The sequence below is a fragment of the Allopusillimonas soli genome, assembly GCF_004153445.1.
In the GTDB taxonomy this organism is placed as follows: domain Bacteria; phylum Pseudomonadota; class Gammaproteobacteria; order Burkholderiales; family Burkholderiaceae_B; genus Allopusillimonas; species Allopusillimonas soli.
The window spans coordinates 230,687-285,999 of sequence record NZ_SDQC01000002.1 but is presented as its reverse complement, the minus strand read 5'-3'; the positions used below and the strand labels follow the sequence as shown (position 1 = coordinate 285,999).

The window sequence follows — 55,313 nt, the reverse complement described above, 5'->3', positions numbered from 1 at the left end:
CAGCGTCTGCTTGATCTGGGACTCTCGGACGCCTTTCGTCAGTTTCCCCAGGAGGAGAAGTCGTTCAGTTGGTGGGACTATCGGCGCTTTGCCTTCCGCCGCAATGCGGGCCTGCGCATCGACCATGTGCTTTTGTCCCCGGCACTGCAGCCGTTGTGCAGCGCCTGCGTAATAGACAAGGCGCCCCGCGGCAACGAACAGCCGTCCGACCATGCGCCTGTGGTTGCCACGCTCGACTTCGGGAGCGCCTCATGACGGCCTCGGCCATAAGCCGGCTGGTAGCCGAGCTGGACCATGGCAAGGTGCTCGACGTCACGATCGAGACGCTGGTTTTCCGCGCCTACGTGGTAGTGAGCCCGCCGGACATCGAGCGCGTCGCCGATTTTGTTCCTGAATCGCAGTTTGCCCAGGATGGCGATGTGCACGTCACCGCCGTCAGCTACCCCGCCGAGGCGGCCAGCCAGCTCGAGGATATTGCATTCAACATGAACCAGGGCGATACGGCGGTTTTCCTGTGCGGCAACGACGCGGCCTGCGAAGCCATGTTATGCGTGCTGAACGCCCCCGGCAGCCAGCCACTTGGCGACACCAATGGCGATGCGTGAGATGTGCGAGGACCACGGGCGACAAGCCGCGTGGGTACCGCCATGCGAGAATTGGTCACAGTTGTAAAATAGCGGTCTTTGCGGATAATAACTTCAGAGATGCCCTCCTATTCCGGCAACATTTTCATGGTGGTGGCGCCCAGCGGCGCAGGCAAGTCCAGTCTGGTCAATGCACTGCTTGCGCGCGACCCGTCCATTACGCTGTCAATTTCCTGCACCACCCGCACGCCGCGGCCCGGCGAGGAAGCCGACAAGCATTACCGCTTTGTCAGCCAAGAGCAGTTTGCCCAATTGCGCGACAACAACGCATTGCTGGAGTGGGCCGAAGTCCATGGCAATTTCTACGGTACGCCGCGAGACCGCATCGATGAAGCGCTCGCGCAGGGGCGGGACGTCATGCTGGAAATCGACTGGCAGGGTGCCCGCCAGGTGCGCACGCATTTTCCCCAGGCCATCGGCATTTTCATCCTGCCGCCCTCCATCGAGGCGCTGGAGGCGCGACTCACCAAGCGTGGCCAGGACGCACCCAATGTCATAGCACGCAGACTACTGGCCGCAGGCAGTGAAATGTCGCATGCCTCGGAGTGCCAATATGTTATTATTAATCAAGAATTTAGCACGGCGCTTGAGCAGCTCGGGCAGATCGTTGCCGCAACCCGGCTGCGCTATATCCCCCAGGCCGAACGCAATGCAGAACTTTTTTCCCAATTGGGCATCAGCAAGACTGTTGCCTGACACCTTTTGTTTTTATCGTATCTCTCAAGGTTAAACATGGCCCGCATCACCGTCGAAGACTGCCTGGAGCACATCTCCAACCGCTTCAACCTCACCCTGGTCGCAGCATACCGGGCGCGCGAGCTGGCCCAAGGCCACGAACCCCGCCTCGACACCAAGGACAAGCCCACTGTCACGGCCCTGCGCGAAGTCGCCGCGGGCGTTACCGGCCTGGAAATGCTGCGTAAAGTTCCCACCTGATTCCACGGGGGCGGGCCATGGCGTTTTCTGCTCTGCGTGGTGCCTCGTCGGGCCTGCTCGCGGCCCTCAAAAAAGGCCCGCGCCTTCGCCGGCGCAAAACAGTGAAAGCGCCACGCAATCGGGCGCCTCAGGAATCAGCCCCCAATACCATCGCGTCATTGGCGCCGCTCTCGGAAATCATTTCCGGCTACCTGGACCCCAAAGACGTCGAACGCGTCAAAGAAGCCTACCGGTTTTCAGATCAGGCGCATCTCGGGCAGTTCCGCGCAAGCGGCGAGCCCTATATATCGCATCCCATCGCCGTCACCGAAATCTGTGCGGGCTGGAAGCTGGACGCTGACTCGCTCATGGCCGCCCTGCTGCACGACGTCATAGAAGACCAGGACGTCTCCAAACAGGAACTGGCCGAGAAGTTCGGCACGGACGTCGCAGAAATCGTCGATGGCGTGTCCAAGCTCGACAGACTGGACTTCGCCACCAAGGCCGAGCAGCAGGCCGAAAGCTTCCGCAAAATGCTGCTGGCCATGGCGCGCGACGTGCGCGTCATTCTTATCAAGCTCGCAGACCGGCTGCACAACATGCGCACGCTGGGCGCGGTCGGCCCCGAGAAGCGGCGGCGCATTGCGCGTGAAACCCTGGACATCTACACTCCCATCGCCCATCGGTTAGGGCTTAACACGCTGTTTCGCGAGTTGCAGGATCTCTGCTTCAAGGCAATCCACCCCAACCGCTACGATGTGCTGAGCAAGGCCATGATGGCCGCTCGCGGCAATCGCCGCGAGGTGCTAGGAAAAATTTCGGATGCCGTGCGCGTGGCGCTGCCAGCTGCTGGCATCGAGGCCGAAATCACCGGACGCGAAAAATCGTTGTACAGCATCTACACCAAGATGACCGAGCAAAAGAAATCGTTCTCCGACGTGCTCGACATCTATGGCTTTCGCGTCATCGTGCATACCCTGCCCGAGTGCTACCTCGCCCTGGGCACATTGCACCAGCTCTACAGGCCGGTGCCCGGCAAGTTCAAGGACTACATTGCCATCCCCAAGCTCAATGGCTACCAGTCCCTGCACACGACCGTCGTGGGCCCATACGGCACGCCAGTGGAGTTCCAGTTTCGCACCCGAGACATGGATCACATTGCCGAGGAAGGCGTCGCCTCGCACTGGCTGTACAAAGAAGACGATGTCACGCTGAACGACCTGCAGAAGCGCACCCACCAATGGCTGCAGTCGCTTCTCGACATCCAGAGCCAGACGGGTGATTCCGGCGAATTTCTCGAGCACGTCAAGGTCGACCTTTTCCCGGATGCGGTCTACGTATTCACCCCTCAGGGCAAGATTCTTTCCCTGCCTCGAGGTGCCACGCCCGTGGATTTTGCCTATGCCATTCACACCGATATCGGCAACCAGGCTGTCGCATCCAAGATCAACGGCGAGTTCGTTCCGCTGCGCACCGAACTCAAGAGTGGCGACTCCGTCGAGATTGTCACCTCGCCAGCCTCGCGTCCCAGCGCGCAGTGGCTCAACTACGTACGCACCGGCCGGGCACGCTCGGAAATCCGGCACTATCTGCGCACGGTGAAGTATGAAGAGTCCGTGGCGTTCGGCCAGCGCCTGCTCAACCAGGCCTTCGATCAACTGAAGCTGCCGCACCCCGCGCCCGACGATCCCGAGTGGGAAAAACTCGCCAAGGGCTCGGGCGCCGCCTCACGCGACGAAATCCTGGCTGACATCGGCCTCGGAAAACGGCTTGCCGCTGTGGTGGCACGCCGCTTTGCGCCCGAAAATCCCCTGCTCGCAACAACCGCCGCCGCGGTCGACGAACTTACGGCCGCGTCAGGCGCGCCCATCGTCATCCATGGGAACGAGGGCCAGGCCGTACAACTCGCCCCCTGCTGCGGCCCCTTGCCAGGCGATGCCATCATCGGCGGCATCCGGCTGGGCTACGGCCTGGTCGTGCACATGGCCGAGTGCGCCACCGCTCAGCGCCAGCGGGCGCGCGAACCGGAGCGCTGGATACCGGTAGTCTGGGACACCGAAACGGCAAGGCACCTGTCCACGCGTCTCGACGTTACCGTCATCAACGAACGCGGTGTACTGGGCCGGCTGGCTGCCGAGATCACGGAAGCCGATTCCAACATCATGCATCTGACCATGCAGGATGACGCGGGCGCCACCGGCCTACTGCACCTTACCGTACAAGTAGATAGCCGCAAGCATCTTGCGCAGGTCATCCGCGCCATTCGTCACGTACCTCAGGTCCAAAAAATCGTGCGTGTCAAAGGCTAGCCGGGGTTTTCCAACGACGGCCGCTTCAACCGCCCGACAGCCAGATCGCCAACCCATACGCTAGAACGCCTGCCAGCGTGGCCCAGGCAATGCCGCCCAGCAGCAGCCGGCCTAGCACCACCCCCGCCATACCCGCCAGGACAGGCAGCACGCTACCGGCAAATGCCTGCGCATCCACCAGGCTCCATACCGATACCACCAGCAGCGCCACGATGGCCGAAGGACCAATCGCATCCAATGCACGCCGCAGCGTGCCGGTGCCCTTTACCGCGCCCTGGCTTCTGTCATGCCAGATCATGGGCAGCAGCCGCACCAGAAGCGTGCCCAACCCGCTTAGTGCAATCACCCATCCCACTGTCGTCATATCCATGGGGTGCCTTCGCCTACTTACGCAGCGCCATGAGCGCGCCCGCGGCCATGCCCGCCATCATGGCCGCATGGGATGGCATGATGCACAGCCCCAGGGCGCTAGCCAAGGCAGCGGCAACCAGCACCCTGGAGGGCACAAGATGGCGCATTTCAAGCAGCAGGGCAAGAAACAATGCCGGCAGCACAAACGCCAGTGTTTGCGCCAGCAGCGGCGACGCCTGCAGCCAATCCCCGCCAAACCAGGCGCCCATGGCCGTGCCCAGCACCCAGGCGAGATACGCGCCAAGCTGCAGGCCTGCGTACCAAAACTCGCGCTGCGCCGCGGGCTGACGCCCCATGCGGGCGATGGCGGTGGCAAATACTTCATCGGTCAGTCCCGCCGCCAGCAACGGCAGGGGCAATCGTCGCTGCCCGTTGCCCAGGTGAGTGAGCACCGCAGGCCCATAGAACAGATGGCGCAGGTTCATCAGCAATACGACGCCAATCACGCTCGCCGCCGCGCCGCCGCCCGCCAGCAGGCTCGCAAGAATGAACTGACTGGCGCCCGCAAACACCAACATGGATGTCATGACCGCCATGCCAGGCGTCATGCCCGCATAGATAGCGGCCAGACCGAACGAAATGGCAACGGGCACATAGCCGATCGCGATCGAAAGGCTGTCGCGTAAGCCCCGAAGAAACGCCCGCGTCATGAATAGCCGCCCGACCGGCGCGACAGGAGATGAATCACGGTTTATATGCATTGATGAATATGGCGGGATCGACGCGGGCGTTGTTCAGGCTGACGTTCCAGTGTAAATGCGGCCCCGTCGCCCGGCCCGTGGATCCGACGCGCGCAATAACTTGTCCACGGCTGACAACCTGCCCTTCCTGGACATCGATGGCTGACAGATGGCAGTACATTGTCACCAGACCCTGGCCATGATCCAGGAAAACGGTCTTGCCATTGAAGAACAGGTCGCCCACCAGCGTGACGATGCCGTCGGCGGGCGCCTTCACGGGCGTGCCGGCCGGCACGGCGAAGTCCAATCCCGAGTGCGGGTTGCGCTCTTCTCCATTGAAAAATCGCCGCAGACCGAAGCGGCTGGACAACCGGCCGCCCTCCACCGGCCGATCCAGGGAAATATTGCTGGGGATGTCCTCACGAAACTGCGAATAGGCGGCAATCTGCTGTTTGTACTCGCGCTCGATGCGCGCCAGTTGCTCCGGATCGGGATTGACCTGCTTCTTGTTCTTTAACCGGATATGCTGGGCGGGATATTCGCGGCTCGCCACATTGAAGCCCAGCGCGCGCTTGCCCTGGGGCCCGCCGACTTGCACATGGGCGGGGCCGGGACGGGTCTTTTGCACATCCAGGCCCACCACGGCTATGTACTCACCGTCGCTGTCCTTGAGCACCATGACTGGCGTGCCGTCATAGGTGACGCGCGGCGGCGGGCCCGCGTTCGTGCCCAGGCCAACCACGGCCACGCCGCCCGGTACAGGATGGTTGAGCAGCCGCGTGATGTAGCCTTCCGCATGGGTAAGCATGGGCAGCGCCAGCGCCATGCACAACACAAGACTTCTATACATGGCCGCCTCCCTCGCCGTCCGCTGGGCCGTAGCCGCCCCCGCCCGGTGTTTCGATCACAAAAACATCGCCCGCCTGCAGCATGACACTGTCCTGCGGACCCAGCATCTCGCGCCGGCCATCGACGCGCTCAACATAATTGCGGCCCAAGGCGCCCGGCTCGCCGCCCGCAAGCCCGAAGGGGGCATGAACGCGATTATTGGACAGGATGGCAGCCGTCATGGGTTCCAGAAAACGCACGCGGCGCACACCGCCATCTCCTCCGTGCCAGCGGCCCGCGCCGCCGGAGCCATGCCGGATCTCATAGGAATCGAGCAATACTGGAAAGCGCAGCTCGAGCACCTCCGGATCGGTTAGCCGTGAATTGGTCATGTGCGCCTGTACCACTGACGTGCCGTCGAATCCGCCGGCCTCGTCGAATGAAACGCCGATGCGCCGCGGGCCGGCGCCCGTGCCGCCTGAGACCGTCTCGTAATATTGATAGCGATCATTGCCGAAAGTGAAGTTGTTCATGGTGCCCTGGCTTGCCGCCAGTACGCCAAGCGCGCCATACAGGGCATTCACAATGCACATCGAAGTCTCCACATTGCCAGCGACCACCGCCGCGGGCGGAGACGGATTCAGCATGGATTTCGCGGGCACGATAATGTCCAGCGGCTTGAGGCAACCGGCATTGAGCGGAATGTCGTCGTCCACGAGCGTGCGGAATACATACAGCACAGCCGCCACGGCAATAGCGGAAGGCGCGTTGAAATTGTTGTCGAGCTGAGCCGAGGAGCCGGTAAAGTCCACCACCGCGGTGCGTGCCTGATGGTCCACCGTGATGGCTACCTGAATGCGTGCACCATTGTCCAGATCATAGACGTAGTGGCCGTCGCGCAGGCGTGTTATGACCTTGCGCACCGACTCCTCCGCATTGTCCTGCACGTGCCGCATGTATGCCGCGACAACCTCCAGGCCAAACTGGTCGCACATGGCCAACAACTCGCGCGCGCCTTTCTCATTGGCCGCGATCTGCGCCCGCAGATCGGCCAGATTCTGGTCGGGATTGCGCGCTGGCCAGCGCCCCGACGCCAGAATGGCGCGCGCCTCGCGTTCGCGGAATAGGCCGCCGCGCACCAATTGGAAGTTGGTGAACAGCACACCTTCTTCATCCACGCTGCGCGAGTCGGGTGGCATTGAGCCTGGTGTCAGCCCGCCGATGTCGGCATGATGCCCGCGTGAGCCCACGAAAAACAGTATGCGCTTGCCCTCGCGATCAAATACCGGCGTAATGACAGTCACATCCGGAAGGTGCGTGCCGCCGTGGTAAGGGTCGTTCACAACGTACGCATCGCCGCGCTGCATGCGTCCGGCATTTTCACGCATGACCGTTTTGATGGATTCGCTCATCGAGCCCAGATGCACCGGCATATGGGGTGCATTGGCAATGAGGTTGCCTTCAACATCGAAAATGGCGCATGAAAAATCAAGCCGCTCCTTGATGTTCACCGAATAGGCCGTATTCTGTAGCCGCACGCCCATCTGGTCCGCGATCGACATAAACAGATTGTTGAATACCTCCAGCATGATGGGATCAACTTCGGCCCCCACGCCGGATCTCGCCGCCAACGGCCGGATGCGCTGCAGAGTCCAGTGACCGGCCGGGGCAAGCGCGGCCCGCCACTCGGGCTCGACAACCAGCGTCTGATTCGGTTCGCAAATGACGGCGGGGCCGTCGATCTGCGCGCCAATGGCCAGGTCCTCGCGGACATGGATGGGCGTATCGCGCCACCGGCCATTGGTGTAGACCTGGCGCCGCGCCCGGGGCGCCGGCCGAACGGCATCTGGCTGAACCGCAGCCTCCGGCTCCTCGATGCGGGCACCAGCCAGGCTGGCCTGCACCGAAACCGTCTCGACCACCAGCGCCCTGTCGGGCATCAAGAAGGAATAGCGCTGGCGATAGGCGCGCGCAAACGCCTCGCGCATGGCATCCTCGCTATCCGAGTAAGGCACATCCAGCGCCGTATCCGTCCCTTCGTACTTCAGGTGAACACGGCACTCGGCCTTAATGGCATCATGATCGCCATAGCGCGAGCCCAGACCTGCGCGCGCTTCCGCCTCCAGCCTGTCGCGTGCTTCACGCAACGCGGACAACAGCGTCTCATCCAGGCGCCTTTCCAGGCTTTGCTGCCGGATTTCTATCTGATCCGCCAGGCCCATGCCATACGCGGAGAGCACGCCGCCATAAGGATGCGAAAAGATGCGCGACATGCCCAGGGCATCGGCCACGAGGCATGCATGCTGCCCGCCCGCGCCACCGAACACGGTCAATGTATAAGCCGTGACATCGTGCCCCTGCTGGACGGAAATGCGCTTGATGGCTTCCGCCATGTTGCCCACGGCGATGGCAAGAAAGCCTTCGGCAAGAGCCTCGCCGGTGATGGTCTTGCCCGTCTCGCGGGCCACCTGGCCGGCGAGTGCCCCGAACCGCTCGCGCACCGTGTCCGCATCCAGCGGCATGTCCGCATGCGGGCCGAATACCTTGGGGAAGAAATCGGGTTGTATCTTGCCCAACATGACATTGCAGTCGGTAACCGCCAACGGGCCGCCACGCCGATAGCAGGCAGGGCCTGGATCCGCACCCGCCGAATCGGGACCAACCCGCAGTCTCGCTCCATCGAAATGCAGTATGGAGCCGCCGCCGGCCGCCACCGTATGAATACTCATCATGGGCGCCCGCATGCGGACACCGGCCACCCGGGTTTCGAAATCACGCTCGAATTGGCCCGCGTAGTGCGACACATCGGTCGACGTGCCGCCCATGTCGAAGCCGATGACTTTGTCGAAGCCTGCGCGTTCGCTGCTGCGCGCCATGCCCACGATGCCGCCCGCCGGCCCGGATAGAATCGCGTCCTTGCCGCGAAACTGGTCGGCCAGCGTCAGGCCGCCGCTGGACTGCATGAAGAGCAGCGGCACGCCCGGCAGCTCGGCGGCCACCTGGCGCACGTAGCGCTGCAGAATGGGCGACAGATAGGCATCGACCACTGTGGTGTCGCCGCGCGATACGAACTTGATGAGCGGACTGACCTCATGGGATACCGACACCTGGCTGAAGCCGGCATCGCGGGCCAGATCGGCCACTTGCCGCTCATGTTCGGGATTCAGCCAGGCATGCATGAGTACGATGGCCACCGAATCGAGCCCATTGGCCCGCGCCGCGCACAGCGCATCGCCGATAGCGGCATGTTGCGGCGCCTGCAGGATTCGGCCGTGCGCGTCCAGCCGCTCATCGATTTCCAGCACACGCGCATACAACATCTCGGGCAGTACGATATGGCGATCGAATAGCCGCGGCCTGTTCTGGTAGGCAATGCGCAAGGCATCGCGGAAACCGCGCGTGACCACCAGCAGCGTCGGCTCGCCCTTGCGCTCGAGCAGCGCATTGGTGGCGACCGTCGTGCCCATTTTCACGCAGGCGATACGTTCCACGGGAATGCCCTGCCCTGGCGGCACATCCAGCAATTGCCGGATGCCGGCGACTGCGGCGTCCCGGTACTGGCCGGGATTGTCGGACAACAGCTTGCGTGTTCGTATGCGCCCATCTGGTCCGAGCGCCACAATGTCCGTGAATGTGCCTCCGCGATCTATCCAGAATTGCCACTTCATACAACCTTGCTCCTTGCCTAGGAATAACCCCTAATTTGGCGCGGTACCGTCAAGAAAGCAGACCCCAACCATTACAATCGACATGCTTTGCGTATCGACGGCATTCACCCTTGTGGCGGATGCCGTTGACGGGTCTGGCTTCATTATCCGGCGCGCTGACGCCGCTCCATCAAGAGGATACATTAATGAACAAGAAGTTCGCTTTGCTGGCTGCGACCGGCGCCGCAGCACTTGGCTTCAATACTCAGGCTGCCACCACATGGGACCTTCCCAGCGCCTACCCGTCCACGAACCTGCATACGGAGAACCTGGCGCAATTCGTCAAGGATGTCGATACTTACTCCAAGGGCGAACTCAAGATTACGCTGCACAGCAATGCCTCGCTGTTCAAGGCGCCCGAGATCAAGCGCGCCGTACAAAGCAACCAGGCGCAGATTGGTGAAATCCTGCTCACCAACTATGCCAATGAAGACCCCATTTATGCTCTGGACGGCCTGCCCTTCCTGGCCACCGGCTACGATGCCGCCTGGAAGCTGTATCAGGCACAGAAGGAGGCGCTGGATAAAAAGCTCGCCTCGCAAGGCATGAAGCTGCTGTATACCGTGGCATGGCCCCCTCAAGGCATCTATGCCAACAAAGACATCCAGACCGTCGACGACCTGAAAGGCCTCAAATGGCGCGCCTACAGTCCCGTTACAGCCCGCATCGCCGAGCTCGTCGGCGCACAGCCCGTCACCATACAGCAGTCTGAACTGGCGCAAGCCATGGCCACAGGCGTGGTACAGGCCTTTATGACCTCGGGCTCCACCGGCTGGGACACCAAGGCCTATGAATACATGAAAAAATTCTACGACACGCAGGCCTGGCTGCCCAAGAACGCCGTCATCATGAACAAGAAGGCATTTGACCAGCTTGACGAGGCATCCCGCAACGCGCTGCTGAAGGCAGGCGCCGAGGCGGAAAAACGGGGCTGGAAGCTGTCCGAAGAAAAAACGCAGTGGTATCTCGACCAGTTGCGCAAGCAAGGCATGGAAATCATCAAGCCTTCCGATGCGCTCATGAAAGGCCTGGACAAGGTCGGCGAAACCATGGTCAGCGAATGGGTGGAGCGTGCAGGCCCCGAAGGAAAACAAATCATCGAAACCTTCCGCGCCGGCAAGTAGGCGCACGCCATGCGCTTATTCCTCGACAGGCTCTACATGCTGGCAGGCGGCCTGGCCGCTGTCTTCATGGTGGGGGTGCTGGTGGCCATCACCCTCTCCATCGCCACCCGCCAGCTTGGCATACATATTGCCGGCCTGGATGCCTACGCCGGCTACAGCATGGCCGCAGCCGGCTTCCTGGCACTGGCGCACACCTTCAAGCAAGGCGAACATATCCGCGTCACACTGCTTTTGTCCGCCCTGCCTGCCAGAGGCAGCCTGCGGCTGGATATCTTTGCGCTGGTCGTGGCGTGCCTGATCTCGGCCGATCTGGCTTGGTACAGCGTCAAGCTGGTCATAGACTCCCACAGCTTTCATGACATTTCCACAGGCGAGGACGCCACGCCGCTCTGGATTCCCCAGATCGCCATGGCGCTGGGCACAGTCATCTTCCTGATTGCCGTCATCGACGAGACCATACTGCGCCTGCGCGGCGTCCCCGAATCCTCCGCAAAAGAAATTGCCCATGAATGACGTTCTGATGATCACCGTGCTGGTGTTGTCGATATTCGGCTTCCTGGCATGCGGCGTGTGGGTGGGCCTGACGCTGGCAGGCACGGCTTGGCTGGGCATGGCCATGTTTTCCAGCCGTCCCGCCGGCGACGCCATGGCCATCACCATCTGGGGTGCGGCATCCAGCTGGACGCTGACCGCTCTGCCCCTGTTCCTGTGGATGGGAGAAATCCTGTTCCGGTCCAGGCTGTCGCAGGACCTGTTCAAGGGCTTGGCGCCATGGCTCGACCGCATTCCCGGCCGCCTGCTGCACACCAATATCGTCGGCTGCGCCATCTTTGCCGCCGTGTCGGGCTCGTCCGCCGCAACTTGCGCCACCATTGGCAAGATGACCATTCCCGAGCTTGCCCGGCGCGGATACCCCGAGGATCAGGTCATCGGCACGCTGGCTGGCGCCGGCACGCTCGGCCTGCTCATCCCGCCATCCATCATCATGATCGTATACGGTGTGGCAGCCGATGTATCAATTTCCAAGCTGTTCATTGCCGGGGTATTTCCCGGCATGCTGCTCGCCGGCCTGTTTATGGGCTATATCATCATTTGGTCCCTGCTTCATCCGGGCCGCATTCCCGCCGCAGACCAGGCAATGAAGCTCGGCGAGAAACTCTATCAGTCGCGCCACCTGATTCCCGTCATTCTGCTCATCGCCATCGTGCTGGGCACCATATACACAGGCTTCGCCACAGCCACCGAGGCGGCGGCCGTGGGCGTCATTGGTGCACTGATCCTGTCCGCGGTACAAGGCTCGCTCAACTGGTCTGTCTTCAAGGCTTCCATCATGGGCGCTACGCGGCTTTACTGCATGATTGCGCTCATACTTGCGGGGGCGCAGTTCCTGACGCTTTCCATGGGTTATATCGGGCTGCCGCGCCAGCTTGCCGAATGGATAGGCTCCCTGGGCCTGTCCCAGTTCGGCCTCATTTGCGCGCTCACCGTCTTTTTCGTGGTGCTGGGCTGTTTCCTGGACGGCATTTCCATCGTCGTTCTGACCATGGGCGTCCTGCTGCCCACCGTCACCGCCGCAGGTATTGATCTGATCTGGTTTGGAATTTTTCTCGTGCTCGTCATAGAAATGGCCCAGATCACGCCACCGGTGGGATTCAACCTTTTCGTGCTCTCCGGCATGACCCGCAAAGAGCTCCCCTATCTGGCCCGGGTTTCCATGCCCATGTTCTTGCTGATGATTGCTGCGCTGCTGATCATATACGCCGCGCCCGAAATCGCCACATGGCTGCCTCGTAACATGAAGATGTAAGGCGCGTTTCAGGCCTCTGCCACCCGCCCGCCTTTCAGCCTGATTTCGCGCTCGCACAATGCAGCCAGCCGGGCGTCGTGCGTCACCAGCACCAGCGTGGTGCAGTGCTCGCGATGCAGGTCCAGCATCAGCGCCATGATCCGCTCACCGTTGCGGGCATCCAGGCTTCCCGTGGGCTCATCGGCAAACAGCAGGCTGGGCCTCATGACGAATGCACGCGCCAGTGCCACCCGCTGCTGCTCGCCACCCGACAGGGTGCGCGGATAGTGTGCCAGACGCCCGCCCAGGCCAACCCGCTCCAGCATGGCGGCAGCATCCTGCCGCGCGGGGCGTCCAGCCAGCTCCAATGGAAGCATTACATTTTCCAGGGCTGTCAGATTGGGAAGCAACTGAAAAGACTGGAACACAAAGCCAACGTGCCGGGCCCGCAGCGCGGCGCGCCCTTCCTCGTTCAAGGAAAACAGGTCCTGTCCCAGTAGGCGGACTTGCCCGGATACCGGCACATCCAGGCCCGCCATGAGGCCCAGCAGCGTGGATTTTCCCGAACCTGAGCTTCCAGTTATCGCAAGCGCCTCTCCGCGGCCTACATCGAAACTGACATTGTCTAAAATGACCAGCGTGCCGCTGGCATCGGCTACGCTTTGGCTCAACTGGACAACTTCAATGGAATGGGTGGAATTCATGCTGATACGCTGGCGGTCGATTGTGGGCATACTGCTTGGGCTTTTCGCCTTTCATGTTCTGGCACAGGACGATGCAAGCCACATCGATGCCCGCTCGATACTGGTGGTGGGAGACAGTTTATCAGCAGAGTACGGCCTTGAACGGGACACGGGTTGGGTAGAAATCATCGCCCAGCGACTGCGCGAGGAAAACACAGGCTACGTCCTGCATAATCGCAGCATCAGCGGCGACACAAGCAGCGGGGGCCTGGCGAGGCTGCCTGAAGCTCTGGAACGATTCAAGCCGTCGATCGTAATCATTGAGCTGGGCAGCAACGATGCCTTGCGTGGCCTGCCACTGGACATGACGCAGCAGAATCTCAGCCGCATGGTGATCATGTCGAAAAAAGCCGGTGCACGTGTGTTGCTGGTGGGCATGCAGGTGCCGCCCAATTACGGCCGCGCCTATACAGACCGTTTTCGCGACATATATACGCATATCGCGAAAGATCAGGATGTGGAGCGCGTACCCTTTCTACTCGAGGGCATAGCATTGGATCGCGGCTTGTTCCAGCAAGATGGGCTGCACCCCAACGAAGCGGCACAGCCTATCATGGCTGATACTGTTTGGCGGCACTTGGCGCCCATGCTGACGCCCTGACCTGGTCTCCCATGATTCCGCCGAATGGCGAGCCCGGCGCCCAGCCGGCTACGCCATCAAGAAGGCGAATCAGCTTTTCTTTTCGCCTTGAATGACTTCCTGCGCCTCCGGCAGCATCTTCACGCCCAACTGTGTACGCAAGGCCTTGAGCACGGCATCTTCTTCGGCCTTGCCCCAGGCGGCGGCCAGCTGCTGCGGCAGTGTCGCCAACGCGGGGCTGTCGGTGGTGCCGGCCTTGGCATCCTCGACGCGAACCAGCACGTAGCCTTGCGGACCTTCCACGCCCACGTATTGAGGCAAGTGGTCGGTGGGCGCCGCGAAAGCAGCATCAGTCAATTGCTTGGGCAAGCCCCGCGGGTCGATGCGGCTGATGGACTGCGCATCGCCGAAACCCTCAGGCGCGGTCACCGATGGGCTCTTGCTCAGCTCGGCAAGCAACTTCTTGCCCGCCTCGGCGGCAGCGTCGCGCGCGCGCTGACCTTCCAGCACGCCGCGGATATGGTCGCTGACCTGGGCCAGTTCGGGTATGTGGGCCGGCACAGCCTCTTTGACGTGCAGCACTATCATCGTGTCAGGCGACAGCTCAATAACGCCTGTATTCTGCTTTTCCACCAGGGCTTCATTGGCAAATACGGCACGGCGCACCCGAACGTCGCCCAGCAGCGAGGCGTCTGCGCTGGACGACGCAGCGTCGGCTTTCACCTCATCGGAGGCAAGCAGGCGGTCGCGCGCAATGCCCGCCGCTGTCTTGATGGGCAGCCCCAAGGCCTGGGAGGCGGGTTCCAGACTATCAGGATTCTCATAGACCAGGTCAGTCAGCTTGGACGCCATTTCCGCAAAACGATCGGAACCCAGTTGACGCCGCACTTCGGTCTCAACCTTGGCCCGCGCCTCCTCGAATGTCTCGCCATGCTCGGGTTGGGTATCGTTGACACGGAAAATATGAAAACCGCCAGGGCCGTCAATGACACCCGAAATGGCGCCCTTCTTCAATGAAAAGACAGCATCCTCAAGCGCCGCCGGCCATGTTCCTTGCGTTATCCAGCCAAGCTTGCCGCCATCTTTGGCCGTGCCGGCGTCTTGCGATTTTTCACGCGCAACCTCCGCGAATGTATCGGGATTCGCCTTGAGCTGGCTGGCGATCTTTACCGCCTCGTCATGCGCCGTCTTGCGCTGCTCGCCTGTCGCACCTGCGGGAACGTCGATCTGGATATGACTCACGTTGACGCGCGGAGGGCGCACATAGCGGCTTTTGTTCTGATCGTAGTACTTGCGCAACTCGTCTTCGCTGACCTCGGGAAGGTCTTTCATGGCGGCAGCCTCGTTGAGCAGCAGATACTGCACGATGGCCTGCTGCGGCAGTTCCAGCGACTGCTTGTTCTGGTCGTACCAGGCCTTGATGTCGTCGTCAGAGACGGAAATATCCTTCTCGTAATCGGTGGCGGGGAAAGCCTTCAGCCGCACCGTACGCTGTTCTGTCAGAATGGTTTCAAGCCGCTGCACGACTGTGGCTGGAACCGCCGCGCTGCGGGCAACCGGGCCTAGCACACGGCCAAGAGCCAGCTCGGCGCGCTGGCTTTCCTCGAAATCATGGGTGTCCAACCCCATTGCCGCGAGCGTGCGGTTGTACAGTTCTGGCGAAAACCGGCCATTTTCCTGAAGTTGAGGCAGGGCCGCGATGGATTGGCGCAGAGCGGTATCGGATACGCTGAAATGCTCCGCACGGGCGGTATCTATGAGTGCCTGCCGGTTGATGAGCGAATCGAGCAGTTCGGCGCGGGCCTGCGGATTGTCGAGCACGGCGGGATCGAAGCCGCCCTGGCTGCTGCTTTGCAGCTGGCGTAGCTGGTTGCTGCGCGCCTGATCGAACATCTGCTGTGTGACGGCGCCTGAACCCACCTTGACCAGATCATGGTCGCCCGACACATAGTTTGTATAGCCGCTGATGCCAATGAGCGCAAAGGATGGCAATATCAGGATCAGCAACAGAAACTGCATCAGCCGCTGATGGGTACGAATGAAATCGAACATTGATGGCTCACCGGCGCCCGCCGCACCGGCGGGCGCACGCAATAGGGGTTGGGTAAAAAATTTCATGAAGTTTACCATCACCCCCGCCGCGGCACCTGTGCCCACCGGGGCGGCCAGCGATACAATGGCAGCCTTGCCACCTCACTGAAACACAAGGACTTTCCCACATGCCGGTCACGCCCGCCACCTGGCCCTATCCCCGCCTGATCGCGCATCGCGGCGCCGGGCGCCTGGCGCCAGAGAATACCCTGGCTTCCATACGGCTGGGCACACGCCATGGCTATCGCATGGTGGAGTTCGACGTCAAGCTCAGCCAGGACGGCGTGCCGGTGCTGCTGCACGACGATACGCTGGACCGCACCAGCAATGCCCAGGGCCTCGCATCGGATCGCAGCTACGCGCAACTGGCGGAAATCGACTTCGGCGGTTGGCATGGCGCCACCTATGCCGGCGAGCCCATACCCACGCTTTACGCCGTTGCCGCCAGCACGCTGACCAACGGCGTCCACAGCAATATCGAAATCAAACCGACCACAGGCGACGAGGAGGCCACGGGCCGCACCGTAGCGGAGCTGGCCCGCAAACTATGGCGCCACGCCCCACTGCCGCCTCTGCTGTCCTCGTTCTCCGAAGCCTCCCTTGAGGCCGCGATGCAGGTGGCTCCCGAGCTGCCACGCGCGCTGCTGATCGAGGGGCCCGTGCCGGACGATTGGCAGGCCCGTCTGGAAAGGCTGCAATGCACGGGCGTCAACCCCGATAACCGGCATGTCGACGCAAACCTCGTGCGCGCCATGCGGTCGGCCGGCTATACCGTGTCCGTCTGGACTGTGAATGACACCGAGCGCATGCGTGCGCTCTTTGACTGGGGCTGCAACGCCGTGTTCACCGACGAAGTGGCCAGCATTGCGCCCACCTCCTTCGACCTCCTGCCATAAGGCCATCGTCTTGTTCAGTTATCGCCACGCCTTTCACGCTGGAAACCATGCCGACGTCCTCAAGCACACCATCTTGGTTCACGTCCTGGATTACTTCAACCGCAAGGATGCGCCCTACTGGGTGATCGACACCCACGCGGGCGCCGGCATCTACGATTTGCGCAGCGAATGGGCCACGAAACGCGGCGAATTCGCCGACGGCCTGGACCGCCTTCTTGCGGCGCAAGCCATGCCCGATGCGATAGAACGCTATCTGCAAGCCGTACAGCATTTCAATCCGGATGGCGTGGCCAATTTCTATCCAGGCTCTCCCTGGCTGGCTCTGCAAGCCATGCGAGGCCGCGACCGCCTGCGACTGTTCGAGATGCACCCGACTGAAATCGAAGTGCTCAGAGACAATCTGAAGCGCGAGGCTGCCGGCACGCAGCGCCAGGTCGCCGTCTACCAGGCGGACGGCTTCAACGGGCTCAAGAGCCAGCTCCCGCCCGCCCCGCGCCGCGGCATCGTGCTCATCGACCCATCATACGAGGACAAGCGCGACTACCGGCATACGGTCCAGGCGCTCTCCGAGGGGCTGAAGCGTTTTGCCACAGGCTGCTTCATCGTCTGGTACCCCCTGGTGCAGCGGCGCGAAGTCGCCGACCTGCAGCGCGCCTTGACGCGGCTGGCGACGCCCTGGCTCCATGCCACCCTTTCTGTTTCCAAGCCCGCGGCAACTGGCCTGGGCCTGCACGGCAGTGGCATGTTCGTGGTGAATCCTCCCTGGACGCTGCATGACGCGCTTGCCACCACCCTGCCCTGGTTGAAGGCAACGTTGGCCCAGGACGATCGTGCCAACTTCACACTGGCCCGTCACGGAGATTAAGCGCCGCGTGGGCGCCGCTAGACAAAACGTTCGCCTTCTTTCAGATAACGCCATTTGCCGGGCGGCAGATCGCCCAGCACCACCTTGCCCATGCGCACGCGCTTGAGCCCTACCACCTTCAGTCCCACCATTTCGCACATGCGGCGTATCTGGCGCTTCTTGCCCTCGCGCAGCAAAAAACGCAGTTGATCGTCGTTCTGCCAACTGACCTGCGCACGTCTCAACGGCTTGCCGTCCAATGTCAGGCCGTGATTCAACAGGGCCAGGCCATTGTCAGCCAGGCGACCTTGAACACGAACCAGATACTCCTTTTCGACGTCGGAATCTTCGCCGACGAGTTGCCGGGCTATGCGACCGTCCTGAGTCAGTACAAGCAAACCCTGGGAATCAATGTCCAGCCGTCCCGCCGGCGCCAGACCTCGCAAATGCGACGGATCGAATCGCTGCGGCGCATGATCGCCCCGGTAGCGACTGTCCGCTGAGATGAGAGAGGAAGCGGTGCGGTAGCCTCGTTCGGCCTGCCCCGATACGTAACCGACAGGCTTGTTCAGCAGAATGGTCACCCTTGCGGTTTGTCGGCGTTGCGCCTGGCGCTCAAGCGTGATCTTTTGACTCGGCCAGGCCTTGCTGCCCAGCTCGGAAATGACTTCGCCGTCCACACGCACCCATCCGCGTTCTATATAAGCGTCGGCCTCGCGGCGCGAGCATAGGCCGCGTTGGGCCATGAGTTTGGATATTCTGACTTTTTCCATGAAAAACCGGCTGGATGGGCGCGCTGTGACGGGATGCCCAGGATTGAAAAAAACAACCTCATTTTACGATGGCTACGGGTTCGCCAGGCCAGCGCCCGGAAAGAAATCGTTTCCGCGCGGGAACGCCGGCGCCGCGGCGGGGTAATTTGCGATAATACGCGGCATGCAACCGAATCCCCTCCCATCCAGCGGTTGGCGCGCGACGTCGCCGCCCTCCGCCACGCCCATGCAACAATATTGGCTGCTGCGCCCGGGCGCCCTTACAGCCGGACTACGCAAGATCGGCGATGTACAGCTTCGGGTATCGCGGGAATATGCCCAGGGGCTACCTGAATCCGAGGCATGGATGCTGGCGCGCGCCCCCCGCGAAGCCATCTGGGTAAGAGAAATCATTATGCGCATCGACGGAACGGACGCCGTCTTTGCCCGTAGCTTCACACCGCTGCATGCATCCCATGGCCGATGGCAACGCATGCGCAGGCTGCGCACCCGGCCGCTGGCCGACATGTTGTATAACAATCCGGAGATCACGCGGTCGTCATTCAGTGTGGCTCGCCTGCGCTGGCAGATGCCTCTGTATTTTGCGGCCGAACACATCCTTGGCGCCGACTGCCCCCGCGCCAACCGTATATTGGCGCGGTGTTCAACGTTCTGGCGCGCAGGTGAACCTTTATTGGTGGCCGAAGGCTTTCTGCCCGGCTTCTGGCCTCTGGCGGCGCGCAGCCTGCGCGCGCAAGGCTTGAGCCTGCGCAATGTGTAACGCTGCGTTCTCTCGTCACACTGCTGCAGCGGCGGCTTAAATACAAACGCCACCGCCGTACCCGGCAGCAAGCGGGCATGGCGGGCGCGGGGGCCGAATCAGAGCGCGTCGATGCCACTCTCGCCGGTGCGGATTCGGATGGCCTGCTCGACGGCACTGACAAAAATTTTTCCGTCTCCGATCTTCCCGGTGTAGGCAGCCTTGATGATTGCGTCGATGGCGGCATCAACCATGGTGGCTGGCAGCACGACATCAATGCGGATCTTGGGTAGAAAATCAACGACATACTCCGCGCCGCGATAAAGCTCTGTATGGCCCTTTTGCCGCCCAAAGCCCTTGACCTCGGTGACGGTCAGGCCGCTGACGCCGATATCGGCCAGCGCCTCGCGCACCTCGTCGAGCTTGAACGGCTTGATGATAGCCGCGATCTGTTTCATGTACGTGCTCCGGTAAGTGGAAAAATGGCTGGCCGCCGCCGTGGCCAAGCCTGGGCGCGGCACGGACCCGGCGATGGACAGCGCCCTGCTCGGCATCCGGGATCAGGGCATTAATATACCGTAGGCCCGCCCCTCGCAATGCCGCGTCCCGTATAATTTCGCCACTATGTCCAAAAACAACGCATCCGACCTGCAAAACCAGTTTGCAAACAAGGCCCAGGCCTGGTCAGCCCGCTTTTCCGAGCCCGTATCCGATCTCGTCAAGCGCTACACCGCTTCCGTCGATTTCGACAAGCGCCTGGCTGCATTCGACATCCAGGGATCGCTGGCGCATGCCGACATGCTGGCCGCAGCCGGCGTCATCAGCGCCGAGGACAATACAGCCATCGAGCAAGGCATGGCGCGCATCCTCGAGGAGATCGACGCAGGCCGATTCGAATGGTCGCTCGATCTCGAAGATGTGCACCTCAACATCGAAAAGCGGCTCGTCGAACTGATCGGCGATGCCGGCAAACGCCTGCACACAGGCCGTTCACGCAATGACCAGGTGGCCACCGACATCCGCCTTTGGCTGCGTGCCGAAATTGACCAATCCAGCGGTCTTCTTCACCAGCTGCGCCGCCGCCTGGCGCAATTGGCGCTCGAGCATGCCGACACCATCATGCCTGGATTCACGCATCTGCAGGTTGCCCAGCCTGTTACCTTCGGCCATCACCTTCTGGCCTACGCCGAGATGTTCGGACGCGATGCCGAAAGGCTGGCCGATTGCCGCAAACGCGTCAATCGCCTGCCTTTGGGCGCAGCCGCGCTAGCCGGCACTTCCTATCCCATCGATCGCGAACGGGTTGCGCGCACACTCGGCTTCGATGGTGTGTGCCGCAATTCGCTGGACGCCGTATCCGATCGCGACTTTGCCATCGAGTTCTGCGCCGCCGCCGCGCTCATTATGGTGCATGTGTCCCGCCTGTCCGAAGAGCTGGTGCTGTGGATGAGCCCCAGAGTGGGCTTTATCGACCTGGCCGACCGCTTCTGCACCGGCAGTTCCATCATGCCGCAAAAGAAAAACCCCGACGTGCCCGAACTGGCGCGCGGCAAGACCGGCCGGGTCAACGGCCATCTCGTCGCCCTGCTTACGCTCATGAAGGGCCAGCCGCTTGCCTACAACAAGGACAACCAGGAAGACAAGGAAGGCCTGTTCGACGCAGCCGACACCATTCGCGACACACTCACGATTTTTGCCGACATGGTCGGGGGTATCCGCGTACATCCCGACGCCATGCGTGCTGCGGCGCTGCAAGGCTTTGCCACCGCCACGGATCTGGCCGACTACCTGGTCAAGAAAGGCGTGCCATTTCGCGATGCCCACGAAACCGTTGCGCGTGCCGTCCGGGCATGCGAGGAACAAAGCTGCGATCTGGCCGATTTATCGCTGGAAGCGCTGCAAGCTTTCCATGCGTCGATACAGCAAGATGTGTTCCAGGTGCTCACCCTCGAGGGCTCGGTGGCGGGGCGGCGGCATATCGGCGGCACAGCCCCTGATCGCGTGCGCTTGGAGGCTGAGCGCGTCCTAGACGACACGGCGTCATTCAGCTAGGCGGCAGCAACACCAGCGCCGGGTGCCGCCCTTTCCAGCCACCCTGTACACGGCAAGACAGTCGTGGATGGACGCCTGCGCAGCCATTGACCACGGGCAAGCTGCGTATCGCCGTCACCGGCAGGCATCGAACACCGCGATCGATTCCACATGCCCCGTATGCGGGAACATATTCACGACGCCCGCGGCGCTAAGCGCATAACCGCCTTCATGCACCAGGATACCCGCATCGCGCGCGAGCGTCCCGGGGTTGCACGAAACGTACACAATACGGACGGGCCTGTCCGCTGGCGCAAGCGCGGACACGGCCCGTGCAACAGCCTCGGCGCCCTCCCGCGGGGGATCGATCAGCATGCGGTCGAAATGCCCGAGCGCCTGCAACCAGCCGGCATCCACCTCGAACAGATTGAGCGTGGAAAATTGCGTTCTATCCTGGAGGCCATGCGCTGCCGCCGCCTGCAGCGCCCGATCTGTCAAGGCCTTGCTGCCTTCGATCCCGACAACCTGCGCCGCACGCGTAGCCAACGGCAGCGTGAAATTGCCCAGCCCGCAGAAAAGATCGGCCACCCGCTCATTGGGCTGTATCGCCAGCAGCGACAATGCGCGCGAGACCAGCACCCGGTTGATGGCATGATTCACTTGAGTGAAATCCGTGGGGCGGTACGGCATGCGCAGCCCGAACTCCGGCAGCGTGTAAGCCAGGCTATCGGCATCGGCGGGTTCGAGCGGATGCACGGTATCAGGCCCCTTGGGCTGCAGCCACCAGCTAACCCCATGATCGCTTCCAAACTGGCGCAGCAGGTGTATATCAGCCGCAGAGAGCGGCGCCATATGGCGCATGAGCAATACGGTAGTGCGGTCACCCACCGCAACCTCGATCTGAGGGATATCCGACGGACAGGACAGCTTCCCCACCAATGCCCGCAGCGGCATCAACATGGCCGAGACATGCGCGGGCAGCACTCGACATTCCTCCATGTCCGCCACATAACTGCCCCGCCGTTCACGAAAACCCACTAGCACACCGCCCTTCTTGCGCACCAGACGCACGGACAGCCTGGCCCGATAGCGGTAACCATAGCTGGGACCATGCATGGGAGGCATGATGCGGCCAGCTCGAAGCTTACCGATATGCCACAGCGCGTCCTCGAGCACTCGCTGCTTTACGGCAACCTGTGCCGCCGCATCAAGATGCTGCATGGCGCAACCGCCGCAGATGCCGAAGTGCGGACAGGGCGGTATCGCGCGCTGCGAGGAGGCCCGCAGTATGCGTTGCACCCTGGCGGTATCGTACGAGGGCTTGCGCCGGGCAATCTGGGCCAGAACACGCTCTCCAGGCAAGGCGCCCTCGACGAACACCACTTTTCCGTCGCGCCGGGCAATGCCGCGCGCATCCAGATCCAGCGATTCGATATCCAGCTCAAGTACTTCCTGCGTCATGTTCGGGCTATCCCAGATAGGCAACCCGTAATTTTGACATCCCATGGATTCAAAGTCGAATCGCCCGACCCATGGCGGTGCATTGATCGGCGCTCTTGAAGAGCGAGGCCTTCGAGAATGCGCCTATACCTCAGCCTCAGGCAGATGGCTGGGCTGCCGTCTCAGTATCCGATTTTTCTTTCGCCTTGCGTTCCGCGTGCCGCTGCTTGCGTAGTTCCGCACGCTTCGCGAATTTGTCGGCCCGCTCCGAAAAATGCGTCGCAACCTTCTCTTGCTGGCCCGCATCCAGCGCATCCCACACCGCGAGCCACTTGCCATCCAGCGTCTCACGCCGCTCATGAGCCTGCTCGCGCGCCTGCTCGTGCTGCGCCATGGCCGCCTTCGGATCTATCTGGCCCGACTTCAGCGCGGCAATACGTTCAGCCTGGCCTGATTTCATTGCTTCGAAACGCGCCTTGCGGTTGTCCTTCTGTGCTGCCTGGGCATCTTCGAGCAATTTAGACTGATCGGTCGTCAAGGAAAGTGTATCCACGAAGTCCTTGTTCAATACGCCGTAGCCCGGCACCCACATCGCGCCGTCGCGCATGTGATGATGACCACGATGATGGCGATGATGGCCATGGCGATGCATTCTGGCCTTGCCTGCTTCATCGGCTGGCGCAGCGGCCGCACCTGATACCTGCCCGCTGACAGCGGCATCCGTTGTACTTGACGCGGCGCTTGCAGGCAGCGAGAGCGTTACGGCAGCACCGCCCAGGGCCAGCGCGGCCGTAAGGGTAGCCAGTTTGACGGAGAGAGTATGAGAGATGGCTTGCATAGCTGCTTCCTTCTGCGTTGTTGGAGCCCTCAGTATGCAAGTGAAGCCATTACGCGCCTGTTTCAGCAAAGAACCGCTTTCTTTCAGCCGATTTCATTACCGACCGGCCTTCTTTCAATGCATTTCAGTCGGCGCTGTTCCAGGCCGCCATGTACTCTTGCCAATGCGCCGCGCCGCTGCCTTGCAGCGTGTCCCGCACAAGGGTGATTTCCTCGTCGTAGGCGGCCTGATCGAGCTCGCCGCGCAGAAAGCGGAACCGGCAATACACCAACCATGTATTGACCACATCCGTCTCGCAATAAGCTCGCACCTCATCGGCCCTGCCTTCCGACCACGCCCGCCAGACCTGGCCGCCGTCCATGCCCAACTTGCCAGGAAAGCCGCAAAGCTTTGCTAGATCGTCCAGCGGCGCATTGGCCCGGCCATTGTATTTGGCCAGCAGATCCATGAGATCTATATGGCGATTATGGTAGCGGCTGATATAGTTGTTGAACTTGAAGTCGCGGTCATCGTCGCCCATGTCCCAGTAGCGTGGCGCCTGCACGCCATGGATCAGGCTCCGATAATGCAGCACGGGCAAGTCGAAGCCGGAGCCGTTCCAGCTGACCAGCCGCGGCGTATAGCGCTCTATCGTCTTGAAAAAACCGGACAACAACGCCGGCTCTGGGTCGTCCGGCTGGCCCAGCGTCTTGACCCGGAACCCATTGTCATCCCTGAATACGCAGCCCACCACGGCGACTTTGTGCAAATGCAGCGGCAGAAAGTCGCTGCCGTGCGTCGCGCGCCGCTCCTCCAGGGCCTTCTCGATCACCTCGGTGTCGGGAAGGTTCCGCCAGTGCGGATTCAGCCGCCGAAGCCCGTCGGCATCGGGAATGGTTTCCAGGTCAAAGACCAGGACCGGTATCATCGCGCAGGCAGATACGACAGCGGGTTGACCGGCGTGCCGCGGCGGCGAATTTCGAAATGCAGTCGCGGAGAACTGGTATCGGTCTGGCCAAGCAGCGCAATCTTGTCACCCTTCTTGATGACCTGGCCTGTTTTGACGAGCAGCGTCTGGTTGTGGGCATAGGCGGTGACAAAGCCATCGCTGTGTCCCAGAAGAATGAGATTGCCCAGCCCACGCACGCCATTACCCGCGTACATCACGTTGCCGTCGGCTGCCGCGTATACGGGATCTCCGGGTGTGCCGGCAATGTCTATACCCTTGGTGTTGGTGTTGAACGCCTGGATGATGTCGCCGGAGGCCGGCCAAGCCCAGGAAATAAGCCCGGCATCGCTGGCACGCGCGACGGTGGTGGGCTGCACCGGCTGCACCGGCGTGACCGGCATGGGCGTTGCCGGCCCCTGCTCGGCGGGCGGCGCCACTGGCGCGGCGGGCGCCGGCACGGAGCCATTGAGCCGCAGCTGCTGGCCTACGCTGAGCACATTGGCATTGCTCAGGTTATTCAACTGGGCCAGCGTATTGACGTCCATGTTGTGGGCCTGCGCGATCTTGTACAAAGTGTCGCCTGGCCGTACCGTATAGAGGCTTTCACCGGATTGCGCCGCCACCCCGCCCCCGGCTGAAAGATCGGTAATGGGAGCGCGCGAGGTCCGCGAAGCGCAGCCGGCCATCAGTGCGGCAGCCACCAGTGCTGTCAGCGCAAGCTTGCAGCGATTGCGCCTGAGGGATGTTGGAATCGCATCAGACATTGAAGTCCTTGCGTGCATATGGCTCTCCTGTGCTTAACATTTATTGCTGTGTACCGGGACGCAAAGGGACGAAACGCACCGATTCCAGCTCATCCCGGCGCCACGCGGCGGTGCCGGTACGCTCAATGAGAATCAGACGCTGCGCCGCCATCCCTTCGGGTGCAATTAATCGGCCCCCCACTGCCAATTGCTCCAGCAGTGTTTGGGGGATTTTAATCCCGGCGGCGGCGACAATGATGGCATCGAACGGCGCCACGCCGGGCAGACCCGCCATGCCGTCGCCAAACATGAGGCGCACACGGCCCATGAGCTTCAGGGCCCTGAGACGCACCCGGGCCGCATCATGCAACCCGCGAACACGCTCGATGGCATGGACTTCCCTGACCAGCTGCGCCAGCACCGCCGCCTGATAGCCGCAACCCGCACCGACTTCCAGTACTTTAACCGGAACCCGATTTTCGCACACAGCGGAAATCATGCGGGCCACCACCCACGGCTGAGAGATAGTCTGGCCATAGCCGATGGGCAGCGCCGCATCTTCGTAGGCCCGGCTGGCCAGCCCTTCGTCCACGAACAAATGGCGAGGAACAGCCCTGAGCGCATCCAGAACTCGCTCGTCCTGGATGCCTTGGGCGCGCAGCCGGTCTACCATGCGCGTACGAGAACGTTCCGAATTAAGGCCCAGGTTTCCCCTCGCCGCCGGCGGCCCCGCGTTGACATGGGCCCGCTGCAAGGGCGTGCGGGAGGCCCCCTGTATTGGATTATTCAGCAGATTCTTGCGCCCGGCAATCGGCGCCGTACCTTCCTGTCGTACCGGCTTGACTATGCGTGTATTGCTGTTGGCCGCCGACACGCCATCGCCCAGGCGGGAATGGCCGAAACGGTTATGCGTGCCGGAGGAAAAGGGAAATGGCCCTATGGGTTTGCGCATAGGGGCTCCGCCCAGCCGCGAACTTCGTCCAACTGACCGTAATGGGTCAGATCCAGCCGGAGAGGGGTTATGGATACCGCATTGTCCTCGATTGCGCCGAAGTCTGTGTCGGCGGCCGCATCGGACACGCTGCCAACAGGCCCAATCCAGTAGACCGGGTCGCCATAAGGCGTATTGCTCTTGACCACCGGCTCGGAAGGATGCCGCCGCCCCAGACGGGTAACGCGGGTTTCGCGTATGGCGTGGTAATCAACCGCAGGAATATTGACGTTGAGCAGCATGGGCGCGGAAAGTGGCTCGCGCAGCTGACGCTCCACCAGGGCGCGCGCAATGCGGACGGCGCCGTCCAGATGAGCCCAGTCTTTTTCGACCAGAGAAAAGGCAATGGCAGGGATGCCGAACAGATAACCTTCGGTGGCCGCCGCGACTGTGCCCGAATACAGCGTGTCTTCGCCCATGTTGGCCCCGTTGTTGATGCCCGACACGACGAGATCCGGCCGGCGATCCAGCAGGCCGGTGAGCGCGATATGGACGCAATCGGAGGGTGTACCGTTCACATAGTGAAAACCGTTCTGGGCCTGCCGCACCCACAGCGGACGATTGAGGGTGAGCGAATTGGAGGAGCCGCTGCAATTCGTTTCCGGGGCCACGATCGTTAGTTCCCCCAAACCATCGAGCGCCTGCGCAAGCGCCTGCAGCCCCGGGGCTGTGTAGCCATCATCGTTTGAAACCAGTATGTGCATGTTGCGGCAAGAACCTCATTTGGACGTATCGAATTGTACCCGTTCGCCCAGCCCTTGGGGCCAGGGACGTTCTGGCATTCCTGCCGCGCAGTGGGTAGAATCCAGCAGGCGCAACCCTCTTTCTTTCACTCTCAGAACATGCCATGTCCCTGCTCCTAGCCGTCGCGCTTGCCCTCGCAGCCTATCTTATCGGCTCCGTGCCCTTCGCCGTGGTCGTCAGCCGCATCATGGGCCTGGCCGACCCCCGCAGTTTCGGATCTGGCAACCCGGGCGCCACGAACGTGCTGCGTACCGGCAATCGGAAGGCGGCAGCCCTCACCCTGCTTGGCGACGCGGCGAAAGGCTGGGTGGCCGTCTACCTGGCTCAGCGTATCGCGGACGGGTTGGCGCTGTCCGTGGCGGTCGTGGCCCTGTGCGCAGTGGCTGTGTTCCTGGGCCATGTCTTCTCGGTATTCTTGAAATTCAAAGGGGGTAAAGGCGTGGCCACGGCATTGGGCGTGTTGCTGGCCATCAACCCTTGGCTGGCAGTGGCCACGGCAGCCACCTGGCTCATCGTGGTGTATGTCACGCGGTATTCCTCGCTGGCCGCCATCGTGGCCGCCATTTTTGCGCCGCTGTATTTCCTGCTGGGCGGCAATGTCGCCTGGCCCATGGAACCAAGCCTGGCATTGGCCATAGGCATTATCAGTGTCGTGCTGCTTTTCCGGCACAAGGCCAATATCAGCCGATTGCTGCGCGGCAAGGAAAGCCGGGTGGGTTCGGCTGCCAAGGCCGGCGCAACGCGCGGCACGCCATCGCAGCATAAAAAACGATAGGCCCACAATCCCGGCCCCAACGCCAGGCACGGCTCAGGCGCGGCAAATTTCCTGCAGATCCCAGCGCGGCCGGACCGTGAACGCATGGCGGGTGTCCTCTAGATCTGCCAGGCCGGCGTTCACCCGACATGCCGCCGCGTAGGCAATCATGGCCCCGTTGTCGGTGCATAGATCCAGTGGCGGAAAATAAGCCCGGCCGTCAAGACGGCGCAGCGCTTGCTGCAGCCGTTCGCGCAAATGCCTGTTGGCACCCACACCTCCCGCAACGACAAGACGCTTCAACCCGGTTTGTTTCAAGGCTTTCAGCGACTTGGCCGCCAAAACATCCACGATGGCCGCCTCGGTGGCGGCTGCAAGGTGAGCTCGCTCACCGTCGGGCAAGCTCCCATGCGCTTTTTCCAGCGTCTTGATCCGTGTAAGCACCGCCGTCTTCAGCCCGCTAAAGCTGAAATCCAGATCCTGGCTGTGCAGCATCGGGCGCGGCAGGTCGTAGCGGCCGGCATCCCCCTGCTCGGCCAGACGCGAGAGCGCGGGCCCGCCCGGGTAGCCAAGCCCCATGAGCTTTGCCGTCTTGTCGAAGGCCTCGCCGGCCGCGTCGTCCAGCGTTTCGCCCAGCAATTCATAGGATCCCACCCCGTCTACACGCATCAACTGTGTATGGCCACCGGAAACCAGCAATGCCACGAAGGGGAAGTCGGGCCGAGGATCGGCCAGCAGAGGCGACAACAGATGGCCTTCGAGATGATGAATGGCTATGGCTGGTAAACCGCGAGCCCATGCCAGCGACTGGGCAACGCTGGCGCCAACCAGCAAAGCGCCGGCCAGGCCGGGCCCCGCCGTATAGGCGATCGCATCCACATCGTCTAGCGTCATGCCTGCCTGGCCCAAGGCCTGTCGGGTAAGAGGCAATACCCGGCGTATATGATCACGCGAGGCCAGTTCGGGCACCACACCGCCATATGCCTGATGCATGGCGATCTGGGTGTGCAGGGCGTGGGCCAGCAAGCCTTTTTCCGTGCTGACGAGGGCAACGCCTGTTTCATCGCACGAACTTTCGAAACCGAGAATAATCATCGAGACAGTGTGGAAGCGGGAAAACCGCCTTAGAATTCAAGCTGTCATTATCGTTTAAACAACGACCATCCATCAAACATGGGGAAGACCAATGCTTGAACGCCTGTTTCAGCTGCATGAACACGGGACAAACGTCCGTACCGAAATCCTGGCGGGCGTCACGACGTTCCTGACGATGTCCTACATTATCTTCGTCAACCCGGAGATTCTCTCAGGCACCGGCATGGACAAAAGCGCCGTGTTCGTGGCCACCTGTCTCGCCGCAGCGCTGGGCACGCTGATCATGGCCTTCGTAGCCAACTGGCCGATAGGCATGGCGCCTGGCATGGGGCTGAATGCATTCTTTGCCTTCACCGTCGTCGGCGCCATGGGCTACTCCTGGCAGCAGGCCCTGGGGGCCGTGTTCATCTCGGGTGTTATCTTTGTGCTGCTCACGGTCACAGGCGTCAGAAGCTGGCTGATCGCAGGCATTCCAAAATCGCTGCGCTCGGCGATTGCCGCCGGCATAGGTCTCTTCCTGGCCATAATCGCGCTGGGCAGTGCGGGTATTGTCGTGGCTAATCCGGCCACCAAAGTGTCGCTGGGCGATCTGACCTCGGCGCCGGCACTGTTCGCCATCCTGGGCTTCTTCATTATCGCCGCGCTGGATGCACTGAAGATACGCGGCGCCATCCTCATCGGCATTCTGGCCATCACGGTGCTGTCCATCTTCACCGGCAACAGCGCATTCTATGGCGTATTTTCCTCTCCGCCCAGCATTGCGCCCACGTTCCTGCAACTGGATATCATGGGAGCGCTGCATACTGGCTTTGTGCATGTCATATTGGTCTTTGTCCTGGTCGAGGTCTTCGACGCCACGGGCACCATGATAGGCGTGGCCACGCGGGCGGGGCTCATCCAGGAAGGACGACCCAATCGCCTGGGGCGCGCCCTGCTGTCGGACAGTACCGCCATCGTGGCTGGCTCTTTCCTGGGCACCAGCAGCACCACCGCCTACATCGAAAGCGCCTCCGGCGTGCAGGCAGGAGGGAGAACCGGTCTTACCGCGCTGACCATAGGCATACTTTTTCTGCTTTCGCTGTTTCTCGCTCCATTGGCGGGCGCCGTGCCTGCCTATGCCACCGCGCCCGCCCTGCTCTACGTCGCTGGGTTGATGCTGCGGGAAATTGTCCACGTCGACTGGAACGACATTACCGAATCCACCCCCGCCGCCCTGGCCGCCATCGTCATGCCCTTCACCTATTCAATAGCCAATGGGCTGGCTTTTGGTTTCATCAGCTATGTGGTGCTCAAGGGTGTCACGGGCCGGTTCAGGGAAATCCACGCCGCCACCCTGCTGGTCGCGGTTCTGTTCGTGATCAAGTACGCTTTTTTTCCCGACTGAGGCAATCTCGTCCGGTTTTTTCCCTCTCGCGGTATCTTGCGGGCACGCCCCTCTTAATCCGCATTGCATATGCGCCAAAAAACGTTACACTGGAGTTTCAAACTATCGAGAACAAGCGGCTGTCAGGCCGCTTTTTTTATTGCAGGGGTATTCATGAGCACCATCGATCTCGACAACGACAGCTTCCAGTCAGCCATTCAAGCGGACAAACCCCTCATCGTGGACTTCTGGGCACCATGGTGCGGGCCGTGCCGCAACTTTGCGCCCGTCTTCGACAAGGCTTCCGAAGAACATGAGGACATCACCTTCGCCAAGGTAAACACCGAAGAGCATCAAGAGCTGGCGGGCACGCTGGGTATACGGTCCATTCCCACACTCATGGTGTTTCGCGAGCAGGTTCTGCTGTATTCGCAGGCAGGCGCCCTGTCCTCCGGCCAGCTCGACGAGCTCATCACCCAGGTCAAGGGCCTCGACATGGCCAAGATTCACGCGGAGATCGCTGCCAGCCAGGACGGCCAAGACACACCGCAGGCCTGACGCGAAGGCCCCGGGGCCTTCGCGCAACACCGTTCTGCCGGCAGGTATAGAATGTGGGCTTGCTTCGGCGCGGATGCGTCGGGGCAAGCTTTTTTCATGCTACTTCTACCGTGGCATAGGCCGGCACAGCGTCTGGCTGTGCCCGCATTGCTGCAATGACCACGCCCAAGCCAAGCGTCCCGCATACCTTTTCCCACTCGGAGATTCGCGCCGTCGTCACCGGCCTGATGCTGACCATACTGCTTGGTGCGCTGGACCAGACCATTGTTTCCGTCGCCTTGCCCAAGATGGGCGCCGACCTCGGCAATGTCGATCTGCTTTCATGGGTAGTATCAGGCTATTTGATTGCGGTGGCCGTCTCCACGCCCATTTATGGCAAGCTGGGCGACCTCTATGGACGTCGTGTAATGCTGTCCTGGGCATTGGGCGTGTTCCTTGTGGCGTCGGTAGGATGCGCCCTGGCGACGGGCATGACCTGGCTGGTCGTGGCCCGCATCCTCCAGGGCCTTGGCGGCGGCGGCATTATTTCCCTTTCCCAGGCCATCATCGCCGACGTTGTGTCTCCGCGCGAACGGGGACGCTATCAAGGGTACATCAGTGCCGCGTTCGCCATCGCGAGCGTGTCAGGGCCGCTGCTGGGCGGATTCCTGACATCCTACCTGTCCTGGCGCTGGGTGTTCTGGATCAACCTGCCGCTGGCGGCAGCCGCCATCATCATTTCCCGCCACACACTCGCGCGCCTGCACACGCCGCGCGTCAAGCGGCCGGTCGACTATGCAGGTGCGGTCCTGATGACATTGACCCTGGCGCCCATGCTGATCGCCATTACACGCGTGGGACAAGGCAGCCCCTGGCTCGACCGCCTCAATATCGAGATGTTTGCTCTCACCATCCTCGCGCTTGTCTTTTTCCTCTGGCGCGAGACGCGCGCCGCGGAGCCCGTGCTGCCCCTCTCCCTGTTCCGTATCTCCACCGTGTCGCTCTCCTGTTGCGTCATGTTCATCGCATTTATCATCATTGTGTCGCTGTCGGTACTCATCCCGCTGCGGGCACAGATGATACTGGGACTGCCCGCCGACCAGGCGGCCCTGCAACTGGTGCCCTTTTCCCTGCTCATTCCTTCCGGCGCCTTTATCGGCGGCCAGGTAGCCACCCGGACCGGCCGCGTCAAGCCCATACAGCTATGCGGCACCATAGGCGTGCCGCTTGCGCTGTTGGGGCTGGCCTTTGTCTCGCCGTCATCACTGAGCATGGCGCTGGCCTGCCTCGCGCTGACTGGCGTGTGCATAGGCATGCAGCTTCCCACTTCAACCGTGGGTGTCCAGAACGCCGTCGCCCGCCGCCACATTGGCGTGGCGACGGCCATTATCGCTTTCTGCCGCTCGCTGGGCGCCGCAGTGGGCATCGCCGTTTTCATGGCCGTTCTGCTGGCCACTCTCCACACCACGGCACCCGAATGGGCCGCCCATATGTCCGGCGGCGAGATCATCAAGGACATGGTAGGCCACACCGTGGCCATCACCACGGAGCCGGGGATGCAGCTTCTGACAGCCGCGCAGGCGGCTTTCCGCAAGGTGTTCCTGCTGCTGGCCGCCGTAGCATGCCTGGCCATAATACTGACGCTCATGCTGCGCAATGAAGTGCTTGGCGACGCGGCACCCTGACCGAGGATTACCGGATGGCGCGTTGGCAACACGGACTGGCGCCATGATCGCAAGCCAGGCCGCGTGCGCCGCCGGTCGCTCGCCCAACTCACGGCCATGCCGGCCACGTTTCTGAAGGGCTCTGGTCTGCGCCTTTCTCCGGATCAGGAATCCTGGCGCGAGGCCTGGTGCAGTGTGCGGGCAACACCCCTGGATCCCTGGAGATCACCCGAGCAGGTGCAGCCCAACACAGCATAAACGCACCTGATGGCCGAGCAGGCAACAGCAACGCCTGGCCCTAATGTATCAATCCGCCGCTGCATCGGGCCGCCACCTTCCCTGCCCGCGCGTCATGTCCGCAAACATGCGTGACAGAGCGTCCGCGTGACCACGCGGCATGGCCATCCGCCAGCTGACGCCGTCGCTACCGAAGACTTCCTCCACGAAACGCACGCCCTGCGCAGTCAGCCTGGCGCGAACGCGCGCCATGTCGCCAAAGCCGCATTCACCCGTCACGAATATTTCATCAACAATAAGAACCTTTTCCGCGAGCCGCAAGCACTGCGCTGCTGTGTTGCCATACGCCCGCGTGAGCCCGCCCGCGCCAAGCTTGATTCCGCCAAACCAGCGCCGAACCAGCACCACGACGCAATCGCATTGCTGTCCGTCTATCGCCTGCAGAATGGGGCGTCCCGCCGTACCGCTTGGTTCGCCGTCGTCACTGAAACGGTATTGCTGCCCGATTCGATAGGCCCAGCAATGATGACTGGCATCGGCGACACGATGTTTGTCAATAAAAGCCAATGCCGCATCCGGTGCCTGCACGGCGTCCGCAAGCGCCACAAAGCGGCTTTTTCGTATTTCCTCGTGGTGCGTGGCCAAGCCAGCAAGCGTATAGGTGTCGGCCACGCCGGGATCAAGCGTCGATGCCCCGTGAGGCGAGGTAATCGTCGTAGTTGCCCTGATAATCGATGATCTCGCCGCTGGACAGGATTTCAATGATGCGCGTGGCCAGCCCCGACACAAACTGTCGATCGTGGGAAACGAACACCATGGTGCCCTTGTAGAGCTCCAGTGCATACTGCAGCGACTCGATGGATTCCATATCAAGGTGGTTGGTGGGCTCGTCGAGCAACATCACGTTGTGGCGCCCCAGCATAAGGCGGCCAAAGCTCATGCGATTCTTTTCGCCTCCGGACAGCACTTTCACCGCCTTGCCGATCTCGTCGCCGGAAAACAAAAGACGGCCAAGCACTGACCTGAGCGCCTGGTCGTCATCACCCGGCTGGCGATAGTCGCCAAGCCAGTCAAACAGGTTCTTGTCGCTATGGAACTGATCGGAAACATCCTGTGCCATATAGCCCAGGTCGGCATTTTCCGCCCATTTTATGCTGCCGCTGTCGGGTTCAAGGTCCTGTGCCAGCATACGCAGCAGCGTCGTCTTGCCCACGCCGTTTGCCCCGATGATGGCCACCTTCTGGCCAGCTTCGATCATGGCCGAATAGGACTTGATGACGGGCTTGTCATAGGACTTGGAAATCGATTCCACGGTCACGGCCAACCGATGCAGGACTTTTTCCTGCTCAAAGCGGATATAAGGATTCTGCCGCGAAGACGGCTTGACTTCGACGGCCTCCGCCTTGATACGGTCTATCTGCTTCAGCCGCGACGTGGCCTGGCGAGCCTTGGACTTATTGGCCGCAAAGCGGCGGACAAAGTCCTGCAGCTCGGCGACACGCTCCTTCGCCTTGGCATTCGCCGTGTTCAAGCGCTCGCGCGCCTGCGTCGACGCAAGCATATAGTCGTCGTAGTTGCCGGGATAGATACGCAGTTCGCGGTAATCGAGATCCGCCATGTGTGTGCATACCTGATTCAGGAAATGCCGGTCGTGGCTGATGATGATCATGGTGCTCTGATACCCGTTGAGCACATCCTCAAGCCACCTGATGGTGTTGATGTCCAGGTTGTTCGTGGGCTCGTCCAGCAGCAGGACATCCGGATTCGAGAAAAGCGCCTGTGCCAGCAATACCCGCAGCTTCCAGCCCGGCGCAATTTCACGCATGGGTTGCTCGTGCTGCTCCACCGGAATATCCAGGCCCAGAAGCAACTCACCGGCCCGCGCCTCGGCGGTGTAGCCGTCATATTCGGCGAACCGCGATTCAAGCTCTGCCGCACGCATGTAATCGTCTTCGCTGGCATCGGGGTTCGCGTAGATGGCATCGCGCTCCGTCATGGCCTGCCACATTTCGGCGTGCCCCATCAATACCACATCGAGTACGCGCACATCCTCGTAGGCAAACTGATCCTGGCGCAGCTTGCCCAGACGTACCCCCGGCTCCAGCGATACATTGCCCGACGTCGGCTCCAGGTCCCCACCAATGATTTTCATGAAAGTGGACTTGCCCGAGCCGTTGGCACCAATGAGGCCGTAGCGATTGCCCTCCCCGAACTTGACGCTGACATTCTCGAAAAGCGGCTTGGGACCGAACTGGATGGTGAGATTTGCGGTGGATATCACTTTATGGCAACAGATAGAATGAAGTGGCTAAACATATAAGTTTAGCAAGTTCCCCATTTCAAAGCCTTGGCGGCCACGATCCTCCCGCCAGTCAATGCAAGTGCTCGTCGAGCAGCAGGTGCGCCATGCCTGGCTCGGTGGCAATGCCGACCTTGCGCCCGATGGGTAGCGTGGCTTTCATCTTCACATGCCCATAAGGCAGGCCCGTGACCACCGGCACCTTCACATTTTCCCGCAGCCACGCCACGACAGATGGCATGTCGTAGCCCTGGTCGTGAGGCGCGAGACGGTAGTCGGTAAAACAGCCCAGGACGATGGCCTTCTGGCGTTGGAGTATGCCCGCCTGCCAGAGGTGAATGAGCATCCGTTCGACTCGAAATGGATGCTCGGCGACATCCTCCAGGAACAGGATGCCGCCACGCAGCTTCGGCATATAAGGCGTGCCCACAAGCGACGCCACCATGGCCAGATTACCGCCCCACAATACGCCCCTGGCATCGACAGGGTCGGCGTCCTCGGTCTCGAACCCCAGCACCTCCAATTCACCCTGCATGGCTTCGCAGAACAGGGCCGCCGTCAGCGGGTCCATGCGCGGTCCACCAAAATCGTGCGTGGCGGACACGCCCGCGTAGCTGACAGCGCCGGTCTGCGCCAGCAGGGCGAGATTGAAGGCGGTGAAGTCGCTTTGCCCCACGAATATCTTGCCGCTGTCCGCCACGGCCCGCCAGTCTATGGCGGGGAGCAGGCGGCTGAGCCCATAGCCGCCGCGCGTGGCCATGACGATGGGATGCTTTTGCTTGATCGCGCGCGATATGGCTGCCAGGCGCTGCTTGTCGGTACCCGCAAAACGCTGATGGACGGCCAGGGCCGTCCTGTCGACGGCCGTCTTGAAGCCCAGCTTGCCCAATCGATCCCGCGCCTTCTCCACTGTCTTGGGCTGCGCGACTGCGCTGGAAGGCGAAAACAGATAAATGCCACGAGAAGCGTGATGGTTGTGGTGATCATGATGGGAATGTGGTGCCTGTGGCATGATTGAATGCTTCCTTGAAATATCCTCATTGGGCGTAGCGTGTCAGAGCGTTCGCCTGGCTTGACGCTTGGCCCGGAAAAATGCACGCAGCATCTCGCCGCACTCGAAAGCCATAAGGCCGCCTTTAACAGCGGTTTGATGGTTCAGCGCCGCCTGCTCCTGCAATGCCAATATGCTCCCGCACGCACCCGTCTTGGGATCGGTGGCGCCATAGATCACTTTCTCAAGCCGAGCATGCAGCATGGCGCCCAGGCACATGACGCAAGGTTCGAGCGTGACATACAGGCGGGCTCCGGGCAGGCGATGGTTTTTCATATGGGCGGCAGCCTGACGCAGCGCGACGATCTCCGCGTGTGCCGTCGGGTCGTGATCCGAGATGTTACGGTTGAAGCCGGCGCCAATCACATTGCCTGCGACATCGAGCACCACGGCGCCTACGGGCACTTCACCGTTTTTTGCCGCCAGCTCGGCCTGAGCCAGCGCAAGCGTCATGGCATGGATATCGGCGCTATCAAAAACAGGCAAGCCTCGAGCGGCCTCGCCCACAACATCTGCGGGCACGGCGGAATGACCCGGGTCAGCCACGGTATATCCTGCTGTTCAGGGAAATGCGGCCCGCCAGGCTTTCCACCGCTTCCTCCAGCCATTGGTAGAGTTCCGCCTCGTCGTCGTAGCGCGCCTGATTCAGATTGGATACGCGGCCCTCCTGAATAAAGCCCCAGGCGCGGCTGCGCTTGTCGCGGTGACGCGGATCCCAAACGCCGAAGGCGACGCCGCCTGAGCGGCGTATCAGGGAAAAGCACGGAATATCGGTATAGCCGTCGCCCACGAAAATCATCTGTTCGAAGGGAACACGCAGTTTTTCCGGTGGCACCTTGCGATTGACTTCGAAGGGTTTGTTGCGTGAGGAAGGCCCCACAATACCCTTCTGAATATGAAACAAATAGCGGGTCTTGTCTGTGAAGCTGACTATGCGGCGCGGAAAGGCTATACCCCCGTCTTCGGGATCATAAATGAACTCCGACGCCCAGATATCCGTGAATTCGCTGGCAATGGCGGTGTGACGAACCACATCGCCGATACCGCTCGTGATCAGATAGAACTCGATCTGCACTTGCGGGTGCTGCTCGCGCACCATGGCGCGCAACCGGCTGAAAAGCGTGTCAACGCCTGAATGCAGCGGCAAACGCCTTCCCCAGTTCTCGAGCCGCTCGCGGGTAATGGGACCGTGGGTGCCGGCATGCGACAGCTTGATCATCTGGTACAGATAAGCAGGTACGGGGTCCCAGTCGTGCTCCGTGAGCAGAGGTCCTACGTCTTCGGACCAGAAGCGTGCGACATCCACGCCCATCTCGGCCAGAAAGCCGGATGTGCTGTCTGGCGCGAGCGTGTCGTCGAAGTCGAAGACCAGTGCAATTACATCGGACATAACATGATCGGGCGACTGCCAAGGGGTAAACAGACTGAAGTGTAACCTCTTGAGCAAGCGCCTAGAGGATGCGGGCTTCCCGCTGCAACCTGCGCAGGACGCGCGGTATCTGCCCCGGAAGGTCTTCGGCAATGAGCCCCGGACCGAACTGTCGCGCTGCCTGGCCGTGCATCCATACTGCCGCCGCAGCCGCCAGGAAAGCATCCATGCCTTGCGCCAGCAAGCCGGCAACCATGCCACCCAGGACGTCGCCAGTGCCGCCCGTGGCCAGTATCGGCGGCGCGTTGGTATTGATGAAGGCCCGCCCATCGGGCGCCGCGATGACCGTATCGTGTCCCTTATAGACCACCACCGCGCCGCTTTGCCGGGCGGCATCCAGCGCCCGCTGCAGTTTGCTGCCCTCCACGTGGAAAATACGGTTGAACTCCCCTTCGTGCGGCGTGAGTACGCAAGGACCGCGAATGGCATCGAACAAGGCCTGCGCATCGCTACCAAATACACTGATGGCATCGGCATCGAGTACGACTGCGCGATCCCCGCCGAGTGCCTGCAGGGCATGTTTTCGCGTCATGTCGGAAATGCCCGCGCCGGGCCCCACCACTACCGCATTGATGCGCGCATCGGCCAGAATGTCTTCGAGGGATCCCGATTCGCGTATAGGATGCACCATGACGCTCGTAAGCGCCGTCGCGTAGATCTGAAACGCCATGAGCGGCGCGGCCACCGTCACAAGGCCCGCCCCCGTGCGCGCGCAGGCAGTGGCTGCAAGGCGGGCCGCACCGGTCATGAGACGACCACCCACCACAATGGCGTGGCCGCGCTGGTACTTGTGCCCCTGCACCTGAGGCCAGGGGTAGGCATGCAGCCACTGCCGGGGCGTATTCTCGAAAACAGCCGGCGACACGGCGTCGAGCACCGAAGCTGGAATGCCAATGTCTTCGACCAGCAGCGCGCCGCACAGGCTTCGGCCCGGCTCAAGCAGATGGCCCGGTTTCTTGCGGAAGAAAGTCACTGTCAAGGCGGCCGGCGCGGCTACGCCCAGCACTTCACCGCTGGCGCCATCCACGCCGCTGGGGATATCGACGGCGCAGACTGGGATATCGCGCCGCGCGAGCGCTCGCAGCACGGCCTGCGCTTCGCCTTGTATGGGCCGTGACAGACCGGCGCCGAACAGCGCATCGACAACCAACCCCGCATCTTCCAGGAGCGCCGGCGACAGCGGTTCGATGGGCCCATCCCAAAGTGCGGCATGATGCGCAGCATCGCCTGTGAGCATTTCGCGCGCGCCCAGCAGGCCCACGCGAACCATCCAGCCCGCGCCACGCAGATGGCGTGCAGCGACAAAACCATCGCCGCCGTTATTGCCTGGACCGCATAGTACCGTCACCCTCTGCCTGGCCCATCTGCGCGCCACGGCATTGGCAACGGCCGCACCCGCCGCTTCCATGAGCGCAACGCCTGGCATGCCCTGTTCAATGGCCTGGCCGTCGGCCTCGCTCATCTGGTGCGGATCGAGCAAAGCATCGCGACGCTGCAGGGCGATCAAACCGGGCGACGCACAGCCCTTGGCGTCATCAGAGGCAGGTAGCGATGGATGCCCCGCATGGAAATGCTCTTGTTGCGCAGACGTATGAAAATCGGATGCCGGCATGCGCGCCTCCCGGCCGGAGTCTGTGTCTCCTGGACAATATCCGGCCCTGTTGTCGAATATGCTATTGTGCCGCAGAGCCACAGGAAAATCATCATGCAGCCCGTCATTTCCATTACCGGTCTGGACAAAACCTATGCGTCCGGTTTTCAGGCCCTGAAGGACATCCATCTCGAAATATATCGCGGCGAAATATTCGCCCTGCTCGGCCCCAACGGCGCCGGCAAGACAACGCTGATCAGCACAATTTGCGGATTGGTCAGTCCCACTCGCGGCCGCATTGTGGCCGACGGCCACGATATTGTCACGCAGTACCGCCATGCCCGCGAAAGAATCGGACTGGTCCCGCAGGAACTTACCACCGACGCCTTTGAAACCGTGTGGAACACTGTCAGCTTCAGCCGGGGGCTGTTCGGCAAACCGGCCGACCCGGACCACATCGAAAAGATATTGCGTGCGCTGTCCCTCTGGAACAAAAAGGACAATGCGCTCATCACTCTGTCGGGCGGCATGAAGCGGCGTGTCATGATCGCCAAGGCGCTTTCGCACGAACCTCGCATTCTGTTCCTGGACGAACCCACCGCAGGCGTCGATGTGTCGCTGCGCAAGGACATGTGGGCGCTGGTGCGCAATCTGCGCGGCATGGGCGTGACCATCATTCTGACCACGCACTATATCGAGGAAGCCGAAGAAATGGCTGATCGTGTGGGCGTCATCAACCGCGGAGAAATCGTGCTGGTCGAAGGCAAGGCGGAGCTTATGCGCAAGCTGGGCAAGAAACAGCTCATCCTGCAACTGAAAGCGCCTCTGCAGACCATACCGGAGGCGCTGGCGCCCTACGCACTGGAACCTGGCGCCGAGGCCTGTGAACTCGTCTACACCTATGACGCCCAGCGCGGCAACCACAATATTGCCGACCTATTCGAAGCGCTGCGCAGTGCGGGTATTGCCTTCAAGGATCTGCGCACAGAACAGAGCTCGCTGGAAGAAATTTTCGTCAATCTGCTGCGGGAACAAAAATGAATCTGCATGCCATGCGCGCAATTTACGCCTTCGAAATGGCACGTACCTGGCGCACGCTGCTGCAAAGCCTTGTTGCTCCGGTCATATCCACGTCGCTGTACTTTGTCGTATTCGGCGCCGCCATCGGCAACCGCATTTCGGAAGTCGGCGGCATCAGCTACGGCGCCTTCATCGTACCTGGCCTGGTCATGCTGTCGCTGCTCACCCAGAGCATCTCCAATGCATCATTCGGCATTTACTTTCCCAAGTTCACCGGTACCATCTACGAAGTCCTTTCCGCACCTGTATCCTATCTTGAAATTACCATTAGCTACGTGGGTGCCGCGGCAACCAAGTCGCTGATACTGGCGGCCATCATCCTCGCGACGGCTGAATTCTTTGTTCCGCTGCGGATCGACCATCCAGCCTGGATGCTGCTCTTCCTGCTCCTGACCGCCTTTACCTTCAGTCTTTTCGGTTTCATCATTGGAATCTGGGCGGATGGTTTCGAAAAACTACAGCTCGTGCCGTTGTTGATTGTCACGCCACTCACCTTTCTGGGCGGCAGCTTTTATTCCATCGACATGCTGCCGCCATTCTGGCAGAAGGTCACACTGCTCAATCCGGTGGTCTATCTCGTCAGCGGTTTTCGCTGGAGCTTTTTTGGAAAGGCCGATGTCAGCGTGGCGGTCAGCCTGGGTATGACTTTGTTTTTCCTGCTTGCATGCATTCTGCTGGTAAGCTGGATTTTCCGCACCGGATACAGGCTCAAGCCCTGAAATCCCCGCCAGCAGCATCCGGGCACCCACACCCTTGGCAAACCTTCCAGAGGCTTCCATGACCACGACTCAACACACGGATTTCCACGGCGTATTTCCCTACCTGGTTTCTCCCACGGACGATCAGGGCAACATCCGGTGCGAGGTGCTTGCCCGCCTTTGCCAGGATCTCATCACGGCGGGCGTACATGGCTTGGCGCCTTTGGGCTCCACCGGAGAATTCGCCTATCTGGACGCGGCGCAGCGGGAACAAGTGGTTGGAACTGCCATTGAGGCCACCGCGGGACGCGTGCCGGTGGTGGCTGGCGTGGCGTCCACCACGATACGGGATGCGCAGGCACAGGCCCGCCGCTATGAAGACCTGGGCGCGGACGGCATACTGGCCATCATGGAGGCCTATTTCCCCATTGACGACGACGGTGTCTACCAATACTTCAAATCCATTGCCGAGGCCACCTCGCTACCCGTCGTGCTGTACACCAATCCCAACTTCCAGCGCAGCGACCTCAGTGTCTCCACCTTGGAGCGCCTCAGCCATATTCCCAACATCCGCTACATCAAGGACGCATCGTCCAATACAGGCCGGCTGCTGTCCATCATGAACCGCGTGCAGGGGCGCATGCAGGTCTTCGCGGCCAGCGCGCACATCCCGGCCGCTGTCATGCTGATAGGCGGCGTGGGCTGGATGGCGGGACCCGCATGCGTGGCCCCGGCGCAGAGTGTTCAACTCTACCAGTTATGCAAAGGCCAGAACTGGGGGCAGGCCATGGCGCTGCAGCGGCGGCTCTGGCTATTGAACCAGGCTTTCGCAAAATACAATCTCGCCGCCTGCATAAAGGGTGGGCTCACGCTGCAGGGCTATGACGTAGGCAAGCCGCTGCCTCCGCAGGCACCATTGACGGACGCCGGCATGGCGGAAGTCGGCGATGTATTGCGCCACATAGGCGCGCTGTGATCAATCGCGGAAATTATTGAACTGCAGCGGCAGATCGACATCGGCCTTGCGCATCATCGCCATGGCGGCCTGAAGATCATCGCGTTTCTTGCCCGAGACGCGTAGCTTGTCGCCGTTGATCTGGGCCTCCACCTTGAGTTTGGCCGATTTCAGTTGAGCTATCAGCTTCTTTGACACGGCCTGCTCCAGGCCCTGCCGCACCGTGATCCTGCGCCGCGCCCCGGCCACGTTTTCCAGCGCCTCGCCGACATCCAGGCACCGCACGTCGATCTTGCGGGCGGAAAGCCGCCCTCGCAGGATGTCGAGCATCTGATTCAGCTGGAATACGCTGGGCGCAGACTGTGTTACCACGTAGCCCTCAAGTTCGAACTCGGCTTGGGTGCCCTTGAAATCGAAACGCGTGGCCAGTTCGCGGTTGGCCTGATCGACGGCGTTGGAGAGTTCATGCTTGTCGACCTCTGAAACGACATCAAAAGATGGCATATCTTTGTTCCCCAAATGCGGCGGCGGCGCGAACATACGCCGCGCCGCCATCCAGTTCATGAGCGCGCCTAGGATACGCGCTGTGCTCCATCTTATTATGGCATGGGAAACATCACGGGTCAGGCCACTGTGGCCGTGTCCAGCGCCTCGGCCTGTTTGCGCAGCTCGAACTTCTGGATCTTGCCCGTGGCGGTCTTGGGCAGCTCCCTGAATACGATGGTCTTGGGCACCTTGTAGCCCGCCATATGTTTCTTGCAATGCGCGACCATGTCCTCGACCGAAACCTTGGCGCCTTCTTTCAGCTCGATGAATGCGCAGGGCGTCTCGCCCCAGCGGTTGTCCGGACGCGCTACGACTGCAGCAGCCAGTACGGCCGGATGCCGGTACAGCGCGTCTTCGACCTCAATGGACGAGATATTCTCCCCTCCCGATATGATGATGTCCTTGCTTCTATCCTTGATCTTCACATAGCCATCAGGATCCATGACAGCAAGATCCCCACTGTGGAACCAGCCGCCGGCCAGTGCCTCCTGAGTGGCCTTGGGGTTTTTCAGATATCCCTTCATGGTGATATTGCCCCGGAACATGATTTCCCCCATGCTCTCGCCATCGGCCGGGAGAACCTCCATGGTCTCGGGATTCATGACGCAAATGCCACGCTCCAGGTGGTAGGCCACGCCCTGGCGCGCATTCAGGCGCGCGCGCCCACCGATGTCCAGCGCATCCCAGGCGTCATGCTTCGCGCATACCGTGGCGGGCCCGTAGGTCTCGGTCAGCCCATAGACATGCAGCAGATCGAAACCCATCCGCTCCATGCCCTCTATCATGGAAGCCGGCGGGGCGGCGCCTGCCACCATGGCCTTTACGCCGGTTGGAATGCCTCCCTTCATGGCCTCGGGTGCGTTGACCAGCAGGCTATGCACTATGGGCGCGCCGCAATAATGGTTCACGCCATGCTCGCGCATCGCATCGAAAATGGCCTGCGCTTCGACGCGGCGCAGGCATACGTTCACGCCGGCCCTCGCTGCCACCGCCCAGGCAAAGCACCAGCCGTTGCAGTGAAACAGCGGCAGGGTCCACAGATAGACGGCATGCTTGGGCATGTCCCATTCCAGGATCGCGGAAATGGCTGCCGCAGCGGCGCCGCGATGATGATAGACAACCCCTTTCGGATTGCCCGTGGTGCCGCTGGTGTAGTTCAGCGCAATGGCATCCCATTCGTTGCCAGGCAGCTCCCAGGCGAATTCGGGATCACCTCCCGCAAGGAAATCTTCATAGTCCAGGTCGCCCACAGGCTGATTTTCGCCAACGTAGAGCGCATCGGCTGCGTCAATCACCTTGATCGGTGTCTGATTTTTGCGCAGCGACAGCGCCTTGGCCACAGTGGGCGCAAACTCAATATCGACAATAATGGCCTTGGCCTCGCCATGATCGAGCATGAAGGCGATCATCTCGGCATCGAGCCGGATATTCAGCGCATTAAGCACCGCACCCAACATGGGTATCCCGAAATGCGCCTCGACCATCGGCGGCGTGTTGGGGAGCATCACGGCCACGGTGTCGCCCTTGCGTATGCCGGCCGCCTGCAGCGCGCTGGCCAGGCGGCGGCAACGCGCATAGACTTCCGACCAACTGCGCCGGACAGCCGATTCGCCGCTGCCGTGCACAATCGCGAGGCGATCGGGATATACCAGCGCGCTGCGTTCGATGAAGGACAACGGCGACAGCGGCGTATAGTTTGCCGGGGTCTGAGGGAGATCCTGATCGTAGATACTGGGCATTATTGCCTCCTGCCTGATTGTTTTATGGTGAATCCGCGTTAGCAAAATAATAGACCCAGCGGTGAATTTGCGCCAATTGATGGCGGCGCCAGCCTAATCGAGCGCCATGTCCGGCCCGGAAATTGCTGACCTGCGGCTTTTAGGGAGCACATGCAATGTCCCGCATACGCGTTGGCATATCGGGCTGGCGTTACGCAGGCTGGCGCAGCGCCTTCTACCCGGACGAACTGCCGCAGCGGCGCGAGCTCGAGTATGCCTCGCGTGCGATGCAGACCATAGAAATCAATGGCACGCATTATTCCCTGCAGACACCGGACCGTTTCATGCAATGGCGCCAGGCCACGCCACGGGGCTTTCGCTTCAGTGTGAAGGGCCCTCGCTACCTGACTCACGTGCTGCGGTTTCGCGACTCACATGCCAGCCGCACCGCGCTGGCCAACTTCTTGGCATCGGGTCTGTTAAACCTGCAGGAAAAACTTGGCCCGTTGCTATGGCAGTTTCCTCCCAATTTCAAGTTCGACCGCAACATCCTCGAGGCCATGCTGGCATCGCTGCCCCATACGACTCACGAGGCGGCAGCCCTGGCCGCAAGGCATGACGGCCATGTAAAAGACGTGTGCGTGAAAGCCGATCGCAACCGCCGCCTGCATCATGTAATCGAAGTACGCCACGAAAGTTTTTGCGAGCCGGATTTCATTACCATGCTTCGCAAGCATCACGTCGGCCTGGTCATATCGGACAGCGTAAAGAACTGGCCTTATGCCGAAGATGTTACGTCGGGCATCGTGTATGTGCGCCTGCATGGCACGCATACCGCACATGGAGGAAGATACGGAGATCAGGCACTGGACCGGTGGGCGGAACGCCTGCGCACTTGGTCACAGGGGCGAGAGCCCGATGACGCCGTGCATATTATGGATAAGCGCGGCAGCAGGCGTGCAGGAAGAGAGGTTTACTGTTACTTCGACAACGATGAAAAGGTGCAGGCGCCGGCCGATGCGCAGCGACTCATGGAAAAAATCTGACATGCCGGCGCGGGCGTCGTTGGGGCATGCCGCTTAACGCTCCGGTAACGGCGGCAGCCGACGCGCCACGGGCGTGGACTTGACGATGGCTGTATTCGTCTGGGCCCGGTCGGCAAGGGTGTCGAGAATGCCGTCAAGTTCGGCCATGGAGCGCGCCGACAGCCTGGCCACGAAGCAGTCTTCACCCGTGATTTTGTCGCACTCGGTGAACTGGGGTATGGCCTGAATTTGCCGTTCCACGTTGTGCAATTGGCCGGGCAACGGGCGAATGCGCACAATGGCCTGAAGGCCGTATCCCAAAGCCTGTGGGTCCACTGTAGTGGTATAGCCGGTAATGACGCCTTTTTCCTCCAGGCGGCGCAGCCGCTCGGACACGCTTGGAGAACTCAGCCCGCTGGCGCGAGCCAGCGCCTTGAGGGACATGCGCGCATCCTGAACCAGCGAGGAGACGAGAATCCGATCCACATCATCCATGCCCTACCTCTTTTCCGGTGAATTTCCTGTTATCCCTTTCCTTGGAAATACTATTCTACTATGATCCTATATAAAAAAGGAAAAAATAGCTTTTCTCCTGATTTTTTGTATGGCGTAAACAGCGGGCCAGGTGCACACTTACGCCTGTGCAAATCAGGAGTTCGGAATGGATCAATCTATACGGCGCGGCACACTGGAAATGACTGCGGCCATGCTCGTGTCGGGAACGGTTGGCTGGTTCGTGCTGGTCTCGGGCCAACCAGTCAATGATGTGGTCTTCTGGCGCTGCGTATTTGGCGCCGCAACATTGCTGCTCATCTGTGTCGCCATGGGCTTCTTGAAGCGTGGGATCATGGGATGGACAGGCTTTGCCTGGGCCGTGGTCAGCGGCGTTGCCATTGTTGCCAACTGGATTCTGCTTTTTGCCTCATACTCCCGCGCCTCCATCGGCATTGCGACCGCGGTGTATAACACGCAGCCTTTCATGCTGGTGGGGCTGGGCGCGCTGTTTCTGGGCGAGCGGATCACACTCGATAAGATACTGTGGCTGTGCATGGCGTTTGCCGGAATGCTGGCCGTCACTGGCCAGCACGAGGCGCCGTCCTATGGCATGGGCAGCTATCTAGCCGGCATTGGCTTGGCGTTGGGCGCAGCTTTCTTCTATGCCGTGGCGGCACTGCTCGTCAAGCGTCTGTCGGGTATCCCCCCGCATCTCATCGCCCTGATTCAGGTCTGTACCGGCGTACTGCTGCTGGCGCCGCTTGCGGATGTCGGGGGCTGGCGCGCCATGCCGCTTGCGTCCTGGCTTAGCCTGGCCGCCATGGGTATTGTGCATACCGGTTTGGTATATGTCTTGTTGTACGGGGCCATACAGCGACTGCCAACCGCCTTGACTGGTGCACTGTCCTTCATTTATCCCATTGTGGCCATTCTTGTCGACAGGATCGCCTTCGCCCATCAACTAGGATGGCTGCAGTGGCTGGGTGTCGTGGCCATACTGGCTGCTGCGGGCGGCATGCGCCAAGGCTGGCGCTTCACCCGGCTGTTTCGCGGCCGCCGCTCTGCGCCCTGCCTGCCGCGCTGATACCGGTTCGCTGGGCCTTGTGAACTACGCGCCGCACTGCCATCTGTCGGCGCCAAGACGGAGCCAGCCCGAAATCAACCAACAGTCGTCATCAACGCCCTCATGTGCGGCTCTCGAGCAGGGCCCCATCGATCTTCTCCGGCAGAGGATTCGCACGCATGCACCATGCGCTCAAGCAGGCGATAGCGCCGAGCCCGACCAGATACCAAACGACATACCTGGGGCTGCCGTCGCCCAATGCCAGCAGCCATGTCGCCATCAAGGGCGCCAGCCCGCCGCCAATCGCACCCGACACCTGCACAGCCAAGGAAATACCGCTGTAGCGTACCTCGGGGGGAAACTGGCTGGAGAACAAACTGCCTTCAGGGCCATAGAGTGCCGCATAGACAATGCCTATCGCCACCACCATGGCCAGCGTGATCATTCCGGCATCCCGTGTTGCCAGCAAATCGAAGAACATCGAGCCACAGATCAATATGCCCACCGTACCCAGCATAAACACCCGCTTATGCCCGATACGGTCGCCCAGCATGCCGAAGAGCGGCATGGTGAAAAAGGATAGCGCCGCACCCCAGATAATGGCATCCAGCACCTCGACCTTGGGCACCCCCAGCGTACCTGTTGTATACGCAAGCGCGAAAGTCACCACCGTGTAGAACCAAGTCACTTCGCCAAGCCGTGCACCCACCACAGCAAGCACGCTGCGCGGATGATGCTTCACCACGATGCGCAAAGGCACCTCAGCGCGCTTTCCGGCGGTCTGCATGGCTTCGAAATCGGGCGATTCCGCCACACGCACGCGTATGAACCAGCCTATCAGCAGCAGCACAACGCTCGCGAGAAAAGGCAGGCGCCATCCCCAACTGAGCATGGCCTCCTCGGGCAATGCGGCTACACCCGCCATGGCAAATGAGGAAAGAATCAAGCCTGGTGCCACGCCTGCCTGCGGCAGGCTGCCAAAGAAACCTTTCTTGCCCTCCGGTGCGTGCTCGACGGCCATCAGTACCGCACCACCCCATTCGCCACCCACGGCCACGCCCTGCAAAAAGCGCAGCAGGACCAGCAATATTGCAGCCCAATAGCCTATGCTTTCATATGAGGGAATCAACCCGATCAGGATAGTCGGAACGCCCATCAACACCAAGGTAATCAGCAGCATCGACTTGCGCCCAACTCTATCTCCGAAGTGGCCGAAGATGATGCCGCCAAGAGGTCGGGCGAAAAATCCAACCGAGTACGTGGCAAAGGCGGCCAACGTACCCATGAGCGGGTCGAAATCTGGAAAGAATATTTTATTGAAAATCAGCGCGGCCGCGGTGCCGTACAAAAAGAAGTCGTACCACTCGATTGTGGTACCCATCATGCTTGCGATGCCCGCCGTCACATAATGTCTGGACGAGCGTGACCGCGCGGATGAATCCGCAGGATTGTTTCTTGCCATGTCTGCCTCCATGCCGGTGTTTTCCGGCACTCTGTGCTTATTGTCGATTGTCAAAAAAGAGACGCGATATCACCCGAAATCAGGCCCCGCTCTTGTCCACCTGGCGGCACCAGTAATCAAACGTGCCCTTGACGATGGAAGGCTTGAGCAGATAATCGTGCGCTTCCTGCGCAAGATGGCCGGGTACCGGCGTAAGCTCGCCATATGCGCGTGCGCGAAGCTGCATTCTGGCCGCTCGCTCCATGTACACGGACAGATAAGCCGATTCTTCAACAGAGGAACCCGCTGTCAGATACCCATGATGCGCCAGAATGATGGAGCGCTTGTTGCCCAGCGCCTCGGAAATCAGAACGCCTTCCTGGTCGGCGATGGGAACGCCAGGCCAGTCCGCGAGGAAAGCGCAGTCATCGTAGAACGGCGTCATATCCATTTGCGCCACAACCAGGGGCTGCCGGGCGGCGACCAGCGCACTCACCCATGGGGAATGCGCATGGATGATGGCGTTTACATCCGGCCTCGCCTGATATACCCATAGATGAAAACGGGTCGCCGGATTGGCCATGCCCTCACCGGTCACTGTCTCCAGGTCGGGGCCGACTTCGATGAAATCTTCCGCCGTCGCCTCGTCGAAGCCCAGCCCGAACCGCAGTGTCCAGTATGATCCCGGCTTGCTCGAGCGGGCGCTGATCTGCCCTGCCAGCCCAGCCTCCTGCCCGGTGGCCGCCAGTATCCGGCAGGCATACGCGAGGCTCTCCTGCACTGTGCGCTGCACCGGGTGCAAGTGCTCGCGCATCTCCCGGGTGGCCCGCTGATCAAAATAATCCTTCGCCCTGAGTGGCGCATCCATTCTCGACTCCCTTCAAGGTGGAAATATAAGCCTTGAGACATTCTAGGAATGGGAGAGCGAAAGAACCATGCACATAGACTCATATCAGCTATGCAAACCCGTGGCTTGCCCTGTGTGTCAGATTTTCTGCGAGCGCGCCATGTCGAGCAGATGTCGAGCCAGCGTCTCGGCTGCCGTATCATGCCGCACAATGGCCACCACCATTCTTTGCAGCCTTGGTTTTTCCAGCCTGACTTTCACCAGGCCATAGTCGGCCAACAACTGCGTGGGAATATGCTCGGGCAGCACACAGGCGCCGATGCCTGTCGAACTGAGCCGAAGCATGGCGTCTATTGTCTCCGCGACCACGACTACCCTGTCATCCAGCCCGGCGCTCTTGAGCATGCGCCGCAAAGCATAGTGTTCTGGAAAGCCAACCAGTGGCATATGACAGGTTGACAGATCCGCATCAGTTTCCGCCGGCAACTGGCCCGGACAGGCTATCAGGCACATCTCATCCACGAACAGGGGGACGGACTCCAGGAATTCGGAAGCCACCGCCGAGTCGTATACAAAGCCTATGTCGGCTTTGCCTTTTTCCACCAGGGACACGACATCGGGGGAGCTGCGGGCCATGACGGAAAGGTTCACCTGCTCGTATTTGCTCAGAAAGCGCGCGAGCAGATCGGACACGAAGTAATAGCTGAAGGTATGAATGGTGGCTATACGCAAATCCCCTTGCGTAATGCCTTCTTTATCGCGCAGCAGCTCCAGGGTATCGTCAATCCTGGCATACGATGGCAAGGCAGCGTCCACCAGCTTGCGCCCTGCTTCCGTCAGCGTCACACCCCTGCCCGTGCGATTGAACAATGGTTTTCCCAGGTAAGCCTCCAGAGCGGCCAGATGCCTGCTCAACCCCGACTGGCTCAGGTTCAACTCATCGGCCGCCTTGGACAAGGAGGAAAGCGCCGCGATCCTGAGAAAATACCGCAGCTGCCTGTCCTGGCCGTCCATGTCGTCCCCTCCAGTTGAAATACTGTCGACACGGGCACTTTACAATGTCCTGGGACGCGCCAGTGCAAAAGACTGTTCTATTTCCGCCTGAACAACACCCACAACGCGACGGCCGAAGCCAACATGGCCAGGGCACAGGCCAGCGATAGATAAAGGCCCCACGCTTGTCCGAAACGCTCTATGATCACCGCGTAGGCCAGCGGCGCCACCGCCGACAGAATGAAACTGGGCGCAATCAAGCGCCCGACCAGCGTGCCATATGTGCGCGGATCGAACAATACCAGAGGCAGGGTGCCGCGGGTGATGGTCAGAATGCCGTTACATGCACCATAGACAAAGGCAAAAGCCACGGCAGCCTCGCCCGACACGCTACTGTACAAACCCGCCATGAACGCCAGCGGCATCAACAGACAGGCCAGCAGATTCATCGTCAACGGATCGACATGCCGTCCGAACAGCACTTCGCACAGACGGGCCAGCGACTGCCCGACACCGCGCAGTGTTGCAATCCATACGGATATCGTGGCCGCCACGCCAAGCCCGCCCAGTATCGCAATCATGTGGGCCGACATCCCCGCGTTCAGAAAATTCGCCAGCGTGGCCAGCATGGCGTACAGCGCGCCTGCCAGTGCAAGTTCCCGCTTTCCCTGGGCCAACGGTTGCCGCAGCGGCGCTGCGCCTGCCGAAGGCGCTTGCGCATCATGCCGGGCGGTGGGAATGGCCAAATGAAGCAAAATCGTGAACAGCGCAAGCGCGGCGTAGACAAACAGCGCGCCGCGCCAGCCCATCAACTCGGCCAGGTAGTGGCCTATCGGCCAAAAGATCGTGGAGGCCAGCCCCCCCAGCAGCGTTATCTGGGATATCGGCCCGCGCGCAGCAGGACCCGCAATACGCGCCAGCGCAGCGAATGCCGCATCGTAGAGGGTAAGCCGCATGCCCAAGCCAAGCAGTATCCATGCAAGCAGATAGCTCGCCACGCTGTGCGTCAGACCGAGCATCACACAACCGGCCGCGTTGAGTATGGAGCCGCATATCATCACCGACCGCCCGCCGTGGCGATCGATCAGCCTGCCCGCCAACGGCGACGTCAGCCCCATGACCAGTAAGGCAACCGTGAAGCCGCCGTACACAAGATCGCGGCTCCAGCCAAGCGCCGCAGCCATCTCCTCGCCCAGCCCACCTATCAGATAATAGGAGACGCCCCAGGACATGAGCTGGGCAAGTCCAAGACAGACAACAGTTCGGCGGCTGATCAAATGGGTTCTCTTGCCACAATGACAGAGGAGTATGTTACACAACATTGACATCAAAGGAGATTGGCGATGAAACCAAACACAAGCCTTGCAGGCAATCACATTGTCATTGTCACTGGCGGCACACGCGGCATTGGGCGCTGCATTGTGGAACAGTTGCACGGCGATGGCTACGGCGTGCTTTTTACCCACTCCGCATCGGACCAGGAAGCCCAGCGCATTCAGGAAGCGCTGGATCAGCCAGGCAGGCCTTGCCGCGGCCTGCGCGTCGATGTATCGGCTGGCGACGCGGCGCCACGGATCTTTGATGCCGCCGAGTCCCTGGGAACGGTGACTGCCCTGATCAACAACGCCGGGGTAACCGGGAAGATCGGGAAATTCACCGACCTGACCGACGATGATCTGCGACACGTCCTCGATGTCAATCTCGCGGGCCCCGTGCGCCTGTGCAGAGAAGCCGCTCGACGCTGGCAGGGCCGCTCTTTCACATCGTCCATTGTGAATATTTCCTCTGTAGCGGCGCGCACCGGCTCGCCCAATGAGTATGTTGCCTATGCGGCAAGCAAAGGCGCGATCGAAACCCTGAGCGTGGGGCTGGCCAAGGAGCTTGCGGCGGACCGGATTCTGGTCAATGCCGTTTCGCCAGGCACCATAGACACAACCATACATGCCCGTGCGGGTGCGCCCGACCGCGCCGGCAGAGTGGCCGAGCGCATACCGCTCAAACGCCCCGGACAGCCGCAGGAAGTGGCCGAGGCAGTGGCCTGGCTGCTGTCCGGCAAGGCCAGTTACGTAACCGGTACAGTGCTGAGCGTGGCGGGCGGACTATAGCGCCATTCAATGGAGCGCGCCTGCCTCGACCTTGATGTCGTGCTCCGTTGCCATTGCTGTCTCCACCATGGTTGCGACAGCGTATATCAGTGTTTCCAGCGACATGCTGGGCGCACCAGGCAGCAAGGCGGCCATTTCAGGAAGACAAGGCACATGCACGAAACCGCCGCGAACCGTGGGCCGTTGCGTCGCAATATGATGAGCAAGCCCGTAGAAAACCGCATTGCAGACATAGGTGCCGGCTGTTTGAGAGACCGAGGCCGGCACGCCTTTTGCGCGCAGTGCTGCCACCATGGCCTTGATGGGGAGCGTGGAAAAATAAGCCGCGGGGCCGCCGGGCACAATGGGCTCATCAATCGGCTGGCTGCCGGCGTTGTCGGGAATGCGGGCGTCCACGATATTGATGGCCACACGTTCCACCGAAACGTCGGCGCGCCCTGCGGCAAGTCCGAGGCACAGCACCAGCTCGGGTTCGACCTGTGCCATGGCGTCAAGCAGCGCAGCATTGGCTGTGGCAAGGACACAAGGCAGTTGGCGCGCATGGATGCGCGCCCCGCTTATCTCCCGGCCATCCAAGGCACGGGCGGCTTCCCACGAGGGATTTACGCGGGCGGCCTCAAAGGGCTCGAATCCTGTGACAAGAATGTTTGGCATGGCATTATGAAGTGCGGGCGGATGATCGATTGGCAGAGTATAGAATGCCTGTCGCCAGGGCTCGAAACAATTCGACAGCAAGAGGCGGAGTTTCAATGGCGGACAGGTTAACTACACTGACACTGTCATTCAAGACCAGAGAGCAGCTCATCATGGAATCTCATGCCATTGCACCATTCAGATACAACTTCCGCGCACCTGGTCTTTCGGTGCGCGGGCCGATCCTGTTCGCACACGGACCATCGTCGCTTGGCCAGGTGCTGATTGGCCGCAGCCAGGCCGGTATTTGCGCCATCTTCATCGACGACAGCGCGGACGCGCTGGTCGGCCAACTGACCCAGGCATTTCCCCGCGAGAAGTTGCTGAGGGACCAGGCAGCGTTGCAAGAAGACCTGCATCAGGTCATTGCATTCCTGGAAAGAATGCCGCCGACCCACGCGGTTGATCTGGACATTGGCGGAACGCCGTTTCAGCAAAAAGTCTGGCGGGCGCTGTGCCATATTCCATCCGGGCAGACGTGCAGCTACACAGAGCTCGCCAGGCAGGTCTGCAGACCTGATGCGGTACGCGCCGTGGCAGGCGCATGTGCATCGAATGTCCTGGCCATCGCCATTCCTTGCCATCGCGTGGTGCGCAGCGATGGCTCGATCACGGGCTACCGGTGGGGTATCGCGCGCAAACGCGCGCTGATTGAGCAGGAACGAAGACAATGACGGCGTGCAAGGCATCCAGCCGCAATGCCGCCATGCCAGAACAGCCTGACTGGATCAGCGCCGAACTGGATCTCGATGAAAGAGGCTATGCCGTACTGCCGGCCCTGCTGACTCGCGAACAGTGCCGGACGCTGGCGATGCTTTATCCCGTCGATGACCTGTATCGCAGCCGCGTCGTGATGTCCCGCCATGGCTTCGGGCGCGGCGAGTACAAATACTTTTCCTACCCGCTTCCGCCACTGTTGCAGCAACTGCGCCAAGCCCTGTATCCGCGCCTTGCACCCATTGCCAATCGCTGGAACCGTCAGCTTGGCATAGACGTACAGTACCCAGATACACTGGAAGCATTTCTGGATCGCTGCCATCGGGCCGGACAAACACGGCCCACGCCGCTTATGCTGAAATACGGCGAGGGCGACTACAACTGTCTTCATCAGGATATCTATGGCGATCATGTTTTTCCCTTGCAGGCCACCGTTCTTCTGTCCGAACCCGGCAGTGGCTTTACAGGTGGGGAGTTCGTCATGACGCAAACCACATCAAGCAACCAACGCGCCGAGGTGGTCGCCCTGGGCCAGGGTGATGCCGTGGTGTTCGCCGTCAACCACAGGGCCACGCCGGGCAAACGCGGCGGTACGCGCAAAGCCGTCATGCGTCATGGCGTCAGCCGGTTGCATAGTGGCGAACGCCATACCGTCGGCATCATTTTTCACGATGCGCGTTAGGCGTGTGCATGTCAGGCATGACCACTCTCGACCTCTTCCCGGATCCGGCGCCAGGCCTGCCCGAACCCATCGGGCCACGTGCCGTCGTGCTGCGTGGATTTGCATTGCCATGTGTGGAAGGCCTTCTGTCCGCCATCGCGGCGATCGAGGCAATCTCGCCTTTTCGCCATATGACGACGCCGGGCGGGTTTACGATGTCGGTTGCACTGACGAACTGCGGCCCGCTGGGCTGGACCACCGACAGGCACGGCTACCGCTACCGAGGTACCGACCCCGCCACCGGCAAGCCATGGCCAGCCATGCCTGCACTCTTCGGTCAGCTCGCGCGTGATGCCGCCTCGGCGGCGGGCTTTGAACACTTCGATCCGGATGCCTGCCTGATCAACCGCTATGTCCCGGGCGCACGCATGTCCTTGCATCAAGACAAGAACGAGCAGGACTTCGGCGCACCCATCGTCTCCGTATCCCTGGGCATGCCGGCGATTTTTCTGTTTGGCGGATTGCGCCGATCGGACCGGCCACTCAAGACACCGCTTTATCACGGCGATATAGCGGTGTGGGGTGCGGAGGACCGCATGAGGTATCACGGCATAATGCCGCTGAAGGACAATCCTCATCCCGCCCTCGGGCGCCAGCGCATCAACTTCACCTTCCGCAAGGCGGGTTGATACTGATCGTCGAATTCAACCGCAAGAAACGGCTTGCTTGCGGTTGAACTAAGATTCAGGATGGCATTGTGCCCCGAGACACCCAGGATAGACACCATGACTGAAGCCGCCCCCTCTCCTCTTCGCTACCAGACGGACGACGCGCGCTGGCAGGCTGTTCAGGCGCGCGACATCAACGCCGATGCCTACTTCGTCTACGGCGTACGGACAACCGGCATATATTGCCGCCCCAGTGCGTCCTCCCGTCTGCCCAAACGCGAGAATATCGAGTTCTTCGATTCGGCGCGCGATGCCGAGGCGGCTGGCTATCGTGCCAGCAAGCGCCCCGGCGCGGACCGCAGCAGCGCGGCTGCCGAGCGGGCCGCCCTTGTGGCCAAGGCCTGTCGCATCATCGAAGCCGCTGAAACGCCGCCCAGCCTGGATGCCCTTGCAAGGCAAGCCGACATGAGCCCATTCCATTTCCACCGCGTCTTCAAGGCGGAAACGGGATTAACGCCCAGGTCCTACGCCGCCGCCTTCCGCGCCGGAAAATTGCGCAAGGAGCTGGCTACGGCAAGGTCCTCGGTCACGGACGCAATCTATGGCGCCGGGTTCAACTCGAACAGCCGCTTTTACGAAACTTCACAACAACTCCTGGGCATGCATGCACGCGACTATCGCGCCGGCGGCGCGGGGGCCGTTATTCGCTTTGCCGTAGGCCAGTGCTCCCTTGGCGCCATTGTGGTTGCGCAAAGCCAACGCGGTATCTGTGCCATCTTGCTCGGCGACGATCCGGACACGCT

The 55,313-nt window shown here is 61.2% G+C and carries 55 protein-coding genes and 2 pseudogenes (2 of these 57 running past the window's edge); 27 read left to right on the top strand and 30 right to left on the bottom strand.

Features of this window, described 5'->3' with window-relative positions; translation table 11 throughout:
* The 5 genes from xth to ERD78_RS07085 form a co-directional block, all read left to right on the top strand.
* A protein-coding gene (gene xth, locus ERD78_RS07105; protein ID WP_129968588.1) for an exodeoxyribonuclease III crosses the window boundary here: on the top strand, positions 1-255 show its end. The gene continues 537 nt to the left of window position 1, outside the view; 255 of the gene's 792 nt are visible here — the last part of the coding sequence; its start codon lies beyond the left edge, outside the window; its stop codon occupies positions 253-255.
* Positions 252-605 (top strand): hypothetical protein, encoded by a 354-nt coding sequence (locus ERD78_RS07100; RefSeq protein ID WP_180029192.1) that lies wholly within the window; start codon positions 252-254, stop codon positions 603-605. Before xth ends, ERD78_RS07100 begins: the two co-directional genes overlap by 4 nt.
* A 99-nt stretch (positions 606-704) precedes the next feature.
* Positions 705-1,340, top strand: coding sequence for a guanylate kinase (gene gmk, locus ERD78_RS07095; RefSeq protein WP_129968587.1), 636 nt, complete (start codon positions 705-707; stop codon positions 1,338-1,340).
* Positions 1,341-1,376: 36 nt separating this feature from the next.
* Positions 1,377-1,580, top strand: a complete 204-nt coding sequence (rpoZ, locus tag ERD78_RS07090; protein WP_129968586.1) for a DNA-directed RNA polymerase subunit omega — start codon at positions 1,377-1,379, stop codon at positions 1,578-1,580.
* Between the two features lie 17 nt (positions 1,581-1,597).
* On the top strand, positions 1,598-3,868 hold the full coding sequence (locus ERD78_RS07085) for a RelA/SpoT family protein (RefSeq protein ID WP_129968585.1): 2,271 nt from the start codon (positions 1,598-1,600) through the stop codon (positions 3,866-3,868).
* A gap of 25 nt (positions 3,869-3,893) precedes the next feature.
* On the opposite strand, the gene ERD78_RS07080 is transcribed toward ERD78_RS07085, so the two are convergent.
* From ERD78_RS07080 to ERD78_RS20205, 5 genes and pseudogenes are all read right to left on the bottom strand, one after another.
* On the bottom strand, positions 3,894-4,238 hold the full coding sequence (locus ERD78_RS07080; RefSeq protein WP_129968584.1) for an AzlD domain-containing protein: 345 nt from the start codon (positions 4,236-4,238) through the stop codon (positions 3,894-3,896).
* Positions 4,239-4,251: 13 nt separating this feature from the next.
* The gene (locus tag ERD78_RS07075; protein ID WP_129968583.1) at positions 4,252-4,929 is read right to left on the bottom strand and encodes an AzlC family ABC transporter permease; all 678 of its coding nucleotides are present in this window, start codon (positions 4,927-4,929) and stop codon (positions 4,252-4,254) included.
* Positions 4,930-4,963: 34 nt separating this feature from the next.
* On the bottom strand, positions 4,964-5,809 hold the full coding sequence (locus ERD78_RS07070; protein WP_129968582.1) for a peptidoglycan DD-metalloendopeptidase family protein: 846 nt from the start codon (positions 5,807-5,809) through the stop codon (positions 4,964-4,966).
* Positions 5,802-8,942, bottom strand: a pseudogene (locus tag ERD78_RS07065) (hydantoinase B/oxoprolinase family protein); the annotation flags it as partial. The pseudogene ERD78_RS07065 and the gene ERD78_RS07070, both read right to left, overlap by 8 nt.
* Before the next feature lie 24 nt (positions 8,943-8,966).
* A pseudogene (locus tag ERD78_RS20205) lies at positions 8,967-9,455 on the bottom strand (hydantoinase/oxoprolinase N-terminal domain-containing protein); the annotation flags it as partial.
* A gap of 185 nt (positions 9,456-9,640) precedes the next feature.
* On the opposite strand from ERD78_RS20205, the gene ERD78_RS07060 reads away from it, so the two are divergent.
* Genes ERD78_RS07060 through ERD78_RS07050 form a run of 3 tightly spaced genes read left to right on the top strand, consistent with a single transcriptional unit; the run spans position 9,641 to position 12,425 of the window.
* The gene (locus tag ERD78_RS07060; RefSeq protein ID WP_129968580.1) at positions 9,641-10,618 is read left to right on the top strand and encodes a TRAP transporter substrate-binding protein; all 978 of its coding nucleotides are present in this window, start codon (positions 9,641-9,643) and stop codon (positions 10,616-10,618) included.
* Between the two features lie 9 nt (positions 10,619-10,627).
* A complete protein-coding gene (locus ERD78_RS07055) occupies positions 10,628-11,131 on the top strand; it encodes a TRAP transporter small permease (protein ID WP_129968579.1) in 504 nt (167 codons plus the stop codon).
* Complete coding sequence (locus tag ERD78_RS07050) at positions 11,124-12,425, top strand: TRAP transporter large permease (RefSeq protein ID WP_129968578.1); 1,302 nt, start codon at positions 11,124-11,126, stop codon at positions 12,423-12,425. Before ERD78_RS07055 ends, ERD78_RS07050 begins: the two co-directional genes overlap by 8 nt.
* 8 nt (positions 12,426-12,433) lie before the next feature.
* Here ERD78_RS07050 and ERD78_RS07045 read toward each other — a convergent pair whose 3' ends face one another.
* On the bottom strand, positions 12,434-13,108 hold the full coding sequence (locus ERD78_RS07045; RefSeq protein WP_129968577.1) for an ABC transporter ATP-binding protein: 675 nt from the start codon (positions 13,106-13,108) through the stop codon (positions 12,434-12,436).
* Between ERD78_RS07045 and ERD78_RS07040 the strand changes: the two genes are divergently transcribed.
* Complete coding sequence (locus ERD78_RS07040; protein ID WP_245152378.1) at positions 13,089-13,748, top strand: arylesterase; 660 nt, start codon at positions 13,089-13,091, stop codon at positions 13,746-13,748. The two genes, ERD78_RS07045 and ERD78_RS07040, sit on opposite strands and share 20 nt — an antisense overlap.
* 69 nt (positions 13,749-13,817) lie before the next feature.
* On the opposite strand, the gene ERD78_RS07035 is transcribed toward ERD78_RS07040, so the two are convergent.
* Positions 13,818-15,845 carry a SurA N-terminal domain-containing protein gene (locus ERD78_RS07035; RefSeq protein WP_245152377.1) on the bottom strand — a complete coding sequence of 676 codons (2,028 nt, stop codon included), beginning with the start codon at positions 15,843-15,845 and terminating at the stop codon, positions 13,818-13,820.
* Between the two features lie 101 nt (positions 15,846-15,946).
* Between ERD78_RS07035 and ugpQ the strand changes: the two genes are divergently transcribed.
* Positions 15,947-16,714 (top strand): glycerophosphodiester phosphodiesterase, encoded by a 768-nt coding sequence (ugpQ, locus tag ERD78_RS07030; RefSeq protein ID WP_129968576.1) that lies wholly within the window; start codon positions 15,947-15,949, stop codon positions 16,712-16,714.
* 10 nt (positions 16,715-16,724) lie between these two features.
* Positions 16,725-17,579 carry a 23S rRNA (adenine(2030)-N(6))-methyltransferase RlmJ gene (locus ERD78_RS07025; RefSeq protein ID WP_129968575.1) on the top strand — a complete coding sequence of 285 codons (855 nt, stop codon included), beginning with the start codon at positions 16,725-16,727 and terminating at the stop codon, positions 17,577-17,579.
* A gap of 17 nt (positions 17,580-17,596) precedes the next feature.
* Here the strand turns inward: ERD78_RS07025 and ERD78_RS07020 are convergent, their stop codons facing one another.
* Entirely contained in the window at positions 17,597-18,331 is a 735-nt protein-coding gene (locus ERD78_RS07020; protein WP_129968574.1) for a pseudouridine synthase, read from the bottom strand.
* A 163-nt stretch (positions 18,332-18,494) separates the two neighbouring features.
* Here ERD78_RS07020 and ERD78_RS07015 point away from each other — a divergent pair, with 163 nt between their 5' ends.
* Complete coding sequence (locus ERD78_RS07015) at positions 18,495-19,091, top strand: chorismate--pyruvate lyase family protein (protein WP_129968573.1); 597 nt, start codon at positions 18,495-18,497, stop codon at positions 19,089-19,091.
* 98 nt (positions 19,092-19,189) lie between these two features.
* Here ERD78_RS07015 and ERD78_RS07010 read toward each other — a convergent pair whose 3' ends face one another.
* Complete coding sequence (locus ERD78_RS07010) at positions 19,190-19,528, bottom strand: P-II family nitrogen regulator (RefSeq protein ID WP_129968572.1); 339 nt, start codon at positions 19,526-19,528, stop codon at positions 19,190-19,192.
* 166 nt (positions 19,529-19,694) lie between these two features.
* On the opposite strand from ERD78_RS07010, the gene argH reads away from it, so the two are divergent.
* Entirely contained in the window at positions 19,695-21,122 is a 1,428-nt protein-coding gene (gene argH / locus ERD78_RS07005; RefSeq protein ID WP_129968571.1) for an argininosuccinate lyase, read from the top strand.
* 114 nt (positions 21,123-21,236) lie between these two features.
* Here argH and rlmD read toward each other — a convergent pair whose 3' ends face one another.
* From rlmD to surE, 6 genes are all read right to left on the bottom strand, one after another.
* Positions 21,237-22,562, bottom strand: a complete 1,326-nt coding sequence (rlmD, locus tag ERD78_RS07000; protein WP_129968570.1) for a 23S rRNA (uracil(1939)-C(5))-methyltransferase RlmD — start codon at positions 22,560-22,562, stop codon at positions 21,237-21,239.
* Between the two features lie 136 nt (positions 22,563-22,698).
* Positions 22,699-23,379, bottom strand: a complete 681-nt coding sequence (locus ERD78_RS06995; protein ID WP_129968569.1) for a hypothetical protein — start codon at positions 23,377-23,379, stop codon at positions 22,699-22,701.
* Between the two features lie 124 nt (positions 23,380-23,503).
* Positions 23,504-24,286: a 3'-5' exonuclease gene (locus ERD78_RS06990; RefSeq protein ID WP_129968568.1), complete on the bottom strand. Its 783-nt coding sequence runs from the start codon at positions 24,284-24,286 to the stop codon at positions 23,504-23,506.
* The gene (locus tag ERD78_RS06985) at positions 24,283-25,071 is read right to left on the bottom strand and encodes a peptidoglycan DD-metalloendopeptidase family protein (protein ID WP_245152376.1); all 789 of its coding nucleotides are present in this window, start codon (positions 25,069-25,071) and stop codon (positions 24,283-24,285) included. Before ERD78_RS06985 ends, ERD78_RS06990 begins: the two co-directional genes overlap by 4 nt.
* Positions 25,072-25,111: 40 nt before the next feature.
* Positions 25,112-26,002 (bottom strand): protein-L-isoaspartate(D-aspartate) O-methyltransferase, encoded by an 891-nt coding sequence (locus ERD78_RS06980; RefSeq protein ID WP_245152375.1) that lies wholly within the window; start codon positions 26,000-26,002, stop codon positions 25,112-25,114.
* Positions 25,987-26,745, bottom strand: a complete 759-nt coding sequence (gene surE / locus ERD78_RS06975) for a 5'/3'-nucleotidase SurE (protein ID WP_129968566.1) — start codon at positions 26,743-26,745, stop codon at positions 25,987-25,989. The genes ERD78_RS06980 and surE overlap by 16 nt, the downstream gene beginning before the upstream one ends.
* 143 nt (positions 26,746-26,888) lie before the next feature.
* Here surE and plsY point away from each other — a divergent pair, with 143 nt between their 5' ends.
* Entirely contained in the window at positions 26,889-27,560 is a 672-nt protein-coding gene (gene plsY / locus ERD78_RS06970; RefSeq protein WP_129968565.1) for a glycerol-3-phosphate 1-O-acyltransferase PlsY, read from the top strand.
* A 33-nt stretch (positions 27,561-27,593) separates the two neighbouring features.
* On the opposite strand, the gene tsaD is transcribed toward plsY, so the two are convergent.
* Entirely contained in the window at positions 27,594-28,634 is a 1,041-nt protein-coding gene (tsaD, locus tag ERD78_RS06965) for a tRNA (adenosine(37)-N6)-threonylcarbamoyltransferase complex transferase subunit TsaD (protein WP_129968564.1), read from the bottom strand.
* A gap of 91 nt (positions 28,635-28,725) precedes the next feature.
* Here tsaD and ERD78_RS06960 point away from each other — a divergent pair, with 91 nt between their 5' ends.
* The 3 genes from ERD78_RS06960 to ERD78_RS06950 all read left to right on the top strand — a co-directional run bounded on the left by ERD78_RS06960 (position 28,726) and on the right by ERD78_RS06950 (position 32,219).
* Positions 28,726-30,018, top strand: coding sequence for an NCS2 family permease (locus ERD78_RS06960; RefSeq protein ID WP_129968563.1), 1,293 nt, complete (start codon positions 28,726-28,728; stop codon positions 30,016-30,018).
* Between the two features lie 153 nt (positions 30,019-30,171).
* The gene (gene trxA, locus ERD78_RS06955; RefSeq protein ID WP_129968562.1) at positions 30,172-30,555 is read left to right on the top strand and encodes a thioredoxin; all 384 of its coding nucleotides are present in this window, start codon (positions 30,172-30,174) and stop codon (positions 30,553-30,555) included.
* Between the two features lie 155 nt (positions 30,556-30,710).
* Positions 30,711-32,219 (top strand): MDR family MFS transporter, encoded by a 1,509-nt coding sequence (locus tag ERD78_RS06950; RefSeq protein WP_129968561.1) that lies wholly within the window; start codon positions 30,711-30,713, stop codon positions 32,217-32,219.
* Between the two features lie 285 nt (positions 32,220-32,504).
* Here ERD78_RS06950 and ERD78_RS06945 read toward each other — a convergent pair whose 3' ends face one another.
* From ERD78_RS06945 to ERD78_RS06920, 6 genes are all read right to left on the bottom strand, one after another.
* Complete coding sequence (locus ERD78_RS06945) at positions 32,505-33,107, bottom strand: IMPACT family protein (protein WP_129968560.1); 603 nt, start codon at positions 33,105-33,107, stop codon at positions 32,505-32,507.
* A gap of 7 nt (positions 33,108-33,114) precedes the next feature.
* Positions 33,115-34,716: an ABC-F family ATPase gene (locus tag ERD78_RS06940; RefSeq protein WP_129968559.1), complete on the bottom strand. Its 1,602-nt coding sequence runs from the start codon at positions 34,714-34,716 to the stop codon at positions 33,115-33,117.
* A 91-nt stretch (positions 34,717-34,807) separates the two neighbouring features.
* A complete protein-coding gene (locus tag ERD78_RS06935; RefSeq protein ID WP_129968558.1) occupies positions 34,808-35,746 on the bottom strand; it encodes an LD-carboxypeptidase in 939 nt (312 codons plus the stop codon).
* Positions 35,747-35,788: 42 nt separating this feature from the next.
* Complete coding sequence (gene tadA, locus ERD78_RS06930; RefSeq protein WP_129969079.1) at positions 35,789-36,238, bottom strand: tRNA adenosine(34) deaminase TadA; 450 nt, start codon at positions 36,236-36,238, stop codon at positions 35,789-35,791.
* An 85-nt stretch (positions 36,239-36,323) separates the two neighbouring features.
* The gene (locus ERD78_RS06925; protein ID WP_129968557.1) at positions 36,324-37,175 is read right to left on the bottom strand and encodes an HAD family hydrolase; all 852 of its coding nucleotides are present in this window, start codon (positions 37,173-37,175) and stop codon (positions 36,324-36,326) included.
* Positions 37,176-37,236: 61 nt separating this feature from the next.
* Complete coding sequence (locus ERD78_RS06920) at positions 37,237-38,826, bottom strand: NAD(P)H-hydrate dehydratase (RefSeq protein ID WP_209019956.1); 1,590 nt, start codon at positions 38,824-38,826, stop codon at positions 37,237-37,239.
* A gap of 93 nt (positions 38,827-38,919) precedes the next feature.
* On the opposite strand from ERD78_RS06920, the gene ERD78_RS06915 reads away from it, so the two are divergent.
* Genes ERD78_RS06915 through ERD78_RS06905 form a run of 3 tightly spaced genes read left to right on the top strand, consistent with a single transcriptional unit; the run spans position 38,920 to position 41,559 of the window.
* Positions 38,920-39,846 (top strand): ABC transporter ATP-binding protein, encoded by a 927-nt coding sequence (locus ERD78_RS06915; RefSeq protein ID WP_129968556.1) that lies wholly within the window; start codon positions 38,920-38,922, stop codon positions 39,844-39,846.
* The gene (locus tag ERD78_RS06910; protein ID WP_129968555.1) at positions 39,843-40,604 is read left to right on the top strand and encodes an ABC transporter permease; all 762 of its coding nucleotides are present in this window, start codon (positions 39,843-39,845) and stop codon (positions 40,602-40,604) included. Before ERD78_RS06915 ends, ERD78_RS06910 begins: the two co-directional genes overlap by 4 nt.
* A 58-nt stretch (positions 40,605-40,662) precedes the next feature.
* Entirely contained in the window at positions 40,663-41,559 is an 897-nt protein-coding gene (locus ERD78_RS06905) for a dihydrodipicolinate synthase family protein (protein ID WP_129968554.1), read from the top strand.
* Here the strand turns inward: ERD78_RS06905 and ERD78_RS06900 are convergent, their stop codons facing one another.
* Complete coding sequence (locus tag ERD78_RS06900) at positions 41,560-42,042, bottom strand: YajQ family cyclic di-GMP-binding protein (RefSeq protein ID WP_129968553.1); 483 nt, start codon at positions 42,040-42,042, stop codon at positions 41,560-41,562. It lies immediately after the preceding gene.
* A gap of 119 nt (positions 42,043-42,161) precedes the next feature.
* Entirely contained in the window at positions 42,162-43,823 is a 1,662-nt protein-coding gene (locus ERD78_RS06895; protein WP_129968552.1) for an acyl-CoA synthetase, read from the bottom strand.
* A gap of 155 nt (positions 43,824-43,978) precedes the next feature.
* On the opposite strand from ERD78_RS06895, the gene ERD78_RS06890 reads away from it, so the two are divergent.
* The gene (locus ERD78_RS06890; protein ID WP_129968551.1) at positions 43,979-44,848 is read left to right on the top strand and encodes a DUF72 domain-containing protein; all 870 of its coding nucleotides are present in this window, start codon (positions 43,979-43,981) and stop codon (positions 44,846-44,848) included.
* Between the two features lie 33 nt (positions 44,849-44,881).
* Here the strand turns inward: ERD78_RS06890 and ERD78_RS06885 are convergent, their stop codons facing one another.
* Complete coding sequence (locus ERD78_RS06885; RefSeq protein ID WP_129968550.1) at positions 44,882-45,322, bottom strand: Lrp/AsnC family transcriptional regulator; 441 nt, start codon at positions 45,320-45,322, stop codon at positions 44,882-44,884.
* A gap of 166 nt (positions 45,323-45,488) precedes the next feature.
* Here ERD78_RS06885 and ERD78_RS06880 point away from each other — a divergent pair, with 166 nt between their 5' ends.
* On the top strand, positions 45,489-46,406 hold the full coding sequence (locus ERD78_RS06880; protein WP_129968549.1) for a DMT family transporter: 918 nt from the start codon (positions 45,489-45,491) through the stop codon (positions 46,404-46,406).
* Between the two features lie 100 nt (positions 46,407-46,506).
* Here ERD78_RS06880 and ERD78_RS06875 read toward each other — a convergent pair whose 3' ends face one another.
* The 4 genes from ERD78_RS06875 to ERD78_RS06860 form a co-directional block, all read right to left on the bottom strand.
* Positions 46,507-47,847 carry an MFS transporter gene (locus tag ERD78_RS06875; protein WP_209019955.1) on the bottom strand — a complete coding sequence of 447 codons (1,341 nt, stop codon included), beginning with the start codon at positions 47,845-47,847 and terminating at the stop codon, positions 46,507-46,509.
* A gap of 79 nt (positions 47,848-47,926) precedes the next feature.
* On the bottom strand, positions 47,927-48,694 hold the full coding sequence (locus ERD78_RS06870; RefSeq protein ID WP_129968548.1) for an aldolase: 768 nt from the start codon (positions 48,692-48,694) through the stop codon (positions 47,927-47,929).
* 117 nt (positions 48,695-48,811) lie between these two features.
* Positions 48,812-49,687, bottom strand: a complete 876-nt coding sequence (locus ERD78_RS06865; RefSeq protein WP_129968547.1) for a LysR family transcriptional regulator — start codon at positions 49,685-49,687, stop codon at positions 48,812-48,814.
* 77 nt (positions 49,688-49,764) lie between these two features.
* Entirely contained in the window at positions 49,765-50,943 is a 1,179-nt protein-coding gene (locus ERD78_RS06860; RefSeq protein ID WP_129968546.1) for an MFS transporter, read from the bottom strand.
* 66 nt (positions 50,944-51,009) lie between these two features.
* On the opposite strand from ERD78_RS06860, the gene ERD78_RS06855 reads away from it, so the two are divergent.
* On the top strand, positions 51,010-51,771 hold the full coding sequence (locus tag ERD78_RS06855; RefSeq protein ID WP_129968545.1) for an SDR family NAD(P)-dependent oxidoreductase: 762 nt from the start codon (positions 51,010-51,012) through the stop codon (positions 51,769-51,771).
* A gap of 6 nt (positions 51,772-51,777) precedes the next feature.
* On the opposite strand, the gene pcp is transcribed toward ERD78_RS06855, so the two are convergent.
* Complete coding sequence (pcp, locus tag ERD78_RS06850; protein ID WP_129968544.1) at positions 51,778-52,425, bottom strand: pyroglutamyl-peptidase I; 648 nt, start codon at positions 52,423-52,425, stop codon at positions 51,778-51,780.
* A gap of 95 nt (positions 52,426-52,520) precedes the next feature.
* Here pcp and ERD78_RS06845 point away from each other — a divergent pair, with 95 nt between their 5' ends.
* The 4 genes from ERD78_RS06845 to ada all read left to right on the top strand — a co-directional run.
* A complete protein-coding gene (locus tag ERD78_RS06845) occupies positions 52,521-53,138 on the top strand; it encodes a methylated-DNA--[protein]-cysteine S-methyltransferase (protein WP_245152374.1) in 618 nt (205 codons plus the stop codon).
* Positions 53,139-53,170: 32 nt separating this feature from the next.
* Complete coding sequence (locus ERD78_RS06840) at positions 53,171-53,863, top strand: 2OG-Fe(II) oxygenase (protein ID WP_245152407.1); 693 nt, start codon at positions 53,171-53,173, stop codon at positions 53,861-53,863.
* Between the two features lie 17 nt (positions 53,864-53,880).
* Positions 53,881-54,531, top strand: coding sequence for a DNA oxidative demethylase AlkB (gene alkB, locus ERD78_RS06835; protein ID WP_129968542.1), 651 nt, complete (start codon positions 53,881-53,883; stop codon positions 54,529-54,531).
* A gap of 96 nt (positions 54,532-54,627) precedes the next feature.
* A protein-coding gene (ada, locus tag ERD78_RS06830; RefSeq protein WP_129968541.1) for a bifunctional DNA-binding transcriptional regulator/O6-methylguanine-DNA methyltransferase Ada crosses the window boundary here: on the top strand, positions 54,628-55,313 show its 5' portion. 475 nt of this gene lie beyond the right edge of the window; only the first 686 of its 1,161 coding nucleotides appear in the window; its start codon is at positions 54,628-54,630; its stop codon lies beyond the right edge, outside the window.

Excerpts from the sequence above, each read along its gene's own strand:
- ERD78_RS07100 (WP_180029192.1), top strand. The coding sequence starts at position 252 with ATGACGGCCTCGGCCATAAGCCGGCTGGTAGCCGAGCTGGACCATGGC.
- gmk (WP_129968587.1), top strand. The coding sequence starts at position 705 with ATGCCCTCCTATTCCGGCAACATTTTCATGGTGGTGGCGCCCAGCGGC.
- rpoZ (WP_129968586.1), top strand. The coding sequence starts at position 1,377 with ATGGCCCGCATCACCGTCGAAGACTGCCTGGAGCACATCTCCAACCGC.
- ERD78_RS07085 (WP_129968585.1), top strand. The coding sequence starts at position 1,598 with ATGGCGTTTTCTGCTCTGCGTGGTGCCTCGTCGGGCCTGCTCGCGGCC.
- ERD78_RS07080 (WP_129968584.1), bottom strand. The coding sequence starts at position 4,238 with ATGGATATGACGACAGTGGGATGGGTGATTGCACTAAGCGGGTTGGGC.
- ERD78_RS07075 (WP_129968583.1), bottom strand. The coding sequence starts at position 4,929 with ATGACGCGGGCGTTTCTTCGGGGCTTACGCGACAGCCTTTCGATCGCG.
- ERD78_RS07070 (WP_129968582.1), bottom strand. The coding sequence starts at position 5,809 with ATGTATAGAAGTCTTGTGTTGTGCATGGCGCTGGCGCTGCCCATGCTT.
- ERD78_RS07060 (WP_129968580.1), top strand. The coding sequence starts at position 9,641 with ATGAACAAGAAGTTCGCTTTGCTGGCTGCGACCGGCGCCGCAGCACTT.
- ERD78_RS07055 (WP_129968579.1), top strand. The coding sequence starts at position 10,628 with ATGCGCTTATTCCTCGACAGGCTCTACATGCTGGCAGGCGGCCTGGCC.
- ERD78_RS07050 (WP_129968578.1), top strand. The coding sequence starts at position 11,124 with ATGAATGACGTTCTGATGATCACCGTGCTGGTGTTGTCGATATTCGGC.
- ERD78_RS07040 (WP_245152378.1), top strand. The coding sequence starts at position 13,089 with ATGGAATGGGTGGAATTCATGCTGATACGCTGGCGGTCGATTGTGGGC.
- ERD78_RS07045 (WP_129968577.1), bottom strand. The coding sequence starts at position 13,108 with ATGAATTCCACCCATTCCATTGAAGTTGTCCAGTTGAGCCAAAGCGTA.
- ERD78_RS07035 (WP_245152377.1), bottom strand. The coding sequence starts at position 15,845 with ATGAAATTTTTTACCCAACCCCTATTGCGTGCGCCCGCCGGTGCGGCG.
- ugpQ (WP_129968576.1), top strand. The coding sequence starts at position 15,947 with ATGCCGGTCACGCCCGCCACCTGGCCCTATCCCCGCCTGATCGCGCAT.
- ERD78_RS07020 (WP_129968574.1), bottom strand. The coding sequence starts at position 18,331 with ATGGAAAAAGTCAGAATATCCAAACTCATGGCCCAACGCGGCCTATGC.
- ERD78_RS07015 (WP_129968573.1), top strand. The coding sequence starts at position 18,495 with ATGCAACCGAATCCCCTCCCATCCAGCGGTTGGCGCGCGACGTCGCCG.
- ERD78_RS07010 (WP_129968572.1), bottom strand. The coding sequence starts at position 19,528 with ATGAAACAGATCGCGGCTATCATCAAGCCGTTCAAGCTCGACGAGGTG.
- argH (WP_129968571.1), top strand. The coding sequence starts at position 19,695 with ATGTCCAAAAACAACGCATCCGACCTGCAAAACCAGTTTGCAAACAAG.
- rlmD (WP_129968570.1), bottom strand. The coding sequence starts at position 22,562 with ATGACGCAGGAAGTACTTGAGCTGGATATCGAATCGCTGGATCTGGAT.
- ERD78_RS06995 (WP_129968569.1), bottom strand. The coding sequence starts at position 23,379 with ATGCAAGCCATCTCTCATACTCTCTCCGTCAAACTGGCTACCCTTACG.
- ERD78_RS06990 (WP_129968568.1), bottom strand. The coding sequence starts at position 24,286 with ATGATACCGGTCCTGGTCTTTGACCTGGAAACCATTCCCGATGCCGAC.
- ERD78_RS06985 (WP_245152376.1), bottom strand. The coding sequence starts at position 25,071 with ATGTCTGATGCGATTCCAACATCCCTCAGGCGCAATCGCTGCAAGCTT.
- ERD78_RS06980 (WP_245152375.1), bottom strand. The coding sequence starts at position 26,002 with ATGCGCAAACCCATAGGGCCATTTCCCTTTTCCTCCGGCACGCATAAC.
- surE (WP_129968566.1), bottom strand. The coding sequence starts at position 26,745 with ATGCACATACTGGTTTCAAACGATGATGGCTACACAGCCCCGGGGCTG.
- plsY (WP_129968565.1), top strand. The coding sequence starts at position 26,889 with ATGTCCCTGCTCCTAGCCGTCGCGCTTGCCCTCGCAGCCTATCTTATC.
- tsaD (WP_129968564.1), bottom strand. The coding sequence starts at position 28,634 with ATGATTATTCTCGGTTTCGAAAGTTCGTGCGATGAAACAGGCGTTGCC.
- ERD78_RS06960 (WP_129968563.1), top strand. The coding sequence starts at position 28,726 with ATGCTTGAACGCCTGTTTCAGCTGCATGAACACGGGACAAACGTCCGT.
- trxA (WP_129968562.1), top strand. The coding sequence starts at position 30,172 with ATGAGCACCATCGATCTCGACAACGACAGCTTCCAGTCAGCCATTCAA.
- ERD78_RS06950 (WP_129968561.1), top strand. The coding sequence starts at position 30,711 with ATGACCACGCCCAAGCCAAGCGTCCCGCATACCTTTTCCCACTCGGAG.
- ERD78_RS06935 (WP_129968558.1), bottom strand. The coding sequence starts at position 35,746 with ATGCCACAGGCACCACATTCCCATCATGATCACCACAACCATCACGCT.
- tadA (WP_129969079.1), bottom strand. The coding sequence starts at position 36,238 with ATGACGCTTGCGCTGGCTCAGGCCGAGCTGGCGGCAAAAAACGGTGAA.
- ERD78_RS06925 (WP_129968557.1), bottom strand. The coding sequence starts at position 37,175 with ATGTCCGATGTAATTGCACTGGTCTTCGACTTCGACGACACGCTCGCG.
- ERD78_RS06920 (WP_209019956.1), bottom strand. The coding sequence starts at position 38,826 with ATGCCGGCATCCGATTTTCATACGTCTGCGCAACAAGAGCATTTCCAT.
- ERD78_RS06915 (WP_129968556.1), top strand. The coding sequence starts at position 38,920 with ATGCAGCCCGTCATTTCCATTACCGGTCTGGACAAAACCTATGCGTCC.
- ERD78_RS06910 (WP_129968555.1), top strand. The coding sequence starts at position 39,843 with ATGAATCTGCATGCCATGCGCGCAATTTACGCCTTCGAAATGGCACGT.
- ERD78_RS06905 (WP_129968554.1), top strand. The coding sequence starts at position 40,663 with ATGACCACGACTCAACACACGGATTTCCACGGCGTATTTCCCTACCTG.
- ERD78_RS06900 (WP_129968553.1), bottom strand. The coding sequence starts at position 42,042 with ATGCCATCTTTTGATGTCGTTTCAGAGGTCGACAAGCATGAACTCTCC.
- ERD78_RS06895 (WP_129968552.1), bottom strand. The coding sequence starts at position 43,823 with ATGCCCAGTATCTACGATCAGGATCTCCCTCAGACCCCGGCAAACTAT.
- ERD78_RS06890 (WP_129968551.1), top strand. The coding sequence starts at position 43,979 with ATGTCCCGCATACGCGTTGGCATATCGGGCTGGCGTTACGCAGGCTGG.
- ERD78_RS06885 (WP_129968550.1), bottom strand. The coding sequence starts at position 45,322 with ATGGATGATGTGGATCGGATTCTCGTCTCCTCGCTGGTTCAGGATGCG.
- ERD78_RS06880 (WP_129968549.1), top strand. The coding sequence starts at position 45,489 with ATGGATCAATCTATACGGCGCGGCACACTGGAAATGACTGCGGCCATG.
- ERD78_RS06875 (WP_209019955.1), bottom strand. The coding sequence starts at position 47,847 with ATGGCAAGAAACAATCCTGCGGATTCATCCGCGCGGTCACGCTCGTCC.
- ERD78_RS06870 (WP_129968548.1), bottom strand. The coding sequence starts at position 48,694 with ATGGATGCGCCACTCAGGGCGAAGGATTATTTTGATCAGCGGGCCACC.
- ERD78_RS06865 (WP_129968547.1), bottom strand. The coding sequence starts at position 49,687 with ATGGACGGCCAGGACAGGCAGCTGCGGTATTTTCTCAGGATCGCGGCG.
- ERD78_RS06855 (WP_129968545.1), top strand. The coding sequence starts at position 51,010 with ATGAAACCAAACACAAGCCTTGCAGGCAATCACATTGTCATTGTCACT.
- pcp (WP_129968544.1), bottom strand. The coding sequence starts at position 52,425 with ATGCCAAACATTCTTGTCACAGGATTCGAGCCCTTTGAGGCCGCCCGC.
- ERD78_RS06845 (WP_245152374.1), top strand. The coding sequence starts at position 52,521 with ATGGCGGACAGGTTAACTACACTGACACTGTCATTCAAGACCAGAGAG.
- ERD78_RS06840 (WP_245152407.1), top strand. The coding sequence starts at position 53,171 with ATGCCAGAACAGCCTGACTGGATCAGCGCCGAACTGGATCTCGATGAA.
- alkB (WP_129968542.1), top strand. The coding sequence starts at position 53,881 with ATGACCACTCTCGACCTCTTCCCGGATCCGGCGCCAGGCCTGCCCGAA.